Genomic DNA, 54,966 nt, shown 5'->3' on the forward strand with positions numbered 1-54,966 from the left:
TAAGCGCTGTGAGGCGTTGAGCTAACCAATACTAATTGCCCGTGAGGCTTGACCATATAACACCCAAGCAATTTGCGTCGAATGACCAGATTGCGGTGTTGTGAAGACGAAACGAACCGAAAGTTTGCAGCTCACAATCATCACATACCCGATTTGCTGGAGTGTCGAAAGACGGTCCGGTACACAGAATTTCTTGACGACCATAGAGCATTGGAACCACCTGATCCCATCCCGAACTCAGCAGTGAAACGATGCATCGCCGATGGTAGTGTGGGGTTTCCCCATGTGAGAGTAGGTCATCGTCAAGATTAAATTCCGAAACCCCTATCTGCACATGCAGGTAGGGGTTTTGTCTTTTCCGGCCCGGTACAATCCAAACACTTCGGGACCAGATCGCGCGGCGAGCGCGCTCCTACACAGGTTAGAATACCGCCCTTAAGTAAACCCAGAAGTTCACTATGACTGAACCTGTCGATTCTAAACAGCTTGCAGACCTGCCTCTGGATCAACTGGTAGCGTGTCACGAATGCGATCTGTTGATGCGCAAACCTATCCTCAAGCTGGACGAAAAAGCGCACTGCCCACGCTGCGGGTATGAGCTCTACGCGCACCGCCACAATGTGGTCCAGCGCAGCCTGGCGCTGGTGCTTGCTGCGCTGCTTCTCTACGTCCCTGCAAACTTTCTTCCCATCATGCAGCTCCACCTCTTGGGCCAAACCTCTGACGATACCGTCTGGAGCGGCGTCGTAGGGCTCTATAACACCGGTATGAAAGGTGTGGCGGTGGTTGTGTTTCTTTGCAGCATGGCCATCCCGCTCCTCAAGCTGTTGTGTCAGTTGGCGGTGCTGTTGAGCATTCGGCTGAACATCGGACGCAGTTATGGCTTGCTGCTGTACCGGATTTATCACCACCTGCGCGACTGGGGCATGCTTGAGGTGTATTTCATGGGCGTGCTGGTCGCAATGGTCAAATTGGTCGACCTGGCGGAGCTCAGCCTGGGACTGGGGTTGGCCTGCTTTATCAGTTTGTTGTTGGTGCAGGTGTGGCTGGAGGTGGTGATGTCACCCCACCAGATCTGGAGTGCTTTATCGGGGGAAGACTTGCATGCGTGCGATTGATGCCGGGATTCTGATTTGTGGCGAATGCCATGAGCTGAATCGCCAGGAGCCGGAGTGTGCTTCACAAACCTGCAGCCGATGTGGGGCTATCGTGCATGCGCGGCGGCCCAATAGCCTGGTAAGAACCTGGGCATTGCTGCTTACCTCGGCAATTCTGTATGTCCCCGCCAACGTGCTGCCGATCATGACGGTCAGTGCCCTGGGGCAGGGTAGCCCAGACACCATCATGTCGGGCGTCATCACCCTGATGAAACTCGGCATGTGGCCGATCGCTGCGGTGGTGTTCATCGCCAGCATCCTGGTGCCCACCTTCAAACTGGTGGGGATCGCCTTGCTGCTTTATTCGGTACAGCGTCATCAACCCCTCTCCGCTCGGCAGCGGATCCTGATGTACCGCTTTATCGAGTTTATTGGACGCTGGTCGATGCTCGACATATTCGTCATTGCCATTCTGGTGGCCGTGGTGAATTTCGGCAGGATCGCCAGTGTCGAAGCCAATCTGGGTGCCGTCGCCTTCGCCAGTGTGGTGATTTTGACGATGCTCGCTGCAGTAACTTTCGATCCCCGACTGATTTGGGATAACACGGAGTCGGATGACGACCATGAGTGATTTGCCTACGGCTAAAACCCGCCCAGCTTCGAACTGGTCGGCTATATGGATATTGCCTCTGATCGCCCTGGTCATAGGCGGCTGGCTTGGCTGGCAGGCGTACCGCGAGTCGGGAATCAATATCCAGGTTCGCTTTGAAAGTGGCGAAGGTATTGTCGCCAACAAGACCGAAGTAGTGTTCAAGGGCATGTCGGTTGGTAAGGTCAAAGAGCTGGTGCTTGATGACGAGGGCAGCAATACCGGCGTGATCGCGACCATCGAAATGAACCAGGCTGCCGAATCGCACCTGAACTCCGGTACGCGATTCTGGCTGGTCAAGCCGAGTGTCAGCCTGGCCGGTATTACCGGGCTTGAGACCCTGGTTTCGGGCAACTACATTGCCGTGAGCCCGGGGGAGGGGGAACCTACCAGGCGCTTCAAGGCACTGGATGTGGCGCCGCCATTGTCTGACAGCGAGCCTGGCCTGCACCTGACGCTCAAGGCCGACCGCCTTGGCTCGCTCAACCGCGACAGCCCGGTGTTCTACAAGCAGATCCAGGTGGGCCGGGTGAAAAGCTATCGCCTGGCAGAAGATCAGGCGACGGTTGAGGTCAAAGTGTTCATCGAGCCGGCCTACACCAGCCTGGTGCGCAAGCACACGCGATTCTGGAACGCCAGCGGCATCAGCATCGATGCCAATCTGTCCGGGGTGAAGGTGCGCAGTGAGTCGTTGTCCAGCATCGTAGCCGGGGGGATCGCATTCGCCACGCCTGAGCACCGCAAAGACAGCCCGCCAACCGACCCGAATCTACCTTTCCGTCTGTACGAAGATTTCGATGCTGCTCAGGCGGGTATTCGTATCAAGGTCAAGTTGGGTGACTTCGAAGGCCTCCAGGCTGGGCGCACCCCTGTCATGTACAAAGGCATTCAGGTGGGGTCGCTGAAAACCCTGAAGGTCGATGCGGATCTGTCCAGCGCCATGGCCGAGTTGACGCTCGACCCCCTGGCTGAAGACTACCTGGTCGATGGCACGCAGTTCTGGGTGGTCAAGCCATCCATCTCGCTGGCCGGGATCACCGGGCTGGAAGCGCTGGTCAAGGGTAACTACATCGCTATCCGCCCCGGCGACAAGGGCGCCTCGCCCAAGCGCGAGTTCGAGGCGCGCCCCAAGGCGCCGCCATTGGACCTCAAGGCGCCGGGGCTGCACCTGGTGCTGTTCGGTGACAACCTGGGGTCGTTGGAAGTCGGCAGTCCGATTCTTTACCGTCAGGTCAAGGTGGGTACCGTTCAGAGCTATCAGTTCTCCAAGAAGAGCAAGCGCCTGCTGATCGGTGTACATATCGAGCAGGAGTACGCCAGCCTGGTCAACGGCTCGACGCGATTCTGGAATGCCAGCGGCATCACCCTCACGGGTGGATTGTCCGGTATCCAGATCAAGAGCGAGTCGTTGCAGAGCCTGATGGCCGGAGGCATCGCCTTCGACACGCCGACGCCGAATGTGCCGCTCAAGCGCCGGATTCCGAGCTTCCGCCTGCACGAGAACCAGGAGGCGGCCAATCGCAGTGGGACCACGGTCACTATCCGTGTCGAGCGAGCCGATGGCCTCAAGGTAGGTACAGCCGTTCGCTTCAAGGGCCTGGATGTAGGTGTAGTCGAACAGGTTGACCTCACCCAGGACTTGCAGGCTGTGCTGCTCAAGGCGCGGATCACCGAAGTGCCCGATCGTATTGCCCGGGAAGGTACGCAGTTCTGGGTCGTGAAGCCGGCTCTTGGCATCGTCAAGACGGCTAACCTGGAAACCCTGGTGACGGGGCAATACCTGGAGGTTCAGCCGGCAGTGAAGAATCTGGGGCCACAGCGCACCTTCAATGCTTTGCCCCAGGCGCCGGATTTTTCCGAGCGTGAAGCCGGCCTGGCGCTGGTGCTCAGTGCGCCGAGAAGGGGTTCGATCAAGGCGGGCGTGCCGGTGACCTATCGCGAGATTCCGGTGGGCAAGGTAACGGGCTTCGAGCTGGGTCAAACCGCGGACCGTGTGCTGATCCATATCCTGATCGAACCACGTTACGCTGCGCTGGTGCGCGGTGGTAGCCGGTTCTGGAACAGCAGCGGGTTTGGCTTCGACTGGGGTTTGTTCAAGGGGGCGACGGTGCGTACCGAATCGCTGGAGACCCTGATCGAGGGTGGCATTGCCTTCGCGACGCCAGATGGCGAGAAGATGGGTAACCCGGCGCGACCGCAGCAGACCTTTGCCCTGTTCGACAAGGCCGAGGAAGACTGGCTGCAATGGGCGCCGAAGATTCAGATCGGTAAGTGATGGTCAGCGGGCCTCCCTTCACAGGAGGCCCGCTGTAGCCGCTGCTGCAAGGCTGTGATCGGGCGCGTAGCGGCCGTATTCAAGCCACAGAGTGAGACGACTGCGTTGCAGCCGATCACGGTCTGGTACTTCGGCAGGGATTATTGCAGGCAATAAAAAACCGACCCTAGGGTCGGTTTTTTAACAAGCGTGTCGCTTAGGCAGCTGCAGCAGTCTTCAGCGCCTTGATGTGGCCATTCAGACGGCCTTTATGGCGAGCAGCCTTGTTCTTGTGGATGATGCCTTTATCGGCCATACGGTCGATAACTGGCACAGCCAGGATGTAAGCAGCTTGCGCTTTTTCGGCGTCTTTTGCGTCGATGGCTTTAACTACATTCTTGATGTAGGTACGAACCATGGAACGCAGGCTGGCGTTGTGGCTGCGACGCTTCTCAGCCTGTTTTGCACGTTTTTTGGCGGAAGGTGAGTTGGCCACCGTCGAGCTCCTCGAAAGACTTGGTAAATAGCAAACAAAATAGGCCGCGAATCATGCCGATGAGTTGATCGGTTGTCAAGGGCACTTGCTCGGTTCCGCTGAGTGGTCGTTCTGAACAAGGGAGTGATTCCCTTCTGCAGCACGACCTGTAAACTCGGGAGCTTTTGCTCTGCTTGCGTTGCGGCGCGGAGTATCGCACAACTGGGCACGTTCCGGCACAGCCCTTTATCCCAAGACGTGAAAAACTTTCGATGAATCTTCTGAAATCCCTGGCGGCTGTCAGTTCCATCACCATGATTTCACGGGTGTTGGGCTTTGTACGCGACACAATCCTTGCACGGGTATTTGGTGCAGGCGTTGCCACCGACGCCTTTTTCATTGCCTTCAAACTGCCCAACCTGCTGCGCCGAATCTTTGCCGAAGGGGCGTTTTCCCAGGCGTTCGTGCCGATCCTGGCTGAATACAAGACCCAGCAAGGTGAAGAGGCCACCCGAACCTTCATTGCCTATGTGAGTGGTCTGCTGACACTGGTCCTGGCCGTGGTCACGGCTATCGGGATACTGGCCGCGCCCTGGGTGGTTTGGGTCACCGCTCCGGGTTTTGTCGACAGCACCGAAAAATACCAACTGACCACCGACCTGCTGCGAGTCACTTTTCCTTATATATTGCTGATCTCGCTGTCATCGCTGGCCGGCGCCATTCTCAACACCTGGAACCGCTTTGCGGTCCCGGCCTTCGTACCGACCTTGCTCAACGTGGCGATGATTGGCTTTACGGTGTTCCTGACACCGTATTTCGATCCGCCGATCATGGCGTTGGCCTGGGGCGTACTGGCAGGTGGCCTGGCGCAACTGTTGTATCAGCTACCGCACCTGAAAAAGATCGGCATGCTCGTGCTGCCACGCCTGAACCTGCGCGACAGCGGCGTATGGCGTGTGCTCAAACAAATGCTGCCGGCGATTCTCGGGGTATCGGTCAGCCAGATCTCGCTGATCATCAACACCATCTTTGCCTCGTTCCTGGTGGCCGGCTCGGTGTCGTGGATGTATTACGCCGACCGCCTGATGGAGCTGCCATCCGGTGTCCTGGGTGTGGCCCTGGGCACCATCCTGCTGCCAACCCTTGCCAAGACCTACGCCAACCGGGACCGTCACGAGTACTCGCGCATCCTCGACTGGGGGCTGCGCCTGTGCTTCCTGCTGGTGCTGCCATGCACCTTGGCCATGGCCATTCTTGCCGAGCCACTGACCGTGGCGCTGTTCCAGTACGGCAAGTTCAGCGCATTCGACGCAGCCATGACGCAGCGTGCATTGGTCGCTTATTCGGTAGGACTGCTGGCAATCATTCTGGTCAAGGTGCTGGCACCGGGCTTCTATGCCCAGCAGAACATTCGTACTCCGGTTAAGATCGCGGTATTCACCCTGGTCTGCACCCAGGTGTTCAACCTGCTGTTCATCACCCACCTTCAGCACGCGGGCCTGGCCCTGGCCATCAGCCTGGGTGCCTGCCTGAATGCCGGCTTGCTGTATTGGAAGCTGCGTCAGCAGCAGTTGTTCCAGCCGCAACCGGGCTGGGGCAAGTTTCTCGCCAAGCTGGTGCTGGCGGTGCTGTTGATGTCGGCGGTGCTGTTGGCGGGAATGCACTACATGCCAGCCTGGGCAGAAGGACAGATGCTTGAGCGTTTCCTGCGTCTGGGCGTTTTGATTCTGGCGGGTGTAGTGACGTATTTCGGCAGTCTGTTCGTGTTCGGGTTCCGCCCGCGCGACTTTGCACGCAAGGCGCTGCATTGAGTCGTAGACATGGCCAGACGTCGGTTTTATCTGTTCCGCACCACGGGGTGACGCTGCTGCCTGTCGTCAGCGCCCGGGTGTGGTTATAATCGACCACTTTATGAGCAAGAAGCGCGTTATGCAGCTGGTTCGAGGCCTTCACAACCTGCGCCCCCAGCACCGGGGCTGTGTCGCCACTATTGGCAACTTCGACGGTGTTCACCGTGGCCACCAGGCAATCCTGGCGCGCCTGCGTGAGCGTGCGGTAGCGCTGGGCGTGCCCAGCTGCGTGGTGATTTTCGAGCCACAGCCGCGCGAATACTTCGCCCCCGATACCGCTCCGGCCCGCTTGGCCCGCCTGCGCGACAAGGTCGCCCTGCTGGCTGGCGAAGGGGTAGACCGAGTATTGTGCCTGGCGTTCAATCAACGCTTGAGCAAACTCAGTGCCGCCGAGTTCGTCGACACCATTCTGGTCGACGGCCTGGGTGTGCAGCACCTGGAGGTCGGCGACGACTTCCGTTTCGGTTGCGATCGTATCGGCGACTTCGAGTTTCTCCAGCAAGCCGGCCTCACCCAGGGCTTTACCGTCGAAGCGGCGCAAACCGTCGAACTCGATGGCTTGCGGGTCAGCAGCACGCAAGTGCGCGAGGCCCTGGCCAAGGCCGACTTCGTGCTGGCAGAGCGCCTGCTTGGGCGTCCGTTCCGTATCAGCGGCCGGGTGTTGCACGGGCAAAAGCTGGCGCGCCAACTCGGTACGCCGACAGCCAACATACAACTCAAGCGTCATCGCGTCCCGCTGACCGGTGTTTACCTGGTCAGTGTCGAACTCGATGGCAAGGCTTGGCCGGGCGTCGCCAACATTGGCGTGCGACCAACTGTTTCAGGTGATGGCCGTGCCCACCTGGAAGTGCACCTCCTGGATTTTGCCGGCGATCTCTATGGCCGGCGCCTGACGGTGGAATTCCACCACAAGCTGCGCGACGAGCAGCGTTTCGCCTCCCTGGAGGCGCTGAAGTCGGCGATCGATGCGGATATCGCCGCCGCACGTGCCCATTGGCACGCTCAACCGCTAACGAAGAGCCTGAAATGACCGACTATAAAGCCACGCTAAACCTTCCGGACACCGCCTTCCCGATGAAGGCCGGCCTGCCACAGCGCGAACCGCAGATCCTGCAGCGCTGGGACAGCATTGGCCTGTACCAGAAGCTGCGCGAAATTGGCAAGGATCGTCCGAAGTTCGTATTGCACGACGGCCCGCCCTACGCCAACGGCAAGATTCACATCGGTCATGCGCTGAACAAGATCCTCAAGGACATGATTGTCCGTTCCAAGACCCTGTCGGGCTTCGATGCCCCGTACGTGCCGGGCTGGGATTGCCACGGCCTGCCGATCGAGCACAAGGTCGAAGTGACCCACGGCAAGCACCTGAGCGCCGACCAGACCCGCGAACTGTGCCGCGCCTATGCCGCCGAGCAGATCGAAGGGCAGAAGACCGAGTTCATCCGCCTGGGTGTACTGGGTGACTGGGACAACCCCTACAAGACCATGAACTTTGCCAACGAGGCCGGTGAAATCCGCGCCCTGGCCGAAATGGTCAAGCACGGCTTCGTGTTCAAGGGCCTCAAGCCCGTGAACTGGTGCTTCGATTGCGGTTCGGCGCTGGCTGAAGCCGAGGTCGAATACGCCGACAAGAAGTCGCAGACCATCGACGTGGCGTTCCCGGTTGTCGACGAAGTCAAGCTGGCAGCCGCCTTCGGCCTGGCGTCGCTGGCCAAGCCGGCGTCGATCGTGATCTGGACCACCACCCCGTGGACCATCCCAGCCAACCAGGCACTGAACGTTCACCCGGAATTCAAGTACGCCCTGGTCGATACCGGCGAAAAACTGCTGGTACTGGCTGAAGAGCTGGTCGAGTCGTGCCTGCAGCGTTACTCGCTGGAAGGTTCGGTCATCGCTACCGCACCCGGCTCGGCCTTGGAACTGATCAATTTCCGTCACCCGTTCTACGATCGCCTGTCGCCGGTTTACCTGGCCGACTACGTCGAGCTGGGCGCTGGTACCGGCGTTGTTCACTCGGCACCTGCCTACGGCGAAGACGACTTCGTTACCTGCAAGCGCTACGGCATGGTCAACGACGACATCCTCACGCCGGTACAGAGCAACGGCGTGTATGTGCAGTCGCTGGAGTTCTTCGGCGGCCAGTTCATCTGGAAGGCCAACCCTGCGATCGTCGACAAGCTGTCGGAAGTCGACGCGCTGATGCACTCCGAAACCATCAGCCACAGCTACATGCATTGCTGGCGCCACAAGACCCCGCTGATCTACCGCGCCACCGCGCAGTGGTTCGTTGGCATGGACAAGCAGCCAGACAACGGCGACACCCTGCGCAATCGCGCGGTCAAGGCCATCGAAGAGACCAAGTTCGTTCCGGCCTGGGGCCAGGCGCGCCTGCACTCGATGATCGCCAACCGCCCGGACTGGTGCATTTCGCGTCAACGCAACTGGGGTGTACCGATCCCGTTCTTCCTCGACAAGCAAACCGGCGAGCTGCACCCGCGCACCGTCGAGCTGATGGAAGAAGTGGCCAAGCGCGTCGAGAAAGAAGGTATCGAAGCCTGGTTCAAGATGGATGCTGCCGAACTGCTCGGTGCTGAAACCGACCAGTACGACAAGATCGCCGACACGCTCGACGTCTGGTTCGACTCCGGTACCACTCACTGGCACGTGCTGCGCGGCTCGCACAGCATCGGTCACGAGACCGGTCCGCGTGCCGACCTCTACCTGGAAGGTTCCGACCAGCACCGCGGCTGGTTCCACTCCTCGCTGCTGACCGGTTGCGCCATCGACAACCACGCGCCGTACCGCGAACTGCTGACTCACGGCTTCACCGTCGATGAGAACGGCCGCAAGATGTCCAAGTCGCTGGGCAACACCATCGAGCCGCAGAAGGTCAACGACACCCTGGGGGCCGACATCCTGCGCCTGTGGGTCTCGGCCACCGACTACTCCGGCGAAATGGCGGTTTCCGAGCAGATCCTGCAGCGCAGCGCCGACGCCTACCGCCGGATCCGCAACACTGCACGCTTCCTGCTTTCCAACCTGTCCGGCTTCGATCCGGCCCGTGACCTGCTGCCGGCAGAAGACATGCTGGCGCTGGACCGCTGGGCTGTCGACCGTACCCTGCTGCTGCAGCGCGAGCTCGAAGAGCACTACGGCGAGTACCGCTTCTGGAACGTCTACTCCAAGATCCACAACTTCTGCGTGCAGGAGCTCGGTGGTTTCTACCTGGACATCATCAAGGACCGTCAGTACACCACTGGCGCCAACAGTGTTGCCCGTCGTTCCTGCCAGACCGCGCTGTACCACATCAGCGAGGCGCTGGTGCGCTGGATCGCGCCGATCCTGGCCTTCACCGCCGACGAGCTGTGGCAGTACCTGCCAGGCGAGCGCAACGAGTCGGTCATGCTCAACACCTGGTACCAGGGCCTGACCGAGCTGCCGGAAGGCTTCGAGCTGGGACGTGCCTACTGGGACCGCGTCATGGCGGCCAAGACGGCGGTCAACAAAGAACTGGAGAACCAGCGTTCGGCCAAGGCCATCGGTGGCAACCTGCAAGCCGAAGTGACCCTGTTCGCCGACGACTCCCTGAGCGCCGACCTGAACAAGCTGGGTGACGAATTGCGCTTCGTGCTGATCACCTCGGCGGCTACCGTGGCTCCGTTCGTTCAAGCCCCGGCCGATGCAGTCGAGACCGAAGTTCCAGGCCTGAAGCTCAAAGTGGTCAAGTCCGGGCACACCAAGTGCGGCCGTTGCTGGCACTTCCGCGCCGACGTCGGTGCAAACCCGGAGCATCCGGAAATCTGCGCCCGTTGCGCCGACAACATCAGCGGAAACGGTGAGGTGCGTCACTATGCCTAACCCCGCTGCAGGGCGCTTCGGGCGCCTTGGCTGGCTCTGGCTGAGCCTGCTGGTCCTGGTCCTCGACCAGGCCAGCAAGTTCTACTTCGAGGGCGCGCTGAGCCTGTACCAACAGATCGTGGTCATCCCCGACTACTTCAGCTGGACCCTGGCCTACAACACCGGCGCTGCCTTCAGCTTCCTGGCCGACAGCTCCGGCTGGCAGCGCTGGCTGTTCGCCCTGATCGCCGTGGTGGTCAGTGGTGTGCTGGTGGTGTGGCTCAAGCGTCTGGGCCGTGACGAAACCTGGCTGGCGGTAGCCCTGGCCCTGGTACTGGGCGGCGCACTGGGCAACCTGTACGACCGTATCGTGCTCGGCCATGTGGTCGACTTCATCCTGGTGCACTGGCAGAACCGCCACCATTTCCCGGCCTTCAACCTGGCCGACAGTGCCATTACCGTAGGTGCAGTGATGCTGGCGCTGGATATGTTCAAGAGCAAGAAGTCCGGAGAGCCCGCCCATGACTGAGACCCGTATTGGCCAGAACACCGAAGTCAAACTGCACTTCGCGCTGCACCTGGAAAACGGCGACACCGTAGATAGCACCTTCGACAAGGCGCCTGCAGTGTTCAAGGTCGGCGACGGCAACCTGCTGCCGGGTTTCGAAGCGGCACTGTTCGGCTTCAAGGCTGGTGACAAGCGCACCGTCACCGTCCAGCCGGAAAACGCCTTCGGCCAGCCCAACCCACAGAACGTGCAGATCATCCCACGGTCACAGTTCAACGACATGGAATTGTCCGAAGGCCTGCTGGTGATCTTCAACGACGCCGCCAACGCCGAGCTGCCGGGTGTGGTCAAGGCTTTCGATGATGCCCAGGTGACCATCGACTTCAACCATCCACTGGCTGGCAAGACCCTGAGCTTCGAGGTGGAAATCCTCGAAGTGAAGGCGCTTTGAGCCAGGAGCCGACCATGCAAATCAAACTCGCCAACCCCCGCGGATTTTGCGCAGGCGTGGACCGGGCGATCGAGATCGTCAACCGCGCGCTGGAAGTCTTCGGCCCACCGATCTATGTGCGTCACGAAGTGGTGCACAACAAATTCGTGGTCGAAGACCTGCGTGCCCGTGGCGCGATCTTTGTCGAAGAGCTGGACCAGGTGCCGGATGACGTTATCGTCATCTTCAGCGCCCACGGTGTTTCCCAGGCCGTACGCCAGGAAGCAGCCGGGCGCGGCCTGAAGGTCTTCGATGCTACCTGCCCGTTGGTCACCAAGGTGCATATCGAGGTGGCGCGCTACAGCCGCGATGGCCGTGAGTGCATCCTGATCGGCCATGAAGGCCACCCGGAAGTCGAAGGCACCATGGGGCAGTACGACGCCAGCAACGGCGGCGCCATCTACCTGGTCGAAGACGAGGAAGACGTAGCCAGACTGCAGGTCAACGACCCCGACAAACTCGCATTCGTGACCCAGACCACCTTGTCGATGGACGACACCAGCCGAGTGATCGACGCCCTGCGTGCGCGCTTTCCCAACATCGGCGGGCCGCGCAAGGATGACATCTGCTACGCCACCCAGAACCGCCAGGACGCAGTCAAGCAACTGGCCAACGAGTGTGATGTGGTCCTGGTCGTGGGCAGCCCCAACAGCTCCAACTCCAACCGCTTGCGTGAATTGGCCGAGCGCATGTCGACCCCGGCCTACCTCATCGACGGCGCCGAAGACCTGGACAAGAGCTGGTTCGATGGCGTCGAGCGAATCGGCATCACCGCGGGTGCCTCGGCGCCTGAAGTACTGGTGCGTGGCGTGATCGAGCAACTTCGCGAATGGGGCGCTACCGGTGCCGAAGAGCTGGACGGCCGCGAAGAGAACATCACCTTCTCGATGCCTAAAGAACTGCGCGTACGTTCACTGATCTGACCCGGCCCCCGCACACAGCGTGTGTTCGATCCGTTCCTCGCGCACGCTCACCCGGCCACTGGGTGAGAGCACGACCTGGTAGTGGCTGATGGCTTCGGGGCGCTGGCAAACATGCAGCGTCCCGGCCTGAAAGCCACCGCCTTGCTGCTGGGGCAACCCCAGCCCATTGAAGCTCACCTGGCGCATGACCGGCTGATTCCCCACAATGGTTGCTCGCCCATCGCGGCGCCATTCATGCAGCAGCTGGCTGTCTTGTTCCACGAGCATTCGCCAGCCATTGCTCCAGTTTCCGTCCATTGCCTGCACTCGCACCGTGCTGTTTCTCAGCAGGGCTTCGCTGCGGGCCGTGCGCAACGTGCGGGCAAGGTCAGTTGCAGCCGCTTGCCGTTGTAGCCCTGTGCTCATGTCGCTGTAGGCGGGTATCCCCAACCGGGACAGCATCCCCAACAGCACCAGCACAAACAACATTTGTATCAGTGTTACCCCTTGTTGCTTCACCGTGCATCCTTCCCTGGAAGTGCTTCGCTATAGATTCCAGACCCAAGTGGCCGATGTCGAGTCGGCCACATTGGCAATGTGCTGTGGAAAAGTCGGGGGTAGGCCATGGACGGCGAGCAACAACAAGGTATGACGCTGATTGAAGTGCTGGTGGCGATGACGGTCCTGGGCTTGGGCCTGTTCGCCGTCGCGGGTATGCAAGTGCAAGGGTTGCAGGCTACCGAAAGCGCCCTGCGCAGCACGCAGGAAACCTACAGGGCGCAGGGTGTGCTGGAGCAGGCGCGTGCCAAGGGAGAGACAGGCGAAGGGCTGGTTGGCCCATGAGCCGGCAAACCGGATTCAGTGTGCTGGAGCTACTGCTGGCCTTGAGCCTGGGGCTGGTGATGCTTCTGGGTGGCAGTCGACTGTTCCTGGCTGCGAGCCAGTCCTGGCAGGCACAGGCAGTGGCGGCGCGGATGCAGGAAGATGCCCGCCAGGCGCTGCAGCATCTGGCCCGGGATCTTCGCATGACCGGTGTATTCGGTTGCCTGCGTCATGATGAGATCGATTTTTTCGATTCCGGAGCGGCGGCTGAGTTTGCCCGGCCGCTGGTGTTGACCCAGGGCGCCGAGGGTCGCCTGCAACAGCTGGGCTTGATCCGTGCCGAAGGGCTGTATGCCAGCGGTCGCCCCAACTGGACCTTGCTCACCGACTGCCGCACGGTGGCCAGCGTGCAGGCCGGTATTGGAGCCCCTGGCGTCGGCCAGTTCGCCTTGGGCATTCGTCGTCAGGTCTATCGGCTGGCAGGCGATCAGTTGCAGCTCACCAGCGGGGCCATGACCGCCGTGTTGCTGGACGGGGTAGGGGACATGCGTGTCGAGCTGTTGAGAAGCGCTGACCTGAGCGTGTCCGGTGTACGGCTAAGCCTTACGCTGGTTGATCCGCAACACCGCGTCAGGCCCCAGACCTACCAGACGAGTATCGCCCTGGGTAACCCGGTGGTCGGGTCGTGAGCATATCCGGCCAGCGTGGTCTGGTGCTGCTGCTCAGCCTGGTATTGATGCTGTTACTGGGAATGCTGGGCGTCTCGGTGATGGCCAGTGCCCTCCAGCAGGAACGCATGGCACGCAACCTCGAGGCGCTGATACAGACCTTCGAGCAGGCGCAGCAGGTGCTGCAAATGGGCGAAGCCACGGCACCTGCGTACAGGCCCCCGTGCAGCTTCTGCCTGCCGCCTCCAGAAGCCGGCCAGGTCAGCGCAGCGGGTGTCTACAGCGGTGCGGGCGCCAGTTCCGGCCTGGCATGGCAGGCTGCCGGTGGCGGGTTCTATCTGGTTCAGTCCCTGGGGCAAAGCACCCAGGCCAGGTTCATGCCTCCCGGGCTGCCGGTAAACCTTTATCGCGTCACCGCGGTGTATCGCAGCGGCCCAGCCCGTAGTGTGCTGGAAAGTGTAATCGCGCAGCCGGTCGACGCAGGGCACACGCAAGGGCGTCGAATCCTCTGGCGTCAGGTCTACTAGGGAGTAACAGAATGAACCCTCAGAAGGGCGTGAGCCTGATCGAACTGTTGATTGTCATCGCCGTGGTCGGCATTCTGGCGAGCATTGCCTACCCCAGCTACAGCGACCAGATCAAAAAATCTGCCCGTACCGAGATTGTCGGCCTGCTGTTCGAGAGCGCCCAACACCTGGAACGCCACTTTTCGCGCGCCGGGCAATACAGCGACACCGACACCGTGACAACGCCACTGGCCAGCGGCACAGCCCACTACAGTTTGCATGCGGTGCGCGACAGCGAGTCGTTCATCCTCCTGGCCCGTCGCAATCCCGGCAGCCTGATGGTGGCCGACCCCTGTGGTGATTATCAGCTCGACCAGGCGGGTGTGCGCAGCAACCCTGCGGGCGCTGCAAGCGGTGATGGGTGCTGGGGTGGCTGAAGGTTTTCGCGGTTTACTTCAGAAATTGGATCGATAGATGACCAAGCAAGTAGTGATTGTCGGCGGCGGGGTAATCGGCCTGCTGACTGCGTTCAACCTCGCAGCCGAGGTGGGGCAGGTAATCCTGTGTGACCGTGGGGCGCTGGGCCGGGAGTCGTCCTGGGCTGGCGGCGGCATTGTTTCGCCCCTTTATCCCTGGCGCTACAGCCAGGCAGTGACGGCGCTGGCGCACTGGTCGCAGGACTTTTATCCACAGCTGGGCGAACGCCTGTTCGCCAATACCGGAATCGACCCGCAAGTCCACACCACCGGCCTGTATTGGCTCGACCTCGACGACGAAGCTGAAGCCCTGGCGTGGGCTGTGCGAGAAGGGCGACCGCTGAGCGCTGTGGATATCTCTGCCGCCTACGACGCCGTACCGGTGCTGGGTGCGGGTTTTCAGCGGGCTGTCTATATGGCCGGTGTTGCCAACGTGCGTAATCCCCGCTTGGTCAAATCGCTCAAGGCGGCGTTGCAGCGCCTGCCCAACGTGAGCATTCGCGAGCACTGTGAAATCACCGGGTTCAGCCGCGAGGGCGGACGGATCACCGGTGTCGAGACTGCTGATGGTGCCATTGCGGGCGACCGCGTGGTGCTGACGGCGGGCGCCTGGAGCGGAGACCTGCTGCGCCCGTTGGGCCTGGAATTGCCGGTGGAACCTGTAAAGGGCCAGATGATTCTCTTCAAGTGCGCCGACGATTTCCTGCCGAGCATGGTGCTGGCCAAGGGGCGCTATGCCATCCCGCGTCGTGATGGGCACATCCTGATCGGCAGCACCCTGGAACATGCCGGCTACGACAAGACGCCGACCGACGAAGCGCTGGGAAGCCTCAAGGCTTCAGCCATCGAGCTGCTGCCAGCATTGGCCGGGGCCGAGGTGGTTGGTCATTGGGCAGGCTTGCGTCCGGGATCGCCCGAGGGCATTCCCTACATTGGCGAAGTGCCGGGCGTCGAAGGGCTTTGGCTGAACTGCGGGCATTACCGTAATGGCCTGGTGCTGGCGCCGGCCTCCTGCCAACTGTTCGCCGACCTGTTGTTGGGGCGCGAACCGATTATCGATCCACAGCCTTATGCACCGGCGGGTCGTTTGATCTAGAAGCATCGCAGGCAAGCCCCGAAGGTGTCACAGAACCTGTGGGGCTTGCCTGCGATGAGGCCAGCGCACCTTGCCTCACATAAAGCCGATGCAAGAGTGATCACCCGATAATCGGCACCTGCAGATGTCGGCTCGGGAAATGTCGCTCATACAAGCGGCACACTTTCAGCACCTGCTCATCGGCAAATCGCCCCGCCACAACGTGCAGGCCAACCGGCAAGCCGGCATCGGTAAAGCCGCAGGGCACCGAGGCCGCCGGTTGCTGGGTCAGGTTGAAGGGGTAGCTGAATGGCGTCCACTCCATCCACTGTTTGAGACCCGAGCCTGGCGGAACATTGTGCCCGGCCTCGAACGCCACCAGCGGCAGCGTCGGTGTTACCAGCACATCGTAACGTTCATGGAAGGCGTTCATCCGCGCCACCAACGCCGCCCGCGCTTCCAGTGCCAGGGTGTATTCGCTCAAGCTGATCGCCGCACCGCATTCGGCAATCTCCCGCAGGCCCGGGTCAACCAGGCCACGCTGTTCGGCAGTCAGTTGCCCGAGCAAGCGTGCGGCACCGGCGAACCACAGTGTATTGAAGATATCCACAGGGTCGTCGAAGCCGGGATCGACGGCCTCGACCTGTGCTCCCAGTTGCACAAGGCGCTCAACCGCTTGACCGACTAGCGCCTGGATCTGCGGATCGACGTCCACATAACCGAAATCGGCACTGTAGGCGACACGCATGCCCTTGAGGTCGTCACCTAGGGATAACCACGGTGCCTGCCGCGCAGCGCCGGCCAGGCCGTCGCGGGCATCGGGACGGGCCACGCAATCGAGCATCAACACCGAGTCTTCCACGGTGCGAGTCATCGGCCCCAGGTGCGAGAGGATAGTCATGGCGCTAGCCGGCCACTGCGGCACGTAGCCGAAGGTAGGCTTGATGCCGAACGTGCCGGTAAACGCACAAGGAATCCGAATCGAGCCGCCGGCATCACTGCCCTGGTGCAGCACGCCAAGGTTCAAGGCTGCGGCAGCAGCGGCGCCACCGGACGATCCGCCAGCTGTCAGGCGCGTGTTCCAGGGGTTGCGGGTGATGCCATAGAGCGGGTTGTCGGTCACGCCTTTCCAGCCAAATTCCGGCGTGGTGGTTTTACCGACCAGCACCGCGCCGGCAGCGCGCATAAAGGCGCTGAACGGAGCATCGGTGTCCCATGGGCTTTTGCTGCTGGTGGTGCGCGAGCCTTTGCGCGTTGGCATGCCGCGGGTCAGGGTCAGGTCCTTGATCGAACTGGGCACCCCGTCCAGGCGCCCACACGGATTACCTTGCTGCCAGCGCTTTTCGCTGGCGCGGGCGGCGGCGCGGGCGCCGTCTTCATCCACGTGGCAGTAGGCATTCACCGCCGGGTTATGCAGAGCGATGCGCGTCAAGACATCCTCGGTCACTTCCACAGGTGACAGTGCCTTGCGCTGATACAGCGCCAGCAGTTCAACGGCGGTCAGCTCGCCGAGGGTAGTTTTATCGGTCATTTGCATTGGCCTCCCTGGGCAGCGTTGAGCATGGCCCGCAGTAGCACGGCACAACCATCGGCCAAGTCCTGGGGCGCGGCGTTTTCGATTTCGTTGTGGCTGATACCGCCCTCGCACGGCACGAAGATCATCCCGGCAGGGCCCAGTTCGGCGAGGAAGATCGCGTCGTGGCCGGCACCACTGACAATGTCCATATGACTCAGGCCCAGCTCGGTTGCGCCCTGGCGCACGGCCTCGACGCATTCGGCGGCGAAGTACAGGGGCGGGAAGTCTGCTGTGGGCGTCAGCTCGAAGTGCAGGCCGTGGGTGGTGCAGCTGCGTTCGATGACCTGCGCGACTTCCTCGACCATGGCCTGCAAATGTTGTGGATCAAGGTGGCGCAGGTCGATGGTCATATGAACCTGGCCCGGGATCACGTTGCGCGATCCTGGATGCAGGTTCAGGCAACCGACCGTGCCGCAGGCATGGGGTTGGTGGGCATGGGCGATGCGGTTGACAGCGCTGATCACTTCAGCTGCGCCCACCAGGGCATCCTTGCGCAGGTGCATGGGGGTCGGTCCGGCGTGGGCTTCGACACCGGTCAGCACCAGGTCGAACCACTTCTGCCCCAGGCAGCCCTGCACCACACCAATGGTGGTCTGACGGTCTTCGAGTACCGGCCCTTGTTCGATGTGCGCTTCAAAATAGGCGCCCACCGCATGACCGACCGGCGTTCGCGTGCCGGCATAGCCGATGCGCTGTAACTCGGCGCCTACCGACAGGCCCTGGTCGTCGACCTTGTCCAGGGTCTGCTGCAGGTCGAACTTACCGGCGAACACCCCCGAGCCCATCATGCACGGCGGGAAGCGCGAGCCTTCCTCGTTGGTCCACACCACCACTTCCAGCGGCGCCTCGGTCTCGATGCCCAGGTCATTGAGGGTGCGGATCACTTCAAGGCCGGCCATCACCCCGTAGCAGCCGTCGAACTTGCCACCGGTGGGCTGGGTGTCGATATGGCTGCCGGTCATCACCGGTGCCAACGCAGGATTGCGCCCGGCGCGGCGGGCGAAAATATTGCCGATGGCATCGACACTGACGATGCAGCCCGCCGCTTCGCACCATTGCACGAACAGGTCGCGGGCCTGGCGGTCAAGGTCGGTCAGGGCCAGGCGGCACACCCCGCCCTTGGCCGTAGCGCCCAGCTGCGCCAGGTCCATCAGCGATTGCCAGAGGCGGTCGCGGTTGACTAGCAGCGCATTGCCGAGCAGATACCGGGACGGATCGGTGGAGGTATTCATGGTCAGTCTCCTTTCAGGCGCTCAGGGCCAGGAAGCGGTTCTTGATGCTTGGGTCGGCGCGAAATTGGGCGGCGGTGCCCTGGTAGGCCACACGGCCTTGTTCGAGCACGTAATGGCGGTCGGCGAGGGCGTCGCACACCATCAGGTTCTGCTCTACCAGCAGCACCGACAGCCCCTCGTCCTTGATGCGCCGCAGAATCTTCACCAGCTCGTCGACAATCACGGGTGCCAGGCCTTCGGTGGGCTCATCGAGAATCAGCAGCTTGGGGTCGTTGAGCAGGGCACGGGCAATGGCCAGCATCTGCTGCTCGCCACCGGAAAGGGCGAAGCCGTTGTTGTTGCGCCGCTCCTTGAGGCGCGGAAACATCGCGTAGACATCCGCCAACTGCCAGCGGCTGTCCTTGCGGGCGGCGATCTTGAGGTTTTCCTCGACGCTGAGCAGGCGAAAAATACCGCGGTGTTCCGGCACCAGGGCAATGCCCTGGCGGGCAATCTCGAAGATCTCCCGGCCCACCAGCGGTTTGCCGTTGAAGTGGATCTGCCCCTGGCGCGGACGGACGATGCCCAGGATGCTGCGCAGCGTGGTGGTCTTGCCGGCACCGTTGCGGCCCAGCAGCGTGACCAACTCTCCGGTTTCGACTTTCAGCGAAACCCCTTCGAGCACATGGCTCTTGTCGTAGTAGGAGTGAATCGAATCGACGTTGAGCATCAGGCGGCTTCTCCAAGGTAGGCGGTGCGCACACGTTCATCGTTGCGGACGAATTCCGGGGTGCCCTCGACCAGGATCCGGCCATGGCTCATCACTGTGATGCGCTGGCTGATCGACATGACGATGCTCATGTTGTGCTCGATCAACAGCACGGTGTGATCTTGGCCCAGGTCGCTGATCAGTTCGGTCATCAAGGGAATGTCATCGATGCCCATGCCCGAGGTAGGCTCATCGAGCATCAGCAGCTTGGGGCGGGCGCAGATCGACATGCCGACTTCCAGCACCCGCTGCTGACCATGGGACAGTTCACCGGCCAGGGTGTCGGCCCGACCACCGAGCTTGAGGCGTTCCAGCACCTGGTCGGCCATGTCCCAATGGCTGCGCTTGTGTTCCACGCTGCGCCAGAAGTTCAGCGCTGCCAGGCCATCTCGGCCCTGGGCGGCCAGGCGCAGGTTTTCCCGCACACTGAGGTTCTGGAACAGGCTGGTGAGCTGGAACGAGCGGGCCATGCCCAGCGCCACACGGCCATGGGACGGCTTGCGGATGATGTCCTGGCCGCCGAACAGAATCTGCCCAGCGGTAGCCGGACGCTCGCCGGTGAGGCAGTGGAACAGGCTGGTCTTGCCGGCGCCGTTGGGGCCGATCACGGTATGGATGGTGCCGGCGCGTACTTTCAGGTCAACGCCGTCCACGGCATGGAACGGGCCGTAGGCCAGCTGCAGGTCGCGGGTTTCCAGGAGGTAATCGCTCATTGCAGGTTCTCCTTGGTCTTGCTTGCAGCAGTGCGCAGCGCACCCAGGCGCTTGCCGAGGTCCGCCAGGCCGCCCCACAGGCCACCGCGCATGAACACCACCACCAGAATCAGAATGATCCCCAGCAGCATCAGCCAGCGCGGCCACAGTTCCGACAGCACATCGCCGAGCAGCACGATGGAGCCTGCGCCCAGCAGCGAGCCGAACAGCGAGCCGGTACCGCCGACGATGGTCATGATCAGAATGTTTTCGGACATCACCAGGTCGATGTTCGACAGCGGGGCAAAGTGCAGCAGCATGGCGTACAACGCCCCGGCGATACCGGTGACGGCGCCGGACAACATGAACACCAGGATCTTGAAGTGGCGGGTGTCATAGCCGATGGCCGCGGCGCGGGTTTCGTTCTCGCGAATGGCCAACAGGGTGCTGCCGAAGGGGGAGCGGATCACCCGCTGGGCGCCGATGAAAATCAGCAGGAACAGCACCGCGACAAAGGCATAGAAGTGCCGCGGGTCGCCCAGGTCCACCAGCACATGGCCGGCAATCGCCAGGTCGGGGCGCGGTACATCGAGCAGGCCGTTGTCGCCGCCGGTCCAGTCGCTCAGGGTATAGGCCAGAAAGTAGGCCATCTGGCTGAAGGCCAGGGTCAGCATCACGAAGTAGATACCAGTACGGCGAATCGCCAATGCACCCACCAGCAACGCCAGCAAGGCGCCGAATACGGCAGCGCCCAGCAGCGCCGGGAACATGCCCCAGTGCAGATGGATCATCAGCAGCGCCGCGCCGTACGCGCCCACGCCGAAGAAAATACCCTGACCGAACGACAGCAGCCCGGTAAAGCCCAGCAGCAGGTTACAGGCCAGCGCCGCGAGGGCGAAGATCAGGATTTCGGTGGCCAGGGTGGTCGATGGCAGCAGTAACGGCAAACCGATCAGGGTGGCGACCACCAGCAACAGCAGGGCGGGCGAACGGCCCTTGGCAAGGGGCAACGGGTTCTTTTCACTCATATTCATGCTCTCCCGAACAGACCGTAAGGACGCACCAGGATCACCGCGGCCATGGCCCCGTAGATCATCAAGCTGGCCCCTTGCGGCCAGAGGCTGGTCATCATGCTTTGCACCACGCCGACCAACAGACCACCGACCAGCGCTCCACCAAACGAGCCCATACCGCCGATCACCACGACGACAAAGGCGATACCGAGGATCTCCGGGCCGACAAAGGGCTGGGCCCCCCGCAACGGCGCGAACAGCACCCCGGCGACACCGGCCAGGCCCACGCCCAGGGCGAAGGTCAGGGAAAACAGGCGGAAGATATTGGTGCCCAGCAGTGAGACGGTTTCAGTACTCTCGCTGCCGGCCCGTACCAGGGCGCCGAAGCGCGTGCGTTCCAGCAGCAGCCACAGGCCCAGGCCGATCAGGGCCGAGAAGCCGATCAGGAACAGGCGGTAGTAGGGGTAGATGAAGTCACCGATGATCAGCACGCCGCGCAGCTCATGGGGCACGGCAATGTTCTTGCCCACCGGGCCCCAGATCAGTACCGAGGCTTCCTGAATGATCAAGGCGATGCCCAGGGTCACCAGGATCTGGAAGGTATGGGGCAGGTGGTAGATGCGTTTGATCAATAAACGCTCGACCATCCAGGCCAGCGCCGCGACTGCAAGCGGTGCCAACAACAGGGCCATCCAGAAATTGCCGGTCAGGGCCACGACCGTATAGCACAGGTAGGCACCCAGCAGGAAAAACGCCCCGTGGGCGAAGTTCACGAAGTTGAGCAGACCGAAAATGATGGTCAGGCCCACGGCGATCAAAAAGTAGATCATCCCCAGGCCAAGGCCGTTGAGCAGCTGGAACAAGTAAAGACTGAGCATGCACGAACCCTCTGCAGCACGCGTGACGGCTGCATTGCAGTAGTGTGATAGCGAGCGCCGGGCGTCAGGCCAGGGCGCAACCGGTATTGGCGACGTCGATAAAGGAGCGGCCGGCGCTGATCACTTCGGCCAGGTCGTCCTCGTCACGCATCTGCGCCTGGGGTTTGCCACGCAGCAGGTAGTAGTCCTTCATTACCTGATGATCCGCTGCGCGGATCAGCTCGTCCCCGGTCGGCCCCTGATACGACATGCCCTGCAGGGTGCGGGCGATGGCCGGGCCATCGAAGCTGCCGGTCTTGATGATGGCTTCAAGCATCACCCGGGTGCCGATGTAGTCGGCGGCCAAGGGGTAGTTGGGGTTGATGCCGTAGGCGGCCTGGGTAGCCTTGACCAATGCCTGGTTCAGCGGCGTATCGACCTGGTGCCAGTACTGGGCGCCAAGGTAAACTCCTTCGAGCACGTCGCTGCCCAGTTCCTGGAACTGATCCAGGCCTGCTGACCACACCAGCAGCACCTTCATGCGCTCCTTGATGCCGAAATTCACGGCCTGGCGCAAGGCGTTGGAGGACTGGCTGCCGAAGTTGAGCAGCACCAGCACGTCGGGCTTGGCGGCGATGGCGTTGGTCAGGTAACCGGAGAACTCCTGCTCCTGCAGCGAGTGGTAGCTGTTGCCGATGTGCTCGACACCGAACTCCTTGAACACCTTGCGGGCGTTGTCCAGCAGCGCATCGCCGAACACGTATTGCGGGGTGATGGTGTACCAGCGCTTGGCGGCAGGCAGTTGGCGGATCATCGGCACCAGGGTCTCGCGGATGGCGCCGTAGGTGGGGACCGACCAGCGGAAGGTTGCCGAGTTGCAGTCCTTGCCGGTGATCTCGTCGGCGCCGACCGGGGTCATGAACACGCCGCCGGCCTTGTGGATTTCCTTGGACACCGCCAGTGCCGAAGAGGAGAGGGTGCAGCCCTGAAAGAACCTGGCCGCGTCCTGACCGATGGCTTCCTGTACCTTGCGCACCGCCTTGCCGGCGTTGCCTTCCGTGTCGATCACCTTGTACTTGAGCGGGCGCCCGAGCAGTTGCGGGTGCTCGGCGATGGCCAGGCGCGAGCCCATGTCGGCGTACTTGCCATAACTGGCAAAGGCCCCGGACATCGACTTCAAGCCGTAGAAGGTGATCGGTTCCTCAGCGCAGGCCAGGCGCATCCCGGCAGGGATACAACCCAGGCCACCAAGGGCAAGGCCTGCCTTGAGCAGGGTACGTCTTTGCATGGGTAACTCCTTGGTTCTGGTTATTAGGCAGGAGTGGCAATGACAAAGCGGGCACGGTCGGGCCTGTGGGCAGGCCTCTGGTCGGGCGTGATCAGTGGTGGTGGTCGAACTCCAGCAAAAAGTGCCGGGCCACTTCGCCTTCAAGGGCGGTCATGTGCTGTTCGGCGTCGCACATGTGCTCGTGCATCAGGCGACGCACCGCCGGTTCGTCGGCGGCGCGCAGGGCGGTCAGCAGTTGCTTGTGGTAATCGATGTTGGCGGCGTCGAATTGCTCGCGCTTGGGCTTGTAGGCTTTTTTCAGTACCACCAGGTCGCGCAGCAAGTCGTTGAGGAAGGTCGCCATGAAACTCAGCAGCGGATTGGGGCAACGCCGGGCCAGGATGTTGTGGAACTCGAGCTCGGCCAGGCGTTGCTCCCGCTGCCCCAGTTCGCTGTCTTCCGGGGCGCTGCAGCAGTCGATGTTGGCCTGCAAGGCGCTGAAGTCTTCTTCGCTCAGGCGGCCGATGACCGCGACGGCCAGTTCCACTTCAATGACTTTGCGCAATTGGTACACCTGCTCGCCATCGAGTTGCTGGAAGTGCAGGTAGTTGCGCAGCGCGCGGCTGGCGGGCTCGGTGCCGGCCTCGTTGAGGTAGGCGCCGCCGCTGGGGCCGGTGCGGGTGTTGACCAGGCCTTCGACCTCCAGGGCCTTGAGCGCTTCACGGGCGGTGCCCTTGGAACACTCGAAACTTTCCATCAATTCGCGCTCGGTCGGCAGCCGGTCACCGGGGCGCAGGGCGTCGATGACAATCGAGCGTTTGACCGACTCGACGATCATGTCCGAGAGCTTCTGGCGTTTGCGCTTGATCGGGCGTTTGAGCATGGTGGTCATTTTTCATATTTATGCGGATAAATAGTACTTAATGACCTTTGACCGTCCAGGTCAACAGGTGGGGCGGGGAAGGTGTCGCAAATGGTGCGGGGAGGTCGTTTACAGGAAAGCAGAGCAGGAGCGGGCTCGCCCCGCGATAAATCTGATGTTGCCCAATTGCGGGGCAAGCCCACTCCTACCGCGAGAATCGAAACTTAACGCTGCGGCCCAGGCCCCTGCTCCAGGTGGGCCTGGCTGCAATACCACTGCGATCCCAGGCGCAGGGCGCGGTCATTGGGCAGGTGTACGCCGCAATGGGCGCAGCGCACCATCTTCAACGGGTCTTCGAGGCCGTTGTCGGGCGCAGCAGCGTTGCTGGCCTTGAACTTGCGCCACAGCCAGAAGGCAGCGGCAATCAGGGCGATCCAGAAAAGTAGGCGAACCATGGTGTCCAGCTTTGTCAGTGAAGAGCCTCAAGTCTAGGGCTCGGGCAAGAAAAAAGGGAGGCCTTGGCCTCCCTTTATCTGTTGCATGTTCCGTCAGTCGAATACGCCGAAGGTCATGTAGCTGAACCAGGAGCGGTCATCGTTGTTGCCTTCCGCTTCGTGCTCTTCTTCTTCAACGGCGTCGCCGTCTTTTGGCAGCAGCTCGGCCGGAATTGCTTCCTTGGCGTCTTCGTACTGCTTGATCACGTCTTGGTTGGCGCGGGTTTCGCCCGGTGGCAGCGGCGCGTCGGTCTCGATCAGGCCCAGGGTCGCCTTGGACAACCAGGAGCGGTTGTCGGCTTCATCCTGCTTGGGCTCGAACTGGCCGTCGACCAGGCTCGGGTGATCCGGATAGTTGAGCTTGAGGGTCTCGAGGCTGGTGGCGGCCAGTTCGTCCAGGTGCAGACGCATGTAGGCTTCGGTCATCACTGCCAGGCCGTCGCCCACCGATGGGGTTTCCTGGAAGTTCTCCACCACATAACGGCCACGGTTGGCGGCAGCGACATAGGCCTGACGGGTCAGGTAGTAGTCGGCTACGTGGATTTCGTAGGAGGCCAGCAGGTTGCGCAGGTAGATCATGCGCTGCTTGGCGTCAGGCGAATAACGGCTGTTGGGGAAGCGGCTGGTGAGCTGGGCGAATTCGTTGTAGGAGTCGCGGGCGGCACCCGGGTCACGCTTGGTCATGTCCAGCGGCAGGAAGCGCGCCAGCAGGCCCCGGTCCTGGTCAAACGAGGTCAGGCCCTTGAGATAGTAGGCGTAATCGACGTTTGGATGCTGGGGGTGCAAGCGAATGAAACGCTCGGCGGCCGACTTGGCGGCTTCAGGCTCGGCGTTCTTGTAGTTCGCGTAGATCAGCTCAAGTTGCGCCTGATCGGCATAGCGACCGAACGGATAGCGCGACTCCAGGGCCTTGAGCTTGCTCGTGGCGCTGGTGTAGCTGTGGTTGTCCAGGTCGGCCTGCGCCTGCTGGTACAGCTCGGCTTCGCTCAGGTTTTCGTCGACGACTTCCTTCGAAGAACAAGCAGCGGTGAGTCCGAGGATGGCGATCAGCAGCAGGTGTTTCACTTGCATAGCGGCTTGCGTCCCTATGACGGCCGCTGTCTTGGGCGAGGCCGTCCTGTTATGATGAGCACCCCGGTGCAACCTCCGGGGCAAAAGACGTCGTATTTAACCACAAGCGTGCAGTCGAAACCAAAGGCTGTGCCGCCCGCTGATTCGAGCATGTCCGAGATCATTCAACTTAGCGCAGAGGTGCCGTCCGAATTGGGCGGGCAACGCCTCGACCAAGTCGCCGCCCAATTGTTCGCTGAGCACTCGCGCTCGCGCCTTTCCACCTGGATCAAGGAGGGGCGCCTGACGGTCGATGGCGCGGTCCTGCGTCCGCGCGATATCGTCCACGGCGGCTCGCTGCTGGCGCTCGAGGCCGAGCAAGAGGCCCAGGGCGAGTGGGTGGCCCAGGATATCGAGCTGGATATCGTCTATGAAGACGACCACATCCTGGTGATCAACAAGCCTGCCGGGCTTGTGGTCCACCCGGCTGCGGGCCACGCCGACGGCACCCTGCTCAACGCACTGCTGCACCACGTGCCAGACATCATCAATGTGCCGCGCGCCGGGATCGTCCACCGCCTGGACAAGGACACCACCGGTCTGATGGTGGTGGCCAAGACCATCCAGGCGCAGACTCAACTGGTCGCCCAGTTGCAAAGTCGCAGTGTCAGCCGCATCTATGAATGCATCGTGATTGGCGTGGTCACCGCCGGTGGCAAGATCAATGCCCCGATCGGCCGCCACGGTGGCCAGCGCCAGCGCATGGCCGTGACAGAAGGCGGCAAGCCGGCTGTCAGCCACTACCGTGTGCTGGAGCGCTTCCGTTCCCACACCCACGTGCGGGTCAAGCTGGAAACCGGGCGTACCCACCAGATTCGTGTACACATGGCTCATGTGAACTTCCCGTTGGTCGGCGATCCGGTCTACGGCGGTCGCTTCCGCATTCCGCCTGCGGCCAGCCCGACCATGGTCGATGCGCTCAAGACCTTCCCGCGTCAGGCGCTGCACGCGCGGTTCCTGGAACTGGATCATCCGGTGACCGGCGAGCGCATGGGCTGGGAATCGTCGCTGCCGGATGATTTCGTCTGGCTGCTGTCGCTGCTCAAGCAGGACCGCGAGGCGTTCGTCGGATGACTGAGCTGGCGCACGATCTGCTGATCCCGGACTGGCCTGCGCCAGCCGGAGTCCGAGCGTGCGTCACCACGCGGGCCGGCGGCGTCAGCCTGCCACCCTATGAAAGCTTCAACCTTGGCGACCATGTAGGCGATGAGCCTGCCGCGGTGGCCGAGAACCGCCAGCGCCTGACCGCCGAGTTCGGCATCCAGCCGGCCTGGCTCAAGCAGGTGCATGGCGTGGCGGTGGCCGATGCCGACCCAGGCGTGATCGCCGAGGCCGACGCCAGCTGGACCACCACCCCCGGCATTGCCTGCACCGTAATGACCGCCGATTGCCTGCCGCTGCTGTTCTGCGACCGTGCCGGTACTCGGGTAGCGGCGGCTCATGCAGGCTGGCGCGGCCTTGCCGGTGGCGTGATCGAGGCCACGCTCGATCGCTTGGCCCTTGCGCCAGAAGAGGTGCTGGTGTGGCTGGGCCCGGCTATCGGCCCGCAGGCCTTTGAAGTGGGCCTGGAAGTGCGAGACGCCTTCACCACCATTCATCCGGAAACCGCCCAGGCCTTCGCGCCCGGTGCCCGCCCGGATAAATTGATGGCCGACATCTATACCCTGGCTCGCCTTCGACTGGCTGCCCGCGGTGTGCAGGCGGTGTTTGGCGGCGGTTTCTGTACCGTCAGCGATCCACGCTTCTATTCTTATCGGCGTACTCCGCAGGGTGGGCGCTTCGCCTCTCTGGTCTGGCTTGAGCAACGCTGATTTCAAACAGTTATAAACTGTTACTTATCGAGGGGCGTTTTACCCCCTCAAACAACGCCGCTTACCTTGAATCCGCCCAATCTACCCCTATCTATTAGGGTATCTCTGGCAGGTTCACTCATCTGGTGTGTCCATCGCTCCGACCTGCCCAAAAAGGAAGGTAACCTATGCGAATAGACCGTTTGACCAGCAAGCTACAGCTAGCAATATCCGACGCCCAATCCCTGGCCGTTGGCATGGACCATCCTGCCATCGAGCCTGCTCACCTGTTGCAAGCCTTGATCGACCAGCAAGGCGGTTCGATCAAGCCCCTGCTGATGCAGGTCGGTTTCGACATCAACAGCCTGCGCAAGGCGTTGGGCAAAGAACTCGACCAATTGCCAAAAATCCAGAACCCGACCGGCGACGTCAACATGTCGCAGGACCTGGCGCGTCTGCTCAACCAGGCCGATCGCCTGGCCCAGCAGAAGGGTGACCAGTTCATTTCCAGCGAACTGGTGCTGCTCGCCGCCATGGACGAGAACAGCAAGGTCGGCAAACTGCTGCTGGGCCAGGGCGTGACCAAAAAAGCCCTGGAAAACGCCATCAGCAACCTGCGTGGCGGCGAGGCGGTCAACGACCCCAACGCCGAAGAGTCACGCCAGGCCCTGGACAAGTACACCGTCGACCTGACCAAGCGTGCCGAAGACGGCAAGCTTGACCCGGTGATTGGCCGTGACGATGAAATCCGTCGCACCATTCAGGTGCTGCAGCGTCGTACCAAGAACAACCCGGTGCTGATCGGTGAGCCTGGCGTGGGTAAAACTGCCATCGCCGAAGGCCTGGCCCAGCGCATCATCAACGGCGAAGTGCCCGACGGTCTCAAAGGCAAACGGTTGCTGTCGCTGGACATGGGCGCGCTGATTGCCGGTGCCAAGTTCCGTGGCGAGTTCGAAGAGCGCCTCAAGGGCCTGCTCAATGAGCTGTCCAAGCAGGAAGGGCAGATCATCCTGTTCATCGACGAGCTGCACACCATGGTCGGTGCCGGCAAGGGCGAGGGCTCCATGGATGCCGGTAACATGCTCAAGCCGGCCCTGGCCCGTGGCGAGCTTCACTGCGTGGGCGCCACCACCCTGAACGAATACCGCCAGTACATCGAGAAGGATGCCGCCCTTGAGCGTCGTTTCCAGAAAGTACTGGTAGAGGAGCCGAGCGAGGAAGACACCATCGCCATCCTGCGTGGCCTCAAAGAGCGTTACGAGGTGCACCACAAGGTAGCGATCAGTGACGGCGCCATCATTGCCGCGGCCAAGCTCAGCCACCGCTACATCACGGATCGCCAGTTGCCGGACAAGGCCATCGACCTGATCGACGAAGCGGCCAGCCGTATCCGCATGGAGATTGACTCCAAGCCGGAAGTGCTCGACCGTCTGGAACGTCGCCTGATCCAGTTGAAGGTTGAGTCCCAGGCACTGAAGAAGGAAGACGACGAAGCCACGCTCAAGCGTCTGGAAAAGCTCACCGAAGAAATTGCGCGACTGGAGCGTGAGTATTCCGACCTGGAAGAAATCTGGACCTCGGAAAAGGCCGAAGTACAGGGCTCTGCCCAGATCCAGCAAAAAATCGAGCAGGCCCGCCAGGAGCTGGAAACAGCCCGGCGCAAGGGCGACCTCAGCCGCATGGCCGAGCTGCAGTACGGGGTGATCCCGGACCTGGAGCGCAGCCTGCAAATGGTCGACCAGCACGGCAAGACCGAGAACCAGTTGCTGCGTAGCAAGGTGACTGAAGAGGAAATTGCTGAAGTCGTGTCCAAGTGGACCGGCATTCCCGTGGCCAAGATGCTTGAAGGCGAGCGGGAAAAACTGCTGAAGATGGAAAGCCTGCTGCATGAGCGGGTGATCGGTCAGGAAGAAGCTGTGGTGGCAGTCTCCAACGCCGTGCGTCGCTCCCGTGCAGGGCTCTCTGACCCGAACCGGCCAAGTGGCTCGTTCCTCTTCCTCGGCCCGACCGGGGTAGGTAAGACCGAGCTGTGCAAAGCACTGGCAGAGTTCCTGTTCGACACCGAAGAGGCGATGGTACGGATCGACATGTCCGAGTTCATGGAGAAACACTCCGTGGCGCGGCTGATCGGTGCGCCACCTGGCTATGTCGGTTACGAAGAGGGTGGCTACCTGACCGAGGCGGTGCGGCGCAAACCATACGCGGTGGTGCTGCTCGACGAGGTCGAGAAGGCTCACCCGGATGTGTTCAACGTGTTGCTGCAAGTGCTTGAAGACGGTCGCCTGACTGACAGCCACGGTCGTACGGTGGACTTTCGTAATACCGTGATCGTGATGACCTCCAACCTGGGGTCGGCACAGATCCAGGAGCTGGTGGGTGACCGTGATGCACAACGTGCGGCAGTGATGGACGCAGTGGGCTCGCATTTCCGCCCAGAGTTCATCAACCGTATCGACGAAGTCGTGGTGTTCGAGCCTTTGGGCCGTGAGCAGATCGCTGGCATCACCCATATCCAGTTGGGCCGTCTGCGCAGCCGCCTGGCTGAGCGCGACCTGGGCCTGGAGCTGAGCGACGAGGCACTGGATAAACTGATCGCCGTCGGTTACGACCCGGTCTACGGTGCTCGGCCGCTGAAGCGGGCGATCCAGCGCTGGATCGAAAACCCGTTGGCGCAGTTGATACTGGCTGGCAAGTTCCTGCCAGGCACGCCAATCACGGCCAAGGTCGAAGGCGAAGAAATCGTCTTCGCCTGATTTTTCGCTGGGTTACGCTAAGGCCTCGATTTCGAGGCCTTTTTTTTCTTTGCATTTTTCCTCGAGTGCTTGTAAAGTGCGCCCCGCTGTATGTCGCCCCGCAGCTTCCCGGCAAAATCGGGAATCTGAAAAAAAGTTGCAAATCAGTAAGTTGAATGCAAATTAGGGGTTGACAAGGGTTTTGAAGGTTGTAGAATAGCGCGCCTCAGAGACATGAACGCAGCGATGCACAAGGTCGAAGAGTTCAAGGCGGTAGTGATACAGCTTTTGAAATTGCAGTAATTGAAATTGATAGTTCCGCGATAGCTCAGTCGGTAGAGCAAATGACTGTTAATCATTGGGTCCCAGGTTCGAGTCCTGGTCGCGGAGCCAAATTTCAAGCCGGGGTATAGCGCAGTCCGGTAGCGCGCCTGCTTTGGGAGCAGGATGTCAGGAGTTCGAATCCCCTTACCCCGACCATTTTTGGGTCGTTAGCTCAGTTGGTAGAGCAGTTGGCTTTTAACCAATTGGTCGTAGGTTCGAATCCTACACGACCCACCATTTTCAAGTCCGGTTCGCTGGGTTTGGATCTTAAAAGGTTGGAACGCCATTAGCGTCCAGCCACTAAAAAAGGCGCCTTAATTGGTGCCTTTTTTTTACCGGGGTATAGCGCAGTCCGGTAGCGCGCCTGCTTTGGGAGCAGGATGTCAGGAGTTCGAATCCCCTTACCCCGACCATATTCAGAAAGAAGGGCACCTTGCAAAAGGTGCCCTTTTTTCGTTTCTGCAGCCTCTGACATTGCCTGCTACTATCCGGCTTTGTTCTGCAAGGGAGCTGCCCATGACCCTCAAGACCTCCGTATACATCGCCACCAGCCTCGACGGCTTCATCGCCCGTGAATGCGGCGAGCTGGATTGGCTGATGGTTGCCACCAGCTCCAGCGACGACCATGGCTATGCAGCCTATATGGCGACGATCGACACCCTGGTCATGGGGCGCAACACCTTCGAGAAAGTCCTGACCTTTGGCGAGTGGCCTTACCCCCACAAGCGTGTGGTGGTGCTGAGCAGCACCCTGAGCCAGGCAGATGCCGGGCAAAACGTCGAGGTGCATCCGGGGCCATTGGCAGACCTGCTCGATTACCTTCAGGAAACGGGCGCCAAGAGCCTGTACCTGGACGGCGGCAAAGTGATCCAGAGCTTCTTGCGAGAAGGGCGGTTGGATGAACTGACCATCACCCGCATCCCCGTGTTGCTGGGCAGCGGGATCAGCCTGTTCGGGGCGCTGGCGGAGGATGTGGTGCTGCAGCATGTGCGCAGCACCACTTTCGAGAATGGCTTTGTACAAAGCACCTACCGAATAGCCCGGTAGCAGCTAGAAGTACGGCCGCTGCGCGGTCGATCGCAGGCTGATGCAAGCGGCTTACCGGCTCGGCTTGCAATCCGTAGCCGCTGCCGAGGAACGAGGCTGCGATCGACTGCGCAGCAGTCGCCAGGTAGGAGCGGGCTTGCCTATCGTGGGGCAAGCTCGCCCCTGCAGATCAGTGCAGTTTCAGGCGCGGCTCGGTGCCCCGGCCAATCCGGCTGCCCAGCATCAGCATCAGCGTGCGGAATGTCCCGTATAGCGCCATCTGGTGCATCCGGTACAGCGACACATAGAACATTCGCGCCAACCACCCTTCCAGCATCACGCTGCCCGTCAGGTTGCCCATCAGGTTGCCCACCGCCGAGAAACGCGACAGCGATACCAGCGAGCCGTAGTCACGGTAGGCGTAGGTTGGCAGGGGTTTGCCTTCCAGGCGCGCCTTGAGCGACTTGGCCAGCATCGAGGCTTGCTGGTGGGCTGCTTGTGCCCGTGGCGGTACGTTACGATCACTACCCGGCTGCGGGCAGGCGGCGCAGTCACCAAAGGCGAAGATGTCGTCATCCAGTGTGGTTTGCAGGGTAGGGCGTACCACCAACTGATTGATGCGGTTGGTCTCCAGGCCGTCGATGTCCTTGAGGAATCCCGGTGCCCGAATACCCGCTGCCCATACCTTCAGGCTGGCCGGGATCACATCGCCATTGCTGGTCCTGAGTTCGGTAGCGGTCACTTCGCTGACCGCCGCATTGGTCATGACCGTAACCCCGAGTTTCTCCAGGGTCTTGTGTACCGGCACGCTGATACGCTCCGGCAGCGCGGGCAATACCCGTGGACCGGCTTCGATCAGGGTGATGTGCATGTCCTTGGGCTGGATACGGTCCAGGCCATAGGCTGCCAGTTCGTGCGCCGCGTGATGCAGCTCGGCCGCCAGCTCCACGCCGGTGGCACCGGCGCCGACGATGGCAACGCTGATGGTTTCGTTGGCCTGGTCGCCCGCGTGGGCGCGCAGGTAGTGGTTGAGCAATTGCTGGTGGAAGCGCTCGGCCTGCTTGCGGGTGTCGAGGAACAGGCAATGCTGCGCCGCGCCCTCGGTGCCGAAATCGTTGGTATTGCTGCCTACGGCGATGACCAGCGTGTCATAGCCCAGCGTACGAGCGGGCAGCAGTTCACGGCCCTCTTCATCGAGGGTCGCGGCCAGCTGGATCTGTTTGCTCTCGCGGTCCAGCCCGCTCATGCGGCCGAGCTGGAACTGGAAGTGATTCCACTTGGCCTGGGCCACGTAGTTCAGTTCGTCTTCCGAGGAGTTCAGCGAACCGGCGGCCACTTCGTGCAGCAGCGGCTTCCAGATGTGCGTCAGGTTGGCATCGACCAGGGTGACACTGGCGGTGCCCTTTTTACCCAGGGTTTTACCCAGGCGGGTCGCCAGTTCCAGGCCGCCGGCGCCGCCGCCGACAATCACAATACGGTGAGTCATGGGGATATCTCATAAGGTTTACGGAATTCGGGTCTCGAGTGGGCGGCCGCGCGGGGCGGGCGGATTGGGCGAGCGCAAGGCAGCTCATAGCACCAGGTTACTCAAGAGGCGGCTCAACAGGCCCAGGCCAATAGTCACCAGCACCACCATGCAAAGGAGCAGCCACGGCCGGAAAGGCTTGCGCTCGACTTGATGCTGGGGAGCTTGCAGGTATTGATCGACACGACGTTGGTCTTCGGGATTCAGGCGGCTGGTCATGAGGGCCTCGTCAGGTAGACGCTTGTGACTGAAGGGAAGCTACAGGGTTCACTGTAGTCGTTTGAACCGGGCCCCATCGTGCAGTCACACCGCAGCCTTTATGACGAATGATTGCGCTTTGTATCACCGGCGCGAAATTTATGCCATTACGCGTTGGCAGGGGGCCAGCTTAAAGGCTGATACCCACGTCGAACACAATGCTGCGCCCCAGGTTGCCACGCAGGAAGTCCGGCGCATCGGGATGGGCGAACAACACACGGGCAAAGGTCGGGCCCACCAGCGACAGCGAGCGCCAGCCCTGGCGCAGGTATTCGGTGGGCGGTGGGAAGTGGCTGTTGAGGTCGAGCACTTCGCGCTTGAGGCTGGCGAAGGCGATGATGTCCAGCTCGCTCAGGTCCAGCCCGCGCTCCTGGTAGTTGTGGGCTTTTTTACGCAAGGTCGGCGCCAGGCGCTGCAGCAATTCCTGGGCGCTGATACGCCGTGGCCGGGCTTCGCGGCGTACCAGTTGGCTCAGGGAAAAGGCGCTGCGCCGGCGTTGCAGCTCTTCACGCCATTCATCATTGAGCCTGCGGCCCTCGTCGAGCACGAAAAAAACCTCGAACGAGGCATCGCGAAACAGCACATCAGGCGGCTCTTGACCGGCGGGGGTGAAGTCCTCGCTGCGGTAGGGAATATTCAAGCCTTGCAGCAGGCGCTGGCAGACCCAACGCTCACGTTCCCATTTACGGGCGTTGGAAAGAAACGCATTGGCTTGTTCGGCCTGAATGGTGAGCAGGCGCAAATAATCTGAGTCGTCCATGGGGACAAGCTTAGCGTTCAATTGTGTCTTCATGAATAAAGTCATGTGCTTGGCGGCGCTGACCGGCCATTCGCGGCCCTGTTCGCGGCTTGCGGTGTAGACTGCCATCACGTTCACCGCAGAAGGACGCAGCTACCGTGATTGATGCTCAAGTGCTGTCTGACCAGAGCCTGATACTGGGCTGGATCGGCTACGTCGCGATGCTGATTTGGGCCACGGCACGCACGCGCTGGGTCGAGCTGTTCACTGACAGCCGCCGTCAGCACCTGCTGTTTGGAACGGTGTTTGCGCTGTTTGCCTTGTGGCTGGTCCGTCGTGATTTCGAGACCGGGGTGTCGTATCACTTCATCGGTATGACCGCCGTCACCTTGCTGCTCGATTGGCCACTGGCGATTGTCGGTGGATTGCTGGCCCAGCTGGGGCTGGTGATGATGGGGCGTCAGGACCTCGCCGCCATGGGCGTCAACGGCCTGCTGTTCATTGTATTGCCGGTGATGATCACCGAAGGCTGCGCAATCCTGGTGGAGCGCGCGCAACCGAAAAACCTGTTCGTCTATATCTTCTGCTCAGGTTTTTTTGCCGCCGCGCTGTCGGCGCTGCTGTGCCTGCTGGCTGCGCTCGGACTGCTGTGGATGGACGGGCGATTCGTGATGCCGGAGTGGATCGAGGACTTTATCGGCTACCTGTGGCTGATCATCTTCCCCGAGGCGTTCATCAACGGCATGGTGGTCAGCGCCCTGGTGGTGTTCTGCCCGGAGTGGCTGGAAACCTTCAACCGCACCCGCTACCTGCAGGCGCCGTGGAAAGACGACGACCCCGGGCGCTGACAATCAGTGGTGGGCGCGGGGGGCGAGCTCGCCGGAAAACAACTCGTCTTCGGCATCCGGTGCTACGGGAATCTTGTGCTCTTCGGCGGCCCAGGCACCCAGGTCGATCAACTTGCAGCGATCGGAGCAGAACGGCCGGAACTTGCTGGCCTCGGTCCATTCAACGGGGGCGCCACAGGTCGGGCATTCAACGGTCAGGGGTTGGCTCATGCTTGGCCTCCTCGCAAAGTCAGGTAAAAGTGGTGCAGGCGGTCGACCTCCGAATGCAGCCAGGCCAGGTCACGGTCGTTGACCACCACATCGTGGGCGTGACGCAGGCGTTCCTCGCGACTGGCCTGGGCCTTGAGGATGGCCTGAACCTGTTCGGGGCTGGTCTGGTCGCGCAGCAGGGTGCGCTGGATCTGCAGTTCCTGGGGGGCATCGATCACCAGCAGGCGCTGGGTGCGTTGAAACTGCCCCGACTCCACCATCAACGGCGAAACGAACACTGCATACGGCGACTCGGCCTTGGCCAGGTAGCTGAAAATTTCCTGGCCGATCAAGGGGTGCAACAGCGCCTCGAGCCAGCGGCGTTGCTCTGGATCGGAGAAGATCAGCTCGCGCAGCGCCGCACGGTTCAGTTGCCCGTCTTCCTGCAGCACGCCAGCGCCAAAGCGCTCGACGATACTGGCCAGGGCCGGACGTCCGGGCTCTACCACCCAACGGGCAGCCTGATCGGCGTCGACCAGGTGTACACCCAGCTCGACAAAACGCTGCGCCGCAGCGCTCTTGCCACTGCCGATGCCGCCGGTGAGGCCGAGAATCCAGGGAGTGAATGCAGCAGTGGTCATCACATTCCAGAGAATTTCAGATAAGAAGTGGTTATTTGACCACCCCAGAGCAGCGCGATCCACCCCGCAATGGCCAGATAAGGACCAAAGGGAATCGGCGTACTGGCTTTCTGGCGCTTGAGGCGCAATACAATCACCCCGATCACCGCCCCCAGCAACGACGACAGCAGCAGCGTCAGCGGCAACACCTGCCAGCCTCCCCAGGCACCGACCAGGGCCAGCAACTTGAAGTCGCCATAGCCCATGCCCTCCTTGCCGGTGATGAGCTTGAACAGCCAGAACACCGACCACAGGCTCAGGTAGCCGGCAACCGCACCCCACAGCGCATCCTCCAGGGGCACGAATACATCAAAGGCATTGACGATCAGCCCCAGCCACAGCAGCGGGAACACCAGCGCATCGGGCAACAGGCGGTGCTCGATGTCGATCAGGCTCATGGCCAGCAGGCCCCAAGTGAGCACCATCAAGGCCAGCGCGCCGGCGCTGGCGCCCAGGTGCCAGGCGGCAAACCCGGTCAACATTGCGCAGCCCAGTTCTACCAGGGGATAGCGCACGCTGATGGCGCTGCGACAACTGGAACAGCGTCCACGCAGCAGCAGGTAACTGAGTACAGGAATATTTTCCCAGGGGCGAATGCGATGCCCGCACTGCGGGCACTGGGAGGCAGGCAGGCACAGATCGTAACGTTCAGGCTCGGCCTCGGCGGGCAGCCCCAGCACCTCACGTGCTTCGGCCTGCCACTGGCGCTGCAACATGATCGGCAAGCGATGCACCAGCACATTCAAGAAACTGCCGACGATCAGCCCCAGCACCACGGCAAAGCACATATACAACAACGGCTGGCTGGCCAGCGAATCCATCAGGTCCATGGTCAGATCACACTACCCAACTGGAAAATTGGCAGGTACATGGCAATCACCAGGCTGCCTACCAGCAGCCCGAGAATCAGCACGATCAGAGGTTCGAGCAGGCTGGCCAGGTTATCGAGCGAGCGCTCGATCGCACTTTCATAGTGGCTGGCGACCCTGGCGAGCATATCGTCCAGCGTCCCGGCTGTCTCGCCAATGGCGCACATTTGCTGCATCAAGCGCGGAAACAAGTCGCTGCCGGCCAGTGCCAGGCTCAACGACTGACCGCTGGCAAGGTCATTGCGCACCCGCAACACGGCTTGTTCGTAAAGCGGGTTGCCACACGCAGCGGCCACGGGCCCCAACGCCTCGACCAGCGGCACACCCGCGGCGTAGGAGGTCGACAACGTGCGGGCAAAGCGGGCGAGGGCGGCATTGCTCAGCAGCGCCCCGGCAATCGGCAGCTTCAGGGCCGAGCGCAGGCACCAGCGCTGAAACCCGGGTTGCTGCTGGTAAGCCCGGCGCAGCGCCCAGCCACCGCCAAGCGCTAACACCAGCAACCCGCCAACGTACTGCCCGAGCCAGTTCGACAAGCCGATGACCTGCCGGGTAAACGCCGGCAACTCGGCATCGAAGCCGCTGAACATGGTCTCGAACTGCGGCACCACTTGCAGCAGCAACAGGCTCGAAACGCCCAGCCCGGTCAACAGCACAATCAATGGATAGGTCATGGCCTTCTTCAAACGGGCGCGCAACGCCTGGCGTTTCTCCTGCAGGCTGGCGACCTGCTCAAGCACCGACTCAAGCGTACCGGCTTGCTCGGCGGCGGCGATCAAATTGCAGTAAAGCGTATCGAAATACCGCGGGTGTCGGCGCAGGGCATCGGCGAGGCTGCAACCGGCACCGATATCGGTCCTGATCGCGTCGAGCAAAGAGAGAAGGGCGGGGTTGCTGGTGCTCTGGGCAATCGCCTCGAGCGCTTGCAGCAGTGCCACCCCCGAGCTGATCAACGTCGACAACTGCCGGCTGAACTGACCGAGCTCCTGCGTGCCGAGGGCCGTGCGCTGATGCCACAACCCGCTGCGCACCCGCTCGATGTTTGCCGGGCGAATGCCGCGCTTGCGCAGCGCCGTGCGCAACAGCGCGGGGCTGCGTTCGCTGCTCTGGCCATGAATGGGCGTGCCTTGGGCAGTGATGCCCTGCCAGCGATAGATCTGCAGTTTCTCGGTCATCGCGACATCCTTGCTGCGTGGCCTCAACAAACCCGGAAACAGCTTGAGGGCCTGGCCGGCGGGCAGGATTACCCGCTGCTCACTAGAGTAGTCGAGCCAGGAGGCAAGTTTGCCGACGCCGGGGTGACAAAAGGTGTCTGATCGGGCCTACTGGCGCGCCTGTTGGCGGCAGGGCCGAACCCGCTGCCGACACGAACCGATTTAGAGAGGGAGAACGTCCATGAAAGGGCAACGCGGCATTACCTTGATAGAACTGATGATCGTCGTGGCGATCATCGGCATCCTGGCGACCATCGCCATACCCATGTACAGCAACCACCAGGCACGCACCAAGGCCACCGCCGCCCTGGTAGAAATCTCCGCCTTGAAAACCCCGTTCGACCTGCGCCTGAACGACGGCAAGGACGTCACCGACGTTACCGCCCTGGGCGGCCAGGCCAGCACCAGCCACTGCGCCATCACCGCCACCGGCACCGCCGCCACTGGCGCTGGCACCTTGACCTGCACCCTGGTCGACGCCCCGGCCATGGCCCATGGCAAAGCCCTCACCCTGACACGCTCGGCCACCGGCTGGGCCTGCACCAGCGACCTCCCCGAAGACCTCGCCCCAACCGGCTGCAAACCCGCCGAAGGCACCCCGGCCCAGTGAGCTTTGCTGTTAATAAACAGTGATTTGCGTAAGCGATCCGGCAGTGGTAGCGTTGACGCCACGCCGGTGTAGCTCAGTCGGTAGAGCAGCGCACTCGTAACGCGAAGGTCGCAGGTTCGATTCCTGTCTCCGGCACCATTCAACTGTTCCGATACGTCTCTTCTTGTACACGGAACCCCATGAAAAGCCCGCTAAGTGCGGGCTTTCTTGTCTCTGGTTGTCTCATTCTGTCTCTAGGCATATACCGATTTTAGGTATACGTTAGGGTATACGCCGGTTCGACGAGAAAACGTATACCTATGGCACGCACCGTTACGCCCCTCTCAGACCCCAAATGCGAGGCCGCCAAGCCGCGGGACAAGGACTACACCCTGTTCGACGGTCAGGGCCTGTTCCTGCTGGTCAAGAAGAACGGCAGCAAGATCTGGCGCATGAAGTTCAAGCGGCCGGATGGCAGAGAGGGGCTGGCCACCTTCGGCAACTACCCAGCGCTGACACTCAAAGCCGCCCGCGCGCGCCGAGCCGAAGCGCTGGAGTTGTTGGCGCATGGTAAAGACCCGATTGAGAGCGCCAGGCAGGGGAGGGTCGAAGCGGCGAACGCGAGGGCCAACACCTTCGGCGTGCTGGCCAAGGACTGGCACGACGCCTGCTCTAAGAAGTGGTCCCCAGGTCATGCCGCGACGGTGTGGCGGCGTATCGAAACTTACCTGCTCCCGGCCCTGGGCCAGCGCCCGGTGGCCGGCCTCAAGACCCGCGACCTGTTGGCGCCGCTCAAGGCTGTGGAAAAGCGCGAAGTTTTGGACACTGCCGGCCGGCTACGGCAGTACATGACTGGGATCATGCGCATGGCTGTCCAGCACGGGCACATCGACACGAACCCTGCAGTCGACCTTCAGGGCGCAACTGCTACACGCAAGACCGTCCACCGGCCTGCGCTTGCGCTGGATCGGCTGCCTGAGCTGCTGCAACGAATCGACAGCGACACTGGTCGGCCGCTGACACGGTTGGCCACCCAGCTCACCCTGCTGGTGTTTATTCGATCCAGTGAGTTGCGGTTTGCGCGCTGGCCAGAGATCGACACCGATCGCTCCATGTGGGAGATCCCCGGGGAGCGCCAGCAGATTGAAGGTGTGAAAAACTCGCATCGCGGCTCCAAGATGAGCACGCCCCACCTGGTACCTCTCAGTCGCCAGGCACTGGCCACGCTCGAGCAGGTGCGCCTGCTCACCGGGCGCTTCGACCTTGTGTTCGCGGGTGACAGCAACCACTGGAAGCCGATGAGCGAGAACACGGTGAACAAGGCGCTTCGACGCATGGGCTACGACACCAAGACCGAGGTGTGTGGGCATGGGTTCAGAGCCATGGCCTGTTCTGCGCTCGTCGAATCGGGACTGTGGAGCAAGGACGCGGTAGAGCGTCAGATGAGCCACCAAGAGCGTAACAGTGTGCGGGCGGCATACATCCACAAGGCTGAGTACATTGAAGAACGCCGGCTCATGGTTCAGTGGTGGGCCGACTATCTGGATGTCAATCGAGAGAAGCACATCACTCCTTATGACTTTGCTCGCGTGGGGGAGGGTGTAAGCAATGTGGTGCGCGGAGCATTCGGCATGATTGGACAGCAATGAAGACAAGTATTCGATTAAAGGCCGGTGTTCTTGGTGTTCTTGGTGTTCCAAAAACGCTGGAAGCCAAAAACCACGAGGTCTGTAGCCAAGGAACACCTTTGCCTAAACGGCGGAACACGAAGACGCCGGAACACCCAAGGTGTTCCATGAGCGAGGCGCCTCGGCCCGTGCGCCCGTCTACGCCAACGCAAGCCTCCTCCTCCTCCTGCTGGCCGCTCTTCCGATGCGCTCACGCACTCAATCACGGCCCGGCGCGGCTTTGTCTGCGCCAACCGGGGCGTGGGGATCGTCAAATATCTAACGGCGCATTGCTATGACTCTTGGCAAATTAATGAGTCCTCTGAACCTCGACCTCGACGAGCTTGAATTGGAGTTGGAGTGGTTGCCGCTTTATGGCGAATTCGCCGAACGCTTCACTGAGGCGATTGATCTAGTGGCGGCTGGTATCGAAATGTGGAGTCCTCATGAGAGCGAAGAATGGGCAGTTGACGCGGCAGCAGAGATAAACCGAAAGCTCTATAACATTGCGCAGGCGCTGGATCGGTCTCCAGCACTGGGCTTGGCTTGGGCGGTGCGTAACGCAGGGTCATGGGAAAGGCGTGCCACCGATTCACAGCTTGTGGCGGCCCTCGCTATGGCTTATGGCTGCCGGGCGATACATGCTCTTCGCAAATGGCTAACGCACTTGGCTGACGATGTGGTGGAGGCATTTGGACGCGTGCGTGTTGAGGACTTAAGGGTTAATGACCCTGAGGTTTACGCCACCATCGTTAATGATTGCCGTATTGAATGTCCGATAGCCGAGATCGAGGCACGGCAGTCGGCTGCAGATTTGCTGGGGCGCGCACGAAATTCCCTCATCTTCGCGGAGTTTTATCGGAATCCAAGTATTCCACCCGAAGCAATGGCGCGACTTAATGAGCAAGCAGTAAAGAAATCTCGTGCAGCGACAGGCAGAAAAGCCGGGGCAAGAAGCGGTGCCGCCAGGCAGGAGAAGAATGCCGGGCGCGACAGGGAAATCTGTGATGCGGGCCGGAAGCTACTCGCGTCTGGTAGGGCCCCCAGTGAAATCTCAGGGATCATTTCACGAATGGAAGTTTCGGGAAGCCTTGGGTCCAAGGGCGTACGGGACGTGCTACGCAAAGGACTTGTTCTGGATCCCGCCTAAATTACAGGGAGGTGAACCATGTTCACCTCCCTCCTGCCTCTTATCTTCGCCCCCGTTGGTTTCATCAAACCCGGGGGCATCACATGCAACTCAATCGAACTGTGACAACTGTTTCACCCGCTGACCTTCTCACGCCTGAGCAGGCGGCCCAACTGTTGGGCCTATCGGTAAAGACCCTGGCCACCTGGCGCAGCACTGGTCGGCACGCTCTCCCATTCATCCGCTGCGGCGCACGTATCCGTTATCAGCGCACCGAACTGGTCGCCTGGCTAGCAGATCGGCACCACACCCCCGCCGCGCCTCGGGGGGAAATCTAATGTCCCCGCATCAAACCTTTGGCAAAACCCCCGCCCAATCGACTCCTTGCCGTGCGCATACCCGCGAAGTCTCGGGGCGCAATCTGCGCCAGGATATGGGTAAAGCTCCAGGCTTTGACCCTGCCGCCACGCTGATTCGCTTCCCCGATGTAGTGGCTATGACCGGTCTAGCTCGCGCAACTATCTACAAGCGCCTCAAGGACGATCCGACCTTTCCCCGCCCCGTGCCGTTGAGCAACAGCACGTCACGGGGAGCACCAGTGGGATTTGTTCTCGCAGAAGTGCAGCGCTGGGCGCGTGAACGTATTGAAGCTCGGGGGATCACTGCATGAGATCCGCTCGCATGCCGTTTACTGGCCCCTTCTTCGACACATACGGAATTGGCTTTGCCCTGTACCAGACGGGCCGCAACAACTGGAAGCAACGTACCGTCGCAGGTGTAAGTTGGAATGGCCAGGAAGGAAAAGCGCACTTTTTCAACCCTGATGGCCTGGTGCTTCCGCTGGTTCCTTCCCCTTGGGAACTGCCTGCCGTGTTGCGCCAGCAGAGAACGCGAATGGAGCCGGCACAAGTGATGGGATCGGGTGTATTCGCTATGACCCATCCCGCTGGAGATTCGGTGCTATCGAACGAATCAAACCAGTGGGTCACTTACTGGCTCGTAGGGAGTGATGCGGCCTATGCAAATTGCCCAGAGGTATGGGGTGCCTATGTGGAGTCTCAAGTAGCGGCTGAGCGCAAAGCGGCCGAACACAACTACGTTGATGCCCGCCGTATCAGCCAACGCGCAGAGCAGGAGCCGACCTGTGATGGTCTGCCCGAGTGGGTCCGAGTAAACACTGAGGATTGCCGTCGCATCCTGCGTTCTGAGTATGAGCGCGAATGTGCGGAGGATCAGCGAGTTGCGGCCTGGTTGCGAGGGTGCGCCGCATGAAACCTATTTTCCTGCCCGCCGCTGCCCTTGATGCCATAGACGAACTGGGTCCAAAGGCACCTTCGCCTGGGCGACTGGAGCGACTGCAAAAACTCCGCGACGAAGCACTGGCCAAAGGGGCGCACGTTCTACTGCTGATTTGGCCGACCCTCGATTGGGGGCTGCTCGCTGTCGAGGCGCCTGGGGACGTAGTAATTCGGGATGCAGCGCAGTTGGTGCCCAACGTGCTGGCCAATCCCGATGCATTAGGACAGATGTATGAGAAGGCCAGGCAAGGCCGCAATCTCACTTGGCTCAAGCTTGAGCGTCCCCCGGCCATTACCCACTAACGAAAACGCCCCCGGCTGCAACCGGGGGCGTCTGAGGATCTTCACTGTGCCCGCTCACTCTATGCCATGGCCAAGAGCCATGCAACCTGCCCGCACCACTCAGCTTGCGCTTCGTCGGCTCACACGTTACTCTCCGCCTGTCGCTGCAAATCCAGCGACCGGGTTTGGCGACCCGATCAGTAACAGGCGCACAGGCGCCCATACCACCATTGCAGGCGCTTTTTTTGTGCCCGCAATGCCTTGTTATGGTGGCCGTGCGTGGGAGACCTTCGGGTCTGCCGGGTTCCTGTTACCCCGGTTCGCCAACCTGCGCACGGCTGCCACCCATAATCGTTTGGCGACGGTTTGTGGCAGCTCCTCACCAGTAACAGGAGCTACGCCCATGCACGCCCTCAATCCGTCTGCTCTCCAGAGCCACATTGCCGCCCTGAAGGCCCGTGCCATTGCGGCACTGCACGCCAATTCATCCCTCTCCGTCCGCTTGGCGCGTTACAACGCGGCGATGGCCCGTGCCCGCGCCCTGGAAGCAAACGGGGGTGCCCAATGACTACTCAAGTACAGCACTGCTCTCAACCCGAAGACCTGCTTTGCGTTACCGCACAGGCGCCCGCTGGCGTCCCAATAGATGCGATCACCTGTGCCGTTGAGCGAGCCCGGGCAGTGCTGTGCTTGCTGGAGGATCAGTTCGAGGCGGAGCAGGGGCAGCGCCTGGCTAACCGCGTGATTCTCGGCGCCCTGTGGGACGTACGTGGGACGCTGGAGCAGATTCATACCCTGGTCGTGCATGCCGACGACTCGACCCGCCATGTCGGGGAAAGGGGGCGGAAATGAGCGGGCGCGTTCAAGTTAATACGGCAGGTGGGGCCACTTTCTCTAAGCACAACTCGTTGAATCAACCGTTCTTCCAGGTGTGCCCTGGTATCTCCGGTGAGGAAGCTTTAGAGCAGGCTTCCGTGCTCATGGATTGCGTTAACAAATTAACTCAGTTGGCTGGCATGAGCGACGATAACGAGTCCCTGGTATGGGCGGCACACTATCTGGGCGAGCAGGCAAAGGCTCTCATTGATGACGTGGCCACCGGGATTCAGATTGCCGAGAGTGGCGAAGCATGAGCAGGAAGATGCCCAGCTCCCGGCATCCGACCTTTGCCCAGGTCAAAGCCGCTTCCTTGGCGGCGATTGACCGCGTGCTGGCCCACTGGCTTCCAGGTGGCAAGCGCGTAGACGGTGGCAAGGAGTACACCGCACCCAACCCAACAAGAGCGGACAAGCATTCAGGTTCGCTCAAGGTGAACCTGGCCAAAGCCACCTGGTGCGACTTCGCCACCGGTGACAAAGGCGGCGATTTGATTGACCTGGTGCGCTACCTTGATCGCGGCACCGATGTGGAGGCCTGCAACAAACTGGCGGCCTTCCTGGGCGTCGAAGCGACAAATAGCACCAACGTCACACCGCCCACTAGCCAGGCCAAGAAACCAGAGTGGGTGCCCGTGCTGCCCATTCCTGAGCAGGCAATGCAGAATGTGCTGCAAGCGCACCGGCAGCACGGTAAACCTTCCAAGGTCTGGATTTACCGTGACGCCAACGGTCAGCCACTTATGGTGCTGTACCGCTTCGACCTCGGGCCGGATGAGAGCGGCACGCCGCGCAAAGTGTTCGCGCCCCTCACGTGGTGCAAACACTCTGCAAATGACTCGCTGGCTTGGCGCTGGCAGGGTTTATCGGAGCCTCGTCCGCTACTGCGTCTTGATGAGCTGGCCAAACGCCCCTCGGCACCGGTAGTGCTGTGCGAGGGCGAGAAGGCCGCCGATGGCGCTGTCGATCTGCTTCCCGAGCATGTTGCCACCTGCTGGCCCAACGGGACGAACTCTTGGCAGAAGGCTGATTTCGCGGCGCTAGTCGGGCGTGACGTGTTGCTGTGGCCTGACAACGATGCCCCAGGCATGAAGTGCATGGATGCCTTATCCGACCACCTGCGAAAGCTTGGAGCTGCCTCGGTGCAGACGGTAGCCTTGACAGTGTTCGGGCAACTCCCTGGTATGGACGGTGAGTGCCCCACTTTCGAGCCAGGCGGTGAGTGGCACGAAGGTGACGATGCGGCGGATGCCCAATCCAAAGGCTGGACTGCCCAACACTTGGCAGAGCTTCAGCGCACCGGGGAGTTGTTCGCCCTCGCACCTGCCGCCACACTCACCCCCACCAAGCAAAGCAAGACCACTGGCCAGGCCAAGCGGCAACCTGAGAAGAAAACTGCCCCGACCCCGAGCGGCTTCCGTGTCACCAAGGATGGGGTGTTCTATGCCGGAGAGGATGGCGAAGCACGCCCGGTTTGTTCACGGCTAGAGATATTGGCTCGCACCCGTGACGAAAAGGGCCACGGCTGGGGCTTGCTGGTGGAGTTCGATGACCCGGATGGGGCCAACAAGCGCCTCAACATTCCGGCTAGGGCAATGGCGGGCGACTTTGGCAAGGAAGTGCTCGCGCCACTGGTTGATATGGGGCTGCGCCTGGCGCCCGTGCGCACTGCTCGCAATTCGCGCAACGATCTACAGAGCTACTTGCAGAGCTATGACAGTGCTGAGCGTGCTCGCCTGGTCACTCGTCTGGGCTGGCACGGGGATGCTTACTTGCTGCCAGATCGGCAGATAGGTGCCAGCGCCGAATATCTGCACTTCTACGAAGCCGGTGCCCAGCTTCCGCCGATCACTCAGGCAGGGACGCTGGAACAATGGCAGCAGCAAATCGGTTCGCTTTGCGTGGGCAATAACCGGCTGGCGTTCGTCGTATGCGTGGCTTTTGCTGGGGCGGTACTGCATCTACTGGGGCACGAGTCGGGCGGTTTCCACCTGTACGGCGATAGCTCGGGCGGGAAGACCACCCACCTGCAGGTGGCTGCCTCGGTTTGGGGTGGGCCACGTCTGGTGCGTTCCTGGCGCTCTACAGACAACGCCCTGGAAAGTATCGCGGCGGCGCACTCGGACGGGTTGCTGGTGCTCGATGAGATCGGGATGTGCGACCCACGGATCATTGGGGAAACGGTCTACATGCTGGGTAACGGCACCGGCAAGGCGCGGGCTAATGATCGGGGCATGAGCGGGCGCCAAGTTCAGGAATGGCGCTTGCTGTTTCTCTCAACCGGGGAAAAGACCTTGGCGCAACACATGGCCGAGGCAAACAAGGAATTGAAAGCCGGTATGGAGGTGCGACTACTTGCCGTACCGGCTGACGCTAGCAAAGGGCTAGGGTTGTTCGAAGAGCTGCATGGCTTCGACGATGCCGCCGCGCTGTCGGATGCGCTCAAGTCTCGGGTGAGCCGATGCTATGGCACGCCAGCCCTTGCTTTCCTGTCGGCCCTCTGTGAGCCCGGCAAGCTACGGGCATATGCGGCCATTGTGCGCAGCACCCTGGAGCGGTTTACCACTGAGGCATTACCTGCTAGCGCCAGTGGCCAGGCACAGCGCGCCGCAACTCGCTTCGGACTGGCAGCAGCGGCGGGTGAGTTGGCCACAGCGTTGGGCGTTACAGGGTGGCCAGACGGTCTAGCGCTGCACTCCGCTCGTGTGTGCTTAGATGCTTGGTTGGCTGAGCGTGGCGGTGCTGGAAATCTGGAAGGGGACGCTATCGTGGCTAGGCTGCGCGGCATGGTGGAGCGCTATGGAGAAAGTCGCTTCACGCGATGGGACTCTATTGCGGCGAAGACCGATGACCATGCGCCACGTACAGCAGACCGCCTTGGCTTTCGCAGGACTATGGATCATGGCATTGGTGACTCTCTATATACGTCGGTGACCTATTACTTTCTCGGCACAACTTGGCGCGATGAAGTTTTTAAAGGAATGAACTTGCGAAATGTAAATAGAGAGCTGGTCGCGCGCGGAATACTTGAGCCGAGCGGAGACGGAAAAGCCGCCCAGTCCGTAACACTACCCGGAATGCCGAAAGGACGGGTTTATGTTGTGAGCTCAAACGTATTGCTTAGCGACTAACTAATAGCATTCAACTAGTCGGGAGATTAGTGGCCACTTATAGGCTCGGCCTGCCTACGCCTGCACTTACCTAAATTTAATTATTGGAGTCCAAAATGAGCACAAATTCGTCCATGCTGAAACAATGCCAAACTGAACTAGCAAGCTTGAAGAAGGATCTTCCTCGGCTAAAAGCCGTCGCTGACGAGGCAGAGAAAATATTCGCTAATAGCCGTCAGGGAAGAACTGTCTATCCTCGGGATCAGATCGCGCCTTACTCCAATGCTAAGGCTAAAATTGATGAGCTATCTCGAGAAATTCCCCGACTCCAGGGTTTGGTTAGCTGGGAGGAGGGTGTAAAGTCCGCCTCTGAAAACGTGCGGCAGGCAAGAAAAGATATAGCCAAGATTCAGAACGAAATTGAAAGCCTGCGCGAAAAGCGAGAGACGCTGGAGTCCAAAAGGGCAGGTCTCGTTGCGAAGCACGAGCGCGAATTTAAAGCTGCAGAACGCGATGAACATGAAGCCGCCCAAGCTTACGCCCAGGCGATGGGGGAGAACGATAGCGGGGTTGAGCGCAAGGCAGAGGGATTGTTGCAGAAAGCGTCCCACGCGCTGGCGATAATAAAACAGACGCTTCAAGGTGCTAATACAGTCTCGTCTGCACTTAGTTCTCAGGTCTCGGAGCTTGATGATGTCATTCAGCAGAAGCAATCCGAACTTGACAATTTGAACTCAAAACTACTTCAGGCTGCTCGATTCTATTGGGCGGACCGATTTGAGAAAGCTGCACGAGAGCTGGCAACCCTGGCAGCCCATGTTGCAGCAGCTGAAAAACTACTTGGATACGGCGATAGTCTTACCGATTTCTACGTTCCAACTATTTCTCCCCAAAAGGGGCATTTCATTTCTCATCGTAAGGTTTTGGAGCAGCGTAGCAATATCAAGCAGGAACAGCTGACAAATATTTAGTTTCAGCTTGCCGAATACATCTTCTTCATTTTGTCAAAACACCATCCCAGAGAAATGGGCTCTGGTGTTTTGATGTATATGTATTAATTTTTTTGTCGTTCACGATTGGCTTCGGTATTCAAACTCTCAAGCAAGTACTCCGCGTCATATAAGAAACCGTTTCGGATTGCCAATTTAGTTTTTTCCAAGCTTCCAAGCATGTGATTTACAGGTACCTTGGTATTGCCAAATATGAATGAAGTTGAGTCGGAAACTCTTTGGCGCTCGTTCACGGGGCTGGCGATCACTGCGAAGAGCAAAGACCCAAGTAATGCCAAAGGAAACTGCACTCTGCCATTGAGTATGCCGACCTTGGGAGCGTTGACAAATTCTACTTTATCCGAGAGTTCGCCATCGTGGAGTAAGGAGCAGCGCATCACTTTGTAGACAAGGTCTTCGAATTCAATGCATTCCCCAGAATCTCTAGAGTTCGAAACTTCGAATGAAAGGCTGGTAGTTTTAGCTGGTGTTCCATTTGTCAGTGACCAGAGAATGAAAGGAAGGCTGTCTTTCAAGAATTTTTTACAGCGCTCAGATGTCTTCTTTCCTGGATAAAGCAGCTTGGCTGTGCCATCGATGGCAATTGCAAGTTGGATGAACGCATTCTCGGCATCTCCTAGAGCGAGCTTAGCTGTGCATTCCTGAATTCGCGCTGCAATGGTCAATAGTGACTCTCCTGGGTCTGATACCGTCGATGCGGTATTCGCAGTTCTTGACCAAATTTTTCTTAGATAGATTTTGGCTTCATCTACGGCTCGTCCATTGGGCAAAAGGGGAGCCCATCCTAGGCTTGATAGCTATTTGGTATCAACCTTAGCTGATGTCTTTCATGACAATTCCTGTACACCGCCCTATCAGTAGTGTTACCCAAAGGGCGTGTTGGATGAGCGACCTGCTGAGGCTCCTGAAAGACCGCTTCTGGCCGTTTTCTGCCTTTCGCGACATGCCGAAAGCGGCCAGGAGTGGACTGTTTCCCAATAAATAAATTTGTCCCTTTTTCCCTGCTGCTTATCATTCCGAAAGTAACACAAGATCGTCAGGTCGATGTCTATCGTTGGCTAGGATGAGTGCATGCGTTTAATACCTGCGCAATCTCGTCAACGTTCAGGTACCTATCATAGGACGATATTCGAACCATAGCGAAAGCGTGAAGCATGCGCTGATAAACGTCCATCATAGGGGAATGTGAATTGAGATATCTGCCCTTGAATCGTTCGAACCGATCAAGATCGTTAACAAGCGTTGATACAATCCCTATATATCTCGATTCATTATTACCATCAAATCCCCGAAATGTAGGATTTGTCCCAAACGGCTTGGCCTTCTCAATAAGCGCTTTTTTGTCGTGGGCAGAAAGCTCAGCGTAGGAATCTTCAATCCAGTCCCACATTTCAAGTATATCCAAAATTTCTTTTAGGCTTTCAGGTTCATCCTGTTCAGTAAAAGGGATGCCTGGGTATTTCCATGCGATACTCCACTCACTTTCTGAATGGATCGCGGACCTTATAAAATCTGGATCTATCTCGCTGTCTACTCCGAGCTTGTCGTAAAGTTCGCACAGCATCAAAGCGATTACTTTTTCACCATCTGTAAACTTCATATAATCGCCACTCCTTATTTTACGTCTTCCATGCGTTCGTCAGATATCTGCTTGGCGACTGGCATGAAATTATTGATTTCAATATAAATCAACGTGCCGGCCTTTATCACACCTTCCAAATCAGACTTATTAGCCACCGCAGGCAAATTATTCAATATTGACTTTGAAAGGTTAACTGCATGACTTTCTATATCAACACTAAAAAGATGTCCATATTCTGAGAGGGTATGACAATAATTTTCTAGCGCTCTAGATATGTGAGAAAGATCAATGCCCTTGATCTGCTTGACTTGTCCAGAGGGCCCTATAGGAGAAATAGCCTGCAATATCGTCCTAGTAGCATGCAGCACCTGATGTGCCTCAGCACTTTGTCTGGAGTTAATCATTCGCGAATACAGTGCATCGGCTTTTGATGCCGAGTCAGATGCATTTGATGCCTCACGCCATGCCCATACAGCGCTGCCGATAGATGCGATTGATGAGACGAGACCGAGCCACCACATAAAACCTGTTTCCACGCAGCCTCCCTGCCATATGACTTCGCTTTAGGCATTGAAGCTTATCCTCATCAGGCCGCAACCGCCACGCCCTTCTCCTCCCCCAGCACCACCGTCAGCGGCCTCAACGCCTGCCCATTTAGCCGACCGACCACCGGAACAGATTTTGAATAACCCAGCCCCTACGAAACCAGGTGAGTGAAAAGGGGACAGGCCCAAGGTTTATTTACTGGGTGACCGTCCGCCTCTGGCCGTTAACTGCCAGTGGTGACTGGCAGCTGTGGGTCGAAAGCGGCCCTAGCGAACGGCAGCAATTGGCCAAAAGCGGTCCCTCACCTAGTTCAACGCCAAGCAGCTACAAATCCGCAGGCTCGCGGTATTCACATGTCCACCCCATCATCTGAACCAACCTCTATTTGCTTTACTATCTAACAGCCGCCATTCCAGTTTTGCCATGCGGTCTACGCTATCAACGGCTTTTTCTTGCCCACTGCGAGTGATCTGGACTAACTTCATTGCGTACCACGCCGCTGTGCGGAATACCCTGGAACAGTCCGCTGCAGACGCTATCGCTGGTGTGTGTATTGTGGCAGCTTTGGATGAATTGTCGTACAGGGTAAGCAAGTTCTTCTATCGAGGACGGGAGCTGCTGACACCTAACAGATCGACAAGAAAATTATGCGACACGCCATCGCAATGGAAATTGCGACATGACGTATCAATTACAGTTGAATTTATGGGCGAGACTTATGCCAAGTTTTGTATGGGACAGAGACACAGAAGATGCGTGGAATGAACCGTATGAGTATGAGGGGCAAGAGCAATTTCATCGAGAGGCTTATAAGGTTCTATCGTCAATAAAGCTTCACTATGCAGAAAAGGATATGCACTTTGATCGAGATGAACAAACTCTCGACAAAGCAATCTGGCTAATACAGATAGATGCCTTAGAGGCGCTAATAGATGCCTTGAAATTAACAGAGGAAAAGAGGCATCGAATTGCCTCGCGCTTATTCCGTGATGCGGTTGAAACAATGGATATTTCGGCCTACTTTTATTTGGCTGGTGATGGGGCAAGGAAAGATCTCGCTAAGTGGTATAATAACGAAGTCATTCCGCATAGGGTTTTTAGGGAATTCATAAGAAAGTTTGAGTGCCAGGATAAGGCCAAAAACTTAAGCAATCTTTATAGTGATCTTAGCAAGTATACACATCGGACATATAGTGCGATAACCAAAAGCTACCTGCTGGGCAGGGATAACAAAATCGCCTATGATGGATTTTCTGAGACCGGTTTTAGAGTTCTTCCGCACGTCATATCGCTTTCGTATGCAATAATCGCAGCATTGATCAAAAGATTTATCACGATTGCTGAAAACAGTCAGCAACTTGATTCTGCCAAAGTTTGCGATATTTGGGCGGCATCATTGGAACAAGAGACAGTACCCAGACGCTTTGGTCCAGGGCCAGGTCAGTTGCTAAGAAGTGCTCCTATAGCATTTGAGCTGAAGTTGGATGAAGGTTAATTGAGGTGTCTATTTTTTTGCTGATGGATTGAATATCTGCTTTTGGCCGTTAGCTATCCTCCGCCAAGGGCCGCTATGGGTTTACGGACGATCACCATGAGGCTTTCGACCCAGAGCGGCCGTTGGTGGAGGGAAGCTAACCGCCAATATCAGTAATTCGAGATAACTAGGTACTCCCCAGCAGCGGACATATTGAAATGTTGTCTCTGGGGCATAGCGGACGTGGAAATTCCGCTGAAATTGCCATGGAAGCGGGAAGATTACATACTGCATTTCGATAAATTAAACGTATTGCCTCTTCACTAGCTCAGGTACTTTGTCCGAGAAACAAAAAGATTTATTTAGGCTAGATATCAAAGAAAAAATTTGATCTTCAATCTCGTAAAATTCATTTCTAGGCTGATGGTCTAACGAAACCCCCATACAGTCTAGAGCATCGATGATTCTTTTCTGATGTGGCATGTATCGAAATGAGCCTTGAAGCGCAGTTCTTGCTTGTTCATTAGAAAAAAGTATTTCACTATTTAAAGTCGAGATGACGGCGCAGTAATTATCAGAAATTGAAGTTTTTCCATTTCGCGAATTAGAGAAAATCAAATTATACCAGACAAATGTATCTATAGATGAAGGAGATATACGATTGCGCTTGGAGATCTCTAATGCTACGTAGTTTTGAAATATAGAAAGATGTGAGATGTGGTTTGATAGCGCTGTGGCGTTTGCACTATTTAGAAAGCTCATGAGCGCAACTATTATCCCCCCAATCGTCGCAAGCCCTACAAGCAGATTAAGAGTTGCTATGAGTATCAAAAAGGATTGGTCATATATTTCTAAAAACTTCTTAATGCATCCGTTGTTGAAGCAAAGAGGCCTGGCAAACTCATCGTCAATGCCGGTGATAATTATAGTTATAGTGCTCAGTATTATGCCTGTTGCGGCGACCAATAATAGCCCGGCGACAAGATAGTTTAGATATGGGTAATCGCGCCAAATTTCGCCAAGTTTTTTATTCATAATCAGGCTTCAAACCCTTTAACGACTTTCTGATTTCTTTCGTGACAGCTGGAAATGAACGTTTTAGGATAATCAATCTTTCTTGAAGCTTATAATATCGCTTCGCATACCAATAGGTGCTACGTTTAGTGGCACAGTCACGAGCCAGGCGGTCCAACATTGCACGCGCACGCTCGATATCTTTTTTAGAAGGCAAAGGAAATATTTGCTTAAGTCGAGCGAGCAGCGAATCGTATCGATCATGACCCACCCTGACTAATTTGTTTACTCGCCCCATACAGCGATTGAAATCGTGTCGGTAGGCGTGAGTTGTTCTATAGCCACGCTCTGATGCTAAATTTTCTATATTTCTTACGGCTGCCCTGATCCTAGCGATCTCTCCAGATGGAAGGCGAGGCTGAGGAAATGCGACCCTTAGACCATGGACAGTCAAAGGCTCGCTGGAAACATAAATAGATCGAGTTTTAACAATGTTAAGCGGGAGGTCCTTACTAGTAAGCATCGCCCTAATAATGTCTAGAGCAAAACTGAAGTCGTAGTTTGATATCTTTGACGAAACCGTTATGTCATCTACTAAGCGAGTATATACAAGACCTTTTCGCGACAATCTATGAACCACGGCGCCCTCAATATCATGGAGGCACAAACTGGCCAGATAGCTTGAGGTTAGGGCTCCCTGGATTACATGAGACCTAAAACAGCAAATCTCTGCAAGCAATTCAGAAACTTCTCTGTCAAATTTCATGAAATTGCTAAATATATCAAGCACTAAGTCTTTGTGGATGTTATCAAAGAAATCTTTGACATCGACTTTCAATAAGCTCTTCGCGCCACAGTGTTTGGCGGCACACGACACATAGTCTTTGTTAATCAGACGTTTAGTATCTTGCTCTCGTTGATTTGGTACGGAGCCAAAAAGATGGTCTGGCCACTCAATAATACTGAGTCTGGAAAATATACGCTTGTTTATTCTTCGCTGAATTTTTCTGAGCAAGAAATGCGGATTGTGGACCAGTCGAACGCTGCCATCGCTCTTGAACACTTGGGAAACAGCGTATTTTTCCTCATCAGGAAGAGACAGCGCCGCGTAAATTTCTTCGAGCGATACAGAAAGCGCGCTACAAAGATTCTCAATACTTGAAATCGAGCCCGTTGAAACTTTTCTAGGATTGAGTAGCGCCATTTTTAAATCCTATTAAAAATAGGTTTGACCAACCCATACTCAAGGGTGCAGTGAAGGATGATGCATTCATCGATCAGATCGCTGGCAGCTGCCATCCTTCACATGGCCAAACCTACCGTCCCTGTCTCCTCCACGTTTCTCGGAGGAGATCGGAGGTGCGAGCCTCCGGACAAGTCCAAAGTCAAAAACTTCAGACGCTCGTACGAGCAAAACCCAGGATCTATAAGCAATCGATTGCAGCACATAAGCGGTACGCTTACGCAACGCTAATCTACATACGCCAAAAATTAAATGCAATGCCTCCTGAGAAGACGTGCTGAACCATCAGGAAAATCTATGGTCTAAAGCCGTTTTTTCACTTTTTTCCTAGGGGTAAAGATTCCAGCCCTTCACCTGCTCATCGGGCTTTGCACCGTCGTGGTGTACCACTCTGGCATGCCCCAGATCTACCTCAAGCCCCATCTAGATTGCCCCACTCGAGTTTTGCAGGTACGGAACACCTTTTGTGTTACTGAGCCTTCGTGTTCCACATATTTCTCAATGGTGTTCCCTGGCTATAGGCCCCTTGTTTGCTGGCTTCCAGCGCTTTTGGAACACCAAGAACACCAAGAACACCAGTTCTTAATGGTCATACTCCCCACGCCCCCAAAAGGGTTGAAGCCAGCAGCGAGGCAACCCCCTAGACTTCCCGAACTGGCCGCTTTGCCGGGTTAGGGACCATGAAGTCTGTAGCTCATCGTTGCGCCCCCTCACAGACTAGATACCAGATTGGGGCGTCGTGCATTTGCCGTTTTTGGGTCCTCCCCATACCCCCCTCCCTACACGGGTACGGGGACTCGCGGTTTCCCTGCAGCTGAGATTTTCCCTGGGATGTCCGTCTTCTGTTTCATTCGTCTGATCGTGCTTAGGTCGTGAAGCTTACTCAGAGCGCGACTGCATCCCGGCGGTTGATTGCCCAAAAGTGCGCATACCTGGTTAGCCAGCCGGTCAGCCAATCAACCAATTAGAAGACAGGCAGGCAGAGCTGCCGCTCAGCGGGATGTGTCTTGCGATGCCACTGAGGCAGAGGATCAAGGGTGAGTTGGGTTTTAGGTATATGGTTAGGTATACGGTTCGGTTCTATAGAGGTCACGTGTCAATAAAAACGGGGTCTAGAGCCCCCTAATTCGACTCCTGTCTCCGTGGCGATCCGCCACAGCCATGCGCATTTCCCGGACATTCTTCATAGGCATCAGCATTGACTGAAGGCTCACTTGGCCGGGATTCAGGCGTTGTTCTGGGCAAGTTAATCGCGGGGCAAGCCCGCTCCTACCGGGCGGGGGCGTTACCTTGGGCGCTATGTCCCAGGTCGTCGATCAACGCCTTCGCCATCCCACTCAAATAATGCACCGCACAGCGCATCGCCTCATCCTGTTCAAACTGCAGGTGATGGCTGAGCTTGTTCACGCAGCCCATCAACACTGCAGCCTGCTCCAAAACAAATTCCGCACTATGGCCCGGCTCGACCCGAAACAATCGATCAGTCGATGTCCCGC

57 protein-coding genes, 5 tRNA genes and 1 rRNA gene (1 of these 63 only partly in view) are annotated in these 54,966 nt (G+C 59.1%); 38 read left to right on the top strand and 25 right to left on the bottom strand.

The window, feature by feature from the left end:
• The first annotated feature begins 192 nt into the window (after positions 1-192).
• The 4 genes from rrf (at position 193) to H621_RS0117180 (ending at position 4,021) form a co-directional block, all read left to right on the top strand.
• Positions 193-308 (top strand): 5S ribosomal RNA (rrf, locus tag H621_RS0117165).
• 150 nt (positions 309-458) lie between these two features.
• Positions 459-1,118 (top strand): paraquat-inducible protein A, encoded by a 660-nt coding sequence (locus tag H621_RS0117170; RefSeq protein WP_028944586.1) that lies wholly within the window; start codon positions 459-461, stop codon positions 1,116-1,118.
• Complete coding sequence (locus tag H621_RS0117175; protein ID WP_028944587.1) at positions 1,105-1,728, top strand: paraquat-inducible protein A; 624 nt, start codon at positions 1,105-1,107, stop codon at positions 1,726-1,728. Before H621_RS0117170 ends, H621_RS0117175 begins: the two co-directional genes overlap by 14 nt.
• Positions 1,721-4,021 (top strand): PqiB family protein, encoded by a 2,301-nt coding sequence (locus H621_RS0117180; protein ID WP_028944588.1) that lies wholly within the window; start codon positions 1,721-1,723, stop codon positions 4,019-4,021. The genes H621_RS0117175 and H621_RS0117180 overlap by 8 nt, the downstream gene beginning before the upstream one ends.
• Before the next feature lie 196 nt (positions 4,022-4,217).
• Here H621_RS0117180 and rpsT read toward each other — a convergent pair whose 3' ends face one another.
• On the bottom strand, positions 4,218-4,496 hold the full coding sequence (gene rpsT / locus H621_RS0117185) for a 30S ribosomal protein S20 (RefSeq protein ID WP_028944589.1): 279 nt from the start codon (positions 4,494-4,496) through the stop codon (positions 4,218-4,220).
• A 251-nt stretch (positions 4,497-4,747) separates the two neighbouring features.
• Here rpsT and murJ point away from each other — a divergent pair, with 251 nt between their 5' ends.
• The 6 genes from murJ (at position 4,748) to ispH (ending at position 12,083) form a co-directional block, all read left to right on the top strand.
• The gene (gene murJ / locus H621_RS0117190) at positions 4,748-6,286 is read left to right on the top strand and encodes a murein biosynthesis integral membrane protein MurJ (RefSeq protein ID WP_028944590.1); all 1,539 of its coding nucleotides are present in this window, start codon (positions 4,748-4,750) and stop codon (positions 6,284-6,286) included.
• Between the two features lie 118 nt (positions 6,287-6,404).
• Complete coding sequence (gene ribF, locus H621_RS0117195; RefSeq protein ID WP_028944591.1) at positions 6,405-7,355, top strand: bifunctional riboflavin kinase/FAD synthetase; 951 nt, start codon at positions 6,405-6,407, stop codon at positions 7,353-7,355.
• The gene (gene ileS / locus H621_RS0117200; protein ID WP_028944592.1) at positions 7,352-10,183 is read left to right on the top strand and encodes an isoleucine--tRNA ligase; all 2,832 of its coding nucleotides are present in this window, start codon (positions 7,352-7,354) and stop codon (positions 10,181-10,183) included. The genes ribF and ileS overlap by 4 nt, the downstream gene beginning before the upstream one ends.
• Positions 10,176-10,691 (top strand): signal peptidase II, encoded by a 516-nt coding sequence (lspA, locus tag H621_RS0117205; RefSeq protein WP_028944593.1) that lies wholly within the window; start codon positions 10,176-10,178, stop codon positions 10,689-10,691. The genes ileS and lspA overlap by 8 nt, the downstream gene beginning before the upstream one ends.
• The gene (gene fkpB / locus H621_RS0117210; RefSeq protein WP_028944594.1) at positions 10,684-11,121 is read left to right on the top strand and encodes an FKBP-type peptidyl-prolyl cis-trans isomerase; all 438 of its coding nucleotides are present in this window, start codon (positions 10,684-10,686) and stop codon (positions 11,119-11,121) included. The genes lspA and fkpB overlap by 8 nt, the downstream gene beginning before the upstream one ends.
• 14 nt (positions 11,122-11,135) lie before the next feature.
• Positions 11,136-12,083 (top strand): 4-hydroxy-3-methylbut-2-enyl diphosphate reductase, encoded by a 948-nt coding sequence (gene ispH / locus H621_RS0117215; protein ID WP_028944595.1) that lies wholly within the window; start codon positions 11,136-11,138, stop codon positions 12,081-12,083.
• Here ispH and H621_RS0117220 read toward each other — a convergent pair.
• Positions 12,072-12,551: a GspH/FimT family pseudopilin gene (locus H621_RS0117220; protein ID WP_028944596.1), complete on the bottom strand. Its 480-nt coding sequence runs from the start codon at positions 12,549-12,551 to the stop codon at positions 12,072-12,074. The genes ispH and H621_RS0117220 overlap by 12 nt on opposite strands.
• Positions 12,552-12,686: 135 nt before the next feature.
• Between H621_RS0117220 and H621_RS27185 the strand changes: the two genes are divergently transcribed.
• The 5 genes from H621_RS27185 to thiO are packed head-to-tail and all read left to right on the top strand — an operon-like array spanning position 12,687 to position 15,630.
• Positions 12,687-12,905, top strand: coding sequence for a type IV pilus modification PilV family protein (locus tag H621_RS27185; RefSeq protein ID WP_051270575.1), 219 nt, complete (start codon positions 12,687-12,689; stop codon positions 12,903-12,905).
• Positions 12,902-13,573: a PilW family protein gene (locus tag H621_RS0117230; protein ID WP_028944597.1), complete on the top strand. Its 672-nt coding sequence runs from the start codon at positions 12,902-12,904 to the stop codon at positions 13,571-13,573. Before H621_RS27185 ends, H621_RS0117230 begins: the two co-directional genes overlap by 4 nt.
• The gene (locus tag H621_RS0117235; protein ID WP_028944598.1) at positions 13,570-14,079 is read left to right on the top strand and encodes a hypothetical protein; all 510 of its coding nucleotides are present in this window, start codon (positions 13,570-13,572) and stop codon (positions 14,077-14,079) included. Before H621_RS0117230 ends, H621_RS0117235 begins: the two co-directional genes overlap by 4 nt.
• An 11-nt stretch (positions 14,080-14,090) precedes the next feature.
• Positions 14,091-14,495: a type IV pilin protein gene (locus H621_RS0117240; protein WP_028944599.1), complete on the top strand. Its 405-nt coding sequence runs from the start codon at positions 14,091-14,093 to the stop codon at positions 14,493-14,495.
• Positions 14,496-14,532: 37 nt separating this feature from the next.
• On the top strand, positions 14,533-15,630 hold the full coding sequence (thiO, locus tag H621_RS0117245) for a glycine oxidase ThiO (RefSeq protein ID WP_028944600.1): 1,098 nt from the start codon (positions 14,533-14,535) through the stop codon (positions 15,628-15,630).
• Positions 15,631-15,730: 100 nt separating this feature from the next.
• On the opposite strand, the gene H621_RS0117250 is transcribed toward thiO, so the two are convergent.
• The 10 genes from H621_RS0117250 to H621_RS0117295 form a co-directional block, all read right to left on the bottom strand.
• Complete coding sequence (locus H621_RS0117250; protein WP_028944601.1) at positions 15,731-17,140, bottom strand: amidase; 1,410 nt, start codon at positions 17,138-17,140, stop codon at positions 15,731-15,733.
• Positions 17,137-18,417, bottom strand: a complete 1,281-nt coding sequence (locus tag H621_RS0117255) for a Zn-dependent hydrolase (protein WP_028944602.1) — start codon at positions 18,415-18,417, stop codon at positions 17,137-17,139. The genes H621_RS0117250 and H621_RS0117255 overlap by 4 nt, the downstream gene beginning before the upstream one ends.
• A gap of 13 nt (positions 18,418-18,430) precedes the next feature.
• A complete protein-coding gene (locus tag H621_RS0117260) occupies positions 18,431-19,126 on the bottom strand; it encodes an ABC transporter ATP-binding protein (RefSeq protein WP_028944603.1) in 696 nt (231 codons plus the stop codon).
• Entirely contained in the window at positions 19,126-19,878 is a 753-nt protein-coding gene (locus tag H621_RS0117265) for an ABC transporter ATP-binding protein (RefSeq protein ID WP_028944604.1), read from the bottom strand. The genes H621_RS0117260 and H621_RS0117265 overlap by 1 nt, the downstream gene beginning before the upstream one ends.
• Positions 19,875-20,885, bottom strand: a complete 1,011-nt coding sequence (locus H621_RS0117270; RefSeq protein WP_028944605.1) for a branched-chain amino acid ABC transporter permease — start codon at positions 20,883-20,885, stop codon at positions 19,875-19,877. Before H621_RS0117270 ends, H621_RS0117265 begins: the two co-directional genes overlap by 4 nt.
• Positions 20,886-20,887: 2 nt before the next feature.
• Positions 20,888-21,748, bottom strand: coding sequence for a branched-chain amino acid ABC transporter permease (locus H621_RS0117275; protein ID WP_028944606.1), 861 nt, complete (start codon positions 21,746-21,748; stop codon positions 20,888-20,890).
• A gap of 64 nt (positions 21,749-21,812) precedes the next feature.
• Positions 21,813-23,015 carry an ABC transporter substrate-binding protein gene (locus H621_RS0117280; protein WP_028944607.1) on the bottom strand — a complete coding sequence of 401 codons (1,203 nt, stop codon included), beginning with the start codon at positions 23,013-23,015 and terminating at the stop codon, positions 21,813-21,815.
• 91 nt (positions 23,016-23,106) lie between these two features.
• The gene (locus tag H621_RS0117285; protein ID WP_028944608.1) at positions 23,107-23,877 is read right to left on the bottom strand and encodes a FadR/GntR family transcriptional regulator; all 771 of its coding nucleotides are present in this window, start codon (positions 23,875-23,877) and stop codon (positions 23,107-23,109) included.
• A 203-nt stretch (positions 23,878-24,080) separates the two neighbouring features.
• Entirely contained in the window at positions 24,081-24,311 is a 231-nt protein-coding gene (locus H621_RS0117290; RefSeq protein WP_028944609.1) for a PP0621 family protein, read from the bottom strand.
• Positions 24,312-24,404: 93 nt separating this feature from the next.
• Positions 24,405-25,421 (bottom strand): outer membrane protein assembly factor BamD, encoded by a 1,017-nt coding sequence (locus H621_RS0117295; RefSeq protein ID WP_028944610.1) that lies wholly within the window; start codon positions 25,419-25,421, stop codon positions 24,405-24,407.
• Between the two features lie 150 nt (positions 25,422-25,571).
• Between H621_RS0117295 and rluD the strand changes: the two genes are divergently transcribed.
• From rluD to H621_RS0117335, 8 genes are all read left to right on the top strand, one after another.
• Positions 25,572-26,534 (top strand): 23S rRNA pseudouridine(1911/1915/1917) synthase RluD, encoded by a 963-nt coding sequence (gene rluD, locus H621_RS0117300; RefSeq protein WP_028944611.1) that lies wholly within the window; start codon positions 25,572-25,574, stop codon positions 26,532-26,534.
• The gene (pgeF, locus tag H621_RS0117305; protein ID WP_028944612.1) at positions 26,531-27,271 is read left to right on the top strand and encodes a peptidoglycan editing factor PgeF; all 741 of its coding nucleotides are present in this window, start codon (positions 26,531-26,533) and stop codon (positions 27,269-27,271) included. Before rluD ends, pgeF begins: the two co-directional genes overlap by 4 nt.
• Before the next feature lie 167 nt (positions 27,272-27,438).
• Positions 27,439-30,003 carry an ATP-dependent chaperone ClpB gene (gene clpB / locus H621_RS0117310; RefSeq protein WP_028944613.1) on the top strand — a complete coding sequence of 855 codons (2,565 nt, stop codon included), beginning with the start codon at positions 27,439-27,441 and terminating at the stop codon, positions 30,001-30,003.
• 296 nt (positions 30,004-30,299) lie between these two features.
• Positions 30,300-30,375: transfer RNA gene (locus H621_RS0117315), tRNA-Asn, on the top strand.
• 10 nt (positions 30,376-30,385) lie between these two features.
• Positions 30,386-30,462, top strand: a tRNA-Pro gene (locus tag H621_RS0117320).
• A 5-nt stretch (positions 30,463-30,467) separates the two neighbouring features.
• Positions 30,468-30,543, top strand: a tRNA-Lys gene (locus H621_RS0117325).
• Positions 30,544-30,642: 99 nt separating this feature from the next.
• Positions 30,643-30,719: transfer RNA gene (locus H621_RS0117330), tRNA-Pro, on the top strand.
• A 103-nt stretch (positions 30,720-30,822) separates the two neighbouring features.
• Entirely contained in the window at positions 30,823-31,353 is a 531-nt protein-coding gene (locus H621_RS0117335; protein ID WP_028944614.1) for a dihydrofolate reductase family protein, read from the top strand.
• 169 nt (positions 31,354-31,522) lie between these two features.
• On the opposite strand, the gene H621_RS0117340 is transcribed toward H621_RS0117335, so the two are convergent.
• The 3 genes from H621_RS0117340 to H621_RS0117350 all read right to left on the bottom strand — a co-directional run bounded on the left by H621_RS0117340 (position 31,523) and on the right by H621_RS0117350 (position 33,875).
• Positions 31,523-32,818: an NAD(P)/FAD-dependent oxidoreductase gene (locus H621_RS0117340; RefSeq protein ID WP_028944615.1), complete on the bottom strand. Its 1,296-nt coding sequence runs from the start codon at positions 32,816-32,818 to the stop codon at positions 31,523-31,525.
• 84 nt (positions 32,819-32,902) lie between these two features.
• Positions 32,903-33,076 (bottom strand): DUF3094 family protein, encoded by a 174-nt coding sequence (locus tag H621_RS27190; protein WP_036989987.1) that lies wholly within the window; start codon positions 33,074-33,076, stop codon positions 32,903-32,905.
• A gap of 169 nt (positions 33,077-33,245) precedes the next feature.
• Complete coding sequence (locus H621_RS0117350; RefSeq protein WP_028944616.1) at positions 33,246-33,875, bottom strand: DUF1780 domain-containing protein; 630 nt, start codon at positions 33,873-33,875, stop codon at positions 33,246-33,248.
• A gap of 137 nt (positions 33,876-34,012) precedes the next feature.
• Between H621_RS0117350 and H621_RS0117355 the strand changes: the two genes are divergently transcribed.
• Positions 34,013-34,702, top strand: coding sequence for an energy-coupling factor ABC transporter permease (locus tag H621_RS0117355; protein WP_028944617.1), 690 nt, complete (start codon positions 34,013-34,015; stop codon positions 34,700-34,702).
• A gap of 3 nt (positions 34,703-34,705) precedes the next feature.
• Here H621_RS0117355 and yacG read toward each other — a convergent pair whose 3' ends face one another.
• From yacG to H621_RS0117375, 4 genes are read right to left on the bottom strand one after another with little or no spacing between them, the layout of a single operon-like run.
• Positions 34,706-34,912 carry a DNA gyrase inhibitor YacG gene (gene yacG, locus H621_RS0117360; protein ID WP_028944618.1) on the bottom strand — a complete coding sequence of 69 codons (207 nt, stop codon included), beginning with the start codon at positions 34,910-34,912 and terminating at the stop codon, positions 34,706-34,708.
• Positions 34,909-35,532 carry a dephospho-CoA kinase gene (coaE, locus tag H621_RS0117365; protein WP_028944619.1) on the bottom strand — a complete coding sequence of 208 codons (624 nt, stop codon included), beginning with the start codon at positions 35,530-35,532 and terminating at the stop codon, positions 34,909-34,911. The genes yacG and coaE overlap by 4 nt, the downstream gene beginning before the upstream one ends.
• The gene (locus H621_RS0117370; protein ID WP_028944620.1) at positions 35,532-36,401 is read right to left on the bottom strand and encodes a prepilin peptidase; all 870 of its coding nucleotides are present in this window, start codon (positions 36,399-36,401) and stop codon (positions 35,532-35,534) included. The genes coaE and H621_RS0117370 overlap by 1 nt, the downstream gene beginning before the upstream one ends.
• Before the next feature lie 2 nt (positions 36,402-36,403).
• Positions 36,404-37,612, bottom strand: a complete 1,209-nt coding sequence (locus tag H621_RS0117375) for a type II secretion system F family protein (RefSeq protein WP_028944621.1) — start codon at positions 37,610-37,612, stop codon at positions 36,404-36,406.
• Between the two features lie 220 nt (positions 37,613-37,832).
• On the opposite strand from H621_RS0117375, the gene H621_RS0117380 reads away from it, so the two are divergent.
• The 13 genes from H621_RS0117380 to H621_RS0117430 all read left to right on the top strand — a co-directional run bounded on the left by H621_RS0117380 (position 37,833) and on the right by H621_RS0117430 (position 47,572).
• The gene (locus tag H621_RS0117380; protein WP_028944622.1) at positions 37,833-38,261 is read left to right on the top strand and encodes a pilin; all 429 of its coding nucleotides are present in this window, start codon (positions 37,833-37,835) and stop codon (positions 38,259-38,261) included.
• Between the two features lie 62 nt (positions 38,262-38,323).
• Positions 38,324-38,399: transfer RNA gene (locus H621_RS0117385), tRNA-Thr, on the top strand.
• 161 nt (positions 38,400-38,560) lie between these two features.
• Positions 38,561-39,889: a tyrosine-type recombinase/integrase gene (locus H621_RS0117390; protein ID WP_028944623.1), complete on the top strand. Its 1,329-nt coding sequence runs from the start codon at positions 38,561-38,563 to the stop codon at positions 39,887-39,889.
• Positions 39,890-40,202: 313 nt separating this feature from the next.
• Positions 40,203-41,057, top strand: coding sequence for a hypothetical protein (locus H621_RS0117395; protein WP_028944624.1), 855 nt, complete (start codon positions 40,203-40,205; stop codon positions 41,055-41,057).
• A gap of 83 nt (positions 41,058-41,140) precedes the next feature.
• Entirely contained in the window at positions 41,141-41,374 is a 234-nt protein-coding gene (locus tag H621_RS28115; RefSeq protein WP_084167974.1) for a helix-turn-helix domain-containing protein, read from the top strand.
• 95 nt (positions 41,375-41,469) lie between these two features.
• Complete coding sequence (locus H621_RS28120) at positions 41,470-41,706, top strand: helix-turn-helix transcriptional regulator (protein WP_036989989.1); 237 nt, start codon at positions 41,470-41,472, stop codon at positions 41,704-41,706.
• A gap of 11 nt (positions 41,707-41,717) precedes the next feature.
• Positions 41,718-42,308, top strand: a complete 591-nt coding sequence (locus tag H621_RS0117400) for a hypothetical protein (protein WP_051270577.1) — start codon at positions 41,718-41,720, stop codon at positions 42,306-42,308.
• Positions 42,305-42,637, top strand: coding sequence for a hypothetical protein (locus H621_RS0117405; protein ID WP_028944626.1), 333 nt, complete (start codon positions 42,305-42,307; stop codon positions 42,635-42,637). Before H621_RS0117400 ends, H621_RS0117405 begins: the two co-directional genes overlap by 4 nt.
• 382 nt (positions 42,638-43,019) lie before the next feature.
• Positions 43,020-43,184, top strand: coding sequence for a hypothetical protein (locus H621_RS28760; RefSeq protein ID WP_167332123.1), 165 nt, complete (start codon positions 43,020-43,022; stop codon positions 43,182-43,184).
• Positions 43,181-43,468 carry a hypothetical protein gene (locus H621_RS0117415; RefSeq protein ID WP_028944627.1) on the top strand — a complete coding sequence of 96 codons (288 nt, stop codon included), beginning with the start codon at positions 43,181-43,183 and terminating at the stop codon, positions 43,466-43,468. The genes H621_RS28760 and H621_RS0117415 overlap by 4 nt, the downstream gene beginning before the upstream one ends.
• The gene (locus tag H621_RS0117420; protein WP_028944628.1) at positions 43,465-43,749 is read left to right on the top strand and encodes a DUF3077 domain-containing protein; all 285 of its coding nucleotides are present in this window, start codon (positions 43,465-43,467) and stop codon (positions 43,747-43,749) included. Before H621_RS0117415 ends, H621_RS0117420 begins: the two co-directional genes overlap by 4 nt.
• Entirely contained in the window at positions 43,746-46,622 is a 2,877-nt protein-coding gene (locus H621_RS0117425) for a DUF927 domain-containing protein (protein ID WP_028944629.1), read from the top strand. The genes H621_RS0117420 and H621_RS0117425 overlap by 4 nt, the downstream gene beginning before the upstream one ends.
• Before the next feature lie 95 nt (positions 46,623-46,717).
• Positions 46,718-47,572: a hypothetical protein gene (locus H621_RS0117430; protein WP_156905619.1), complete on the top strand. Its 855-nt coding sequence runs from the start codon at positions 46,718-46,720 to the stop codon at positions 47,570-47,572.
• Positions 47,573-47,655: 83 nt separating this feature from the next.
• Here H621_RS0117430 and H621_RS0117435 read toward each other — a convergent pair whose 3' ends face one another.
• From H621_RS0117435 to H621_RS28490, 3 genes are all read right to left on the bottom strand, one after another.
• Positions 47,656-48,276 carry a hypothetical protein gene (locus H621_RS0117435; protein WP_028944631.1) on the bottom strand — a complete coding sequence of 207 codons (621 nt, stop codon included), beginning with the start codon at positions 48,274-48,276 and terminating at the stop codon, positions 47,656-47,658.
• A gap of 383 nt (positions 48,277-48,659) precedes the next feature.
• The gene (locus tag H621_RS0117440; RefSeq protein ID WP_028944632.1) at positions 48,660-49,211 is read right to left on the bottom strand and encodes a YfbU family protein; all 552 of its coding nucleotides are present in this window, start codon (positions 49,209-49,211) and stop codon (positions 48,660-48,662) included.
• A 14-nt stretch (positions 49,212-49,225) separates the two neighbouring features.
• Entirely contained in the window at positions 49,226-49,729 is a 504-nt protein-coding gene (locus tag H621_RS28490; RefSeq protein ID WP_156905620.1) for a hypothetical protein, read from the bottom strand.
• Between the two features lie 689 nt (positions 49,730-50,418).
• Here H621_RS28490 and H621_RS0117445 point away from each other — a divergent pair.
• Positions 50,419-51,234, top strand: coding sequence for a hypothetical protein (locus H621_RS0117445; RefSeq protein ID WP_209420949.1), 816 nt, complete (start codon positions 50,419-50,421; stop codon positions 51,232-51,234).
• A gap of 282 nt (positions 51,235-51,516) precedes the next feature.
• On the opposite strand, the gene H621_RS28495 is transcribed toward H621_RS0117445, so the two are convergent.
• The 3 genes from H621_RS28495 to H621_RS0117455 form a co-directional block, all read right to left on the bottom strand.
• Positions 51,517-52,248, bottom strand: coding sequence for a retron Ec48 family effector membrane protein (locus H621_RS28495; RefSeq protein ID WP_156905621.1), 732 nt, complete (start codon positions 52,246-52,248; stop codon positions 51,517-51,519).
• Entirely contained in the window at positions 52,241-53,431 is a 1,191-nt protein-coding gene (locus H621_RS28125; protein WP_084167975.1) for a reverse transcriptase family protein, read from the bottom strand. Before H621_RS28125 ends, H621_RS28495 begins: the two co-directional genes overlap by 8 nt.
• Before the next feature lie 1,308 nt (positions 53,432-54,739).
• Positions 54,740-54,966 carry the 3' portion of a DUF3077 domain-containing protein gene (locus tag H621_RS0117455; RefSeq protein WP_028944635.1) on the bottom strand. It continues 58 nt past the right edge of the window, so 227 of the gene's 285 nt are visible here — the last part of the coding sequence; its start codon lies off the right edge, out of view; the stop codon is at positions 54,740-54,742.

This window comes from Pseudomonas vranovensis DSM 16006 (assembly GCF_000425805.1).
GTDB classification, from domain to species: domain Bacteria; phylum Pseudomonadota; class Gammaproteobacteria; order Pseudomonadales; family Pseudomonadaceae; genus Aquipseudomonas; species Aquipseudomonas vranovensis.

Excerpts from the sequence above, each read along its gene's own strand:
- H621_RS0117170 (WP_028944586.1), top strand. The coding sequence starts at position 459 with ATGACTGAACCTGTCGATTCTAAACAGCTTGCAGACCTGCCTCTGGAT.
- H621_RS0117175 (WP_028944587.1), top strand. The coding sequence starts at position 1,105 with ATGCGTGCGATTGATGCCGGGATTCTGATTTGTGGCGAATGCCATGAG.
- H621_RS0117180 (WP_028944588.1), top strand. The coding sequence starts at position 1,721 with ATGAGTGATTTGCCTACGGCTAAAACCCGCCCAGCTTCGAACTGGTCG.
- murJ (WP_028944590.1), top strand. The coding sequence starts at position 4,748 with ATGAATCTTCTGAAATCCCTGGCGGCTGTCAGTTCCATCACCATGATT.
- ribF (WP_028944591.1), top strand. The coding sequence starts at position 6,405 with ATGCAGCTGGTTCGAGGCCTTCACAACCTGCGCCCCCAGCACCGGGGC.
- ileS (WP_028944592.1), top strand. The coding sequence starts at position 7,352 with ATGACCGACTATAAAGCCACGCTAAACCTTCCGGACACCGCCTTCCCG.
- lspA (WP_028944593.1), top strand. The coding sequence starts at position 10,176 with ATGCCTAACCCCGCTGCAGGGCGCTTCGGGCGCCTTGGCTGGCTCTGG.
- fkpB (WP_028944594.1), top strand. The coding sequence starts at position 10,684 with ATGACTGAGACCCGTATTGGCCAGAACACCGAAGTCAAACTGCACTTC.
- ispH (WP_028944595.1), top strand. The coding sequence starts at position 11,136 with ATGCAAATCAAACTCGCCAACCCCCGCGGATTTTGCGCAGGCGTGGAC.
- H621_RS0117220 (WP_028944596.1), bottom strand. The coding sequence starts at position 12,551 with ATGTTGTTTGTGCTGGTGCTGTTGGGGATGCTGTCCCGGTTGGGGATA.
- H621_RS27185 (WP_051270575.1), top strand. The coding sequence starts at position 12,687 with ATGGACGGCGAGCAACAACAAGGTATGACGCTGATTGAAGTGCTGGTG.
- H621_RS0117230 (WP_028944597.1), top strand. The coding sequence starts at position 12,902 with ATGAGCCGGCAAACCGGATTCAGTGTGCTGGAGCTACTGCTGGCCTTG.
- H621_RS0117240 (WP_028944599.1), top strand. The coding sequence starts at position 14,091 with ATGAACCCTCAGAAGGGCGTGAGCCTGATCGAACTGTTGATTGTCATC.
- thiO (WP_028944600.1), top strand. The coding sequence starts at position 14,533 with ATGACCAAGCAAGTAGTGATTGTCGGCGGCGGGGTAATCGGCCTGCTG.
- H621_RS0117250 (WP_028944601.1), bottom strand. The coding sequence starts at position 17,140 with ATGACCGATAAAACTACCCTCGGCGAGCTGACCGCCGTTGAACTGCTG.
- H621_RS0117255 (WP_028944602.1), bottom strand. The coding sequence starts at position 18,417 with ATGAATACCTCCACCGATCCGTCCCGGTATCTGCTCGGCAATGCGCTG.
- H621_RS0117260 (WP_028944603.1), bottom strand. The coding sequence starts at position 19,126 with ATGCTCAACGTCGATTCGATTCACTCCTACTACGACAAGAGCCATGTG.
- H621_RS0117265 (WP_028944604.1), bottom strand. The coding sequence starts at position 19,878 with ATGAGCGATTACCTCCTGGAAACCCGCGACCTGCAGCTGGCCTACGGC.
- H621_RS0117270 (WP_028944605.1), bottom strand. The coding sequence starts at position 20,885 with ATGAGTGAAAAGAACCCGTTGCCCCTTGCCAAGGGCCGTTCGCCCGCC.
- H621_RS0117275 (WP_028944606.1), bottom strand. The coding sequence starts at position 21,748 with ATGCTCAGTCTTTACTTGTTCCAGCTGCTCAACGGCCTTGGCCTGGGG.
- H621_RS0117280 (WP_028944607.1), bottom strand. The coding sequence starts at position 23,015 with ATGCAAAGACGTACCCTGCTCAAGGCAGGCCTTGCCCTTGGTGGCCTG.
- H621_RS0117285 (WP_028944608.1), bottom strand. The coding sequence starts at position 23,877 with ATGCTCAAACGCCCGATCAAGCGCAAACGCCAGAAGCTCTCGGACATG.
- H621_RS0117290 (WP_028944609.1), bottom strand. The coding sequence starts at position 24,311 with ATGGTTCGCCTACTTTTCTGGATCGCCCTGATTGCCGCTGCCTTCTGG.
- H621_RS0117295 (WP_028944610.1), bottom strand. The coding sequence starts at position 25,421 with ATGCAAGTGAAACACCTGCTGCTGATCGCCATCCTCGGACTCACCGCT.
- rluD (WP_028944611.1), top strand. The coding sequence starts at position 25,572 with ATGTCCGAGATCATTCAACTTAGCGCAGAGGTGCCGTCCGAATTGGGC.
- pgeF (WP_028944612.1), top strand. The coding sequence starts at position 26,531 with ATGACTGAGCTGGCGCACGATCTGCTGATCCCGGACTGGCCTGCGCCA.
- clpB (WP_028944613.1), top strand. The coding sequence starts at position 27,439 with ATGCGAATAGACCGTTTGACCAGCAAGCTACAGCTAGCAATATCCGAC.
- H621_RS0117335 (WP_028944614.1), top strand. The coding sequence starts at position 30,823 with ATGACCCTCAAGACCTCCGTATACATCGCCACCAGCCTCGACGGCTTC.
- H621_RS0117340 (WP_028944615.1), bottom strand. The coding sequence starts at position 32,818 with ATGACTCACCGTATTGTGATTGTCGGCGGCGGCGCCGGCGGCCTGGAA.
- H621_RS27190 (WP_036989987.1), bottom strand. The coding sequence starts at position 33,076 with ATGACCAGCCGCCTGAATCCCGAAGACCAACGTCGTGTCGATCAATAC.
- H621_RS0117350 (WP_028944616.1), bottom strand. The coding sequence starts at position 33,875 with ATGGACGACTCAGATTATTTGCGCCTGCTCACCATTCAGGCCGAACAA.
- yacG (WP_028944618.1), bottom strand. The coding sequence starts at position 34,912 with ATGAGCCAACCCCTGACCGTTGAATGCCCGACCTGTGGCGCCCCCGTT.
- coaE (WP_028944619.1), bottom strand. The coding sequence starts at position 35,532 with ATGACCACTGCTGCATTCACTCCCTGGATTCTCGGCCTCACCGGCGGC.
- H621_RS0117370 (WP_028944620.1), bottom strand. The coding sequence starts at position 36,401 with ATGGACCTGATGGATTCGCTGGCCAGCCAGCCGTTGTTGTATATGTGC.
- H621_RS0117375 (WP_028944621.1), bottom strand. The coding sequence starts at position 37,612 with ATGACCGAGAAACTGCAGATCTATCGCTGGCAGGGCATCACTGCCCAA.
- H621_RS0117380 (WP_028944622.1), top strand. The coding sequence starts at position 37,833 with ATGAAAGGGCAACGCGGCATTACCTTGATAGAACTGATGATCGTCGTG.
- H621_RS0117390 (WP_028944623.1), top strand. The coding sequence starts at position 38,561 with ATGGCACGCACCGTTACGCCCCTCTCAGACCCCAAATGCGAGGCCGCC.
- H621_RS0117395 (WP_028944624.1), top strand. The coding sequence starts at position 40,203 with ATGACTCTTGGCAAATTAATGAGTCCTCTGAACCTCGACCTCGACGAG.
- H621_RS28115 (WP_084167974.1), top strand. The coding sequence starts at position 41,141 with ATGCAACTCAATCGAACTGTGACAACTGTTTCACCCGCTGACCTTCTC.
- H621_RS28120 (WP_036989989.1), top strand. The coding sequence starts at position 41,470 with ATGGGTAAAGCTCCAGGCTTTGACCCTGCCGCCACGCTGATTCGCTTC.
- H621_RS0117400 (WP_051270577.1), top strand. The coding sequence starts at position 41,718 with ATGCCGTTTACTGGCCCCTTCTTCGACACATACGGAATTGGCTTTGCC.
- H621_RS0117405 (WP_028944626.1), top strand. The coding sequence starts at position 42,305 with ATGAAACCTATTTTCCTGCCCGCCGCTGCCCTTGATGCCATAGACGAA.
- H621_RS28760 (WP_167332123.1), top strand. The coding sequence starts at position 43,020 with ATGCACGCCCTCAATCCGTCTGCTCTCCAGAGCCACATTGCCGCCCTG.
- H621_RS0117415 (WP_028944627.1), top strand. The coding sequence starts at position 43,181 with ATGACTACTCAAGTACAGCACTGCTCTCAACCCGAAGACCTGCTTTGC.
- H621_RS0117420 (WP_028944628.1), top strand. The coding sequence starts at position 43,465 with ATGAGCGGGCGCGTTCAAGTTAATACGGCAGGTGGGGCCACTTTCTCT.
- H621_RS0117425 (WP_028944629.1), top strand. The coding sequence starts at position 43,746 with ATGAGCAGGAAGATGCCCAGCTCCCGGCATCCGACCTTTGCCCAGGTC.
- H621_RS0117430 (WP_156905619.1), top strand. The coding sequence starts at position 46,718 with ATGAGCACAAATTCGTCCATGCTGAAACAATGCCAAACTGAACTAGCA.
- H621_RS0117440 (WP_028944632.1), bottom strand. The coding sequence starts at position 49,211 with ATGAAGTTTACAGATGGTGAAAAAGTAATCGCTTTGATGCTGTGCGAA.
- H621_RS0117445 (WP_209420949.1), top strand. The coding sequence starts at position 50,419 with ATGACGTATCAATTACAGTTGAATTTATGGGCGAGACTTATGCCAAGT.
- H621_RS28495 (WP_156905621.1), bottom strand. The coding sequence starts at position 52,248 with ATGAATAAAAAACTTGGCGAAATTTGGCGCGATTACCCATATCTAAAC.
- H621_RS28125 (WP_084167975.1), bottom strand. The coding sequence starts at position 53,431 with ATGGCGCTACTCAATCCTAGAAAAGTTTCAACGGGCTCGATTTCAAGT.